Here is a 55,597-nt window from a genome sequence, read left to right as displayed (position 1 = left end):
ACCGGCAAGGAGCTCGTCGCCCGGACGATCCACGACCAAAGCGCGCGCAAGGACGCGCCGTTCATCGCGGTGAACTGCGGCGCGATTCCCGACAACCTCATCGAGGCCGAGCTCTTCGGCCACGAGAAAGGCAGCTTCACGGGCGCGGTGCAGGGGCGCATCGGCTATTTCGAGCATGCGAACGGCGGCACGCTCTTTCTCGACGAAGTGACCGAAATGTCGCCCGTGCGTCAGGTGAAGCTCCTGCGCGCGCTGGAGACGGGCACTTTCTTCCGCGTCGGCGGCAATGATCTGATCAGTTCCGATGTGCGCGTGATCGCGGCGACCAACCGCGATCCCGTCGCCGCCGTGAAAGAGAACGGCTTGCGCGAGGACCTGATGTATCGCCTCGCCGTCTTCCCGCTGCGCGCGCCGCCGCTGCGCGAACGCGATTCGGATCGTGAACTGCTCGCGCAGCATTTCCTCTCGGAGATGAACGCGCAGGAAGGCACGAGCAAAGCCTTCAGCAAGCGCGCGCTCGACGTGCTGCGGACCTATTCGTGGCCGGGCAATGTGCGTGAGCTGAAAAACACGGTCTATCGCGCGTTCATCCTCGCGGAGAAGACTGTCGAAATCGCGCATCCGCATCTCGCGTCGCGCGTGAAGAAGCCGGTCACGCAAGGCGATGCGATGAACGTCTGGGTCGGCACGCCCCTCGCCGATGCGCAGAAGCAGATCATCCTCGGCACGCTCAAGCATTGCGGCGGGGACAAGCGGCGCGCCGCGAAGGCGCTCGGCGTGAGCCTGAAGACGCTGTACAACCGCCTCGGCGCGTACGAGAACGAGGACGAAGGCGGCGACACGACATCGACCAGCGATAGCTGAGCCCCCATCCGCATGTCCATGAAGCGAGCGCCCCCAAACCGCGCTCGCTTTTTTTATTCCGGTCGATGTGGATCGAATCGTGCTCTTCTCGCTTGCAATTTCTTGCAATTTTCTCAAAGCGGTAATTAGAAGCATGCTTCAAAATGCGCGAAGCCCGCGCCTCGCGTCTGTCTCTGCGTTGCCGGGCGGTCACTTGAGGGCGACACCTCAAGTAGATTCGAGCCCCTCGAACCCCGATGGCAGGCGTCGGGATACGGAAGACGAAGGAAAGCAACATGCAGATCAGGGTTCATCGGCGCGGGCCGCGCGCCGCCGCGCTCGCCGCGATGATTTCGGGCGCTATCGCTTGCATCAGCCTCAGCGGCTGCAACTCGCTCTATAGCGAAGGCGCGACGGCCGGCGCCGGTATCGCGGGCGCGGCCGTGGCGAGCAGTATCACCAACAACGCCGCGGTGGCGACGGGCATCGGCCTCGGCGCCGTCGCCGCGGCGCGCGCGGGCGTGCAGTACACGCAGCGCGTCGTGCATACCGACACGCAGGATCAGATCGCCTCGGTTGCCGGCCCGCTCGCGGTCGGCGGGGTCGCACCGTGGAAGGCCGTGCATTCGGTGCCGATCGAAGACGACGAGAAAGGCCGCGTCACGGTGAGCCGCACCATCAGCAGCGGCGTGCTCGATTGCAAGGAGATCGTGTTCTCCGTCGATCGCGACGCCACCAAGGATCGCCCCGCCGACAGCGCGTTCTACGTGGCTTCGGTATGCCGCGACGGCAACAAGTGGAAATGGGCATCGGCTGAACCGGCCACGCCTCGCTGGGGCGCGCTGCAATGACGCTGGCGCTCGACGTACCTTTTGCGCTGCGCCTCGGTCTCGTCGCGGCAGGCGTCGCCGCGTGCGTGACGATGAGCGGCTGCGGATCGATCGGTGCCGCGACAGGCGCGGTGGCGGGCGTCGCGACGGGCGCGTTCACGACGAACCCGGCTGTGGGCTTCGGCGTCGGCGTGGCGGTGCAGGCGGCCACCGACGAATTCGTCGCGCGCACGATGAAGTCGCTGCATCAGGATCAGCAGGTCATGATCGCGGTGACGGCGGGCATGTCGCAGGTGGGCGAAACGCGGCCGTGGAAGGTCAAGCACACGCTGCCCGTCGAGAACGGCCACGGCGAAGTGCGCGTGCTGCGCGAGTTCAACAGCGCGCTCGCGAGCTGCAAGGAATTCGCGTTCTCCGTGGTCGATGGCGACGACGCGAAAGCGCCCGCCGCGTGGTTCATCGCGACGGCTTGCAAGCAGACGGAAGGATGGAAATGGGCATCGGCGGAGCCTGCGGTCGAGCGCTGGGGGAATTTGCAGTAGTTCGTCGCGGACCGTTCGTCGAAAGCGCGGATCTCTTGACGGAGACCGCGCTTTTTTCTTGATTCAACCGTTTGCGATGGCCTCGAGCGCCACCCGCGCGAGAAAGCCGCTGCGGGTCTCGTGGCGCGCTTCGACGTAGCTGTCGATCTTGTGCAGCACGAAGCGCGGCAGGCTGATGTTGATGCGCTCGGGACGCGAGTCGAGTTTGGAGAGATCGACTTCGACGTAGGCCCAGATGGCGCCGGCGAAATCGGGATCGACAATCAGTTCCTCGATGCTCGTCGACCTGATTTCGACCTCCTCTCCGTCTTCGATAATCGATTCGATGTGAAAGAAGATGGCTTCCCTGGCATTGTGAATCGCTTCGTCGATCGTATCGCCGGCCGAAAACACGCCGGGCACATTGGGCACGGTCACGCCGTAGCAGCTATCGGGATCTTTATGAATGGCGAGGGCAAATTCCATGTCCAACTCCGTTACGACGAATACAAACGGTTGAGCAACCCGGCGCCTTTCAGTACCGATCGGACGGTCCCGATTGCCATGTCCTTCCTGGGATGAACCACGGTTACGCGACCGCGTTTCGTTTTGTGTCTGAATTGATGATGGCTGCCCCTGGTGCGAACAAGGTGCCAGCCGTCATCTACGAGCATTCGTATCAAGCGCGATGAATCCATCTCGTCTCCGAACGCCGCGTGTGTAGCTTTACACACGCAGCAATGATCTTCAAGACGAAAACGTTACGATTCAACGCACTTCGCGAACATTCAGCCAAACGGCCGACGCGCAAACAAAAAGCGCGGCGCCGTCACCGGCAACCGCGCTTCGCAGGCTTGCGTCGCAAAGAGGCTCAGGCCTCCACATCCTCCAGACTCAGCATCTCAGTCTGGTCGTTGTACGAGAAAATTTCGCCATACCGTCCCCAGTCGATGACCGCATCGAGCGTTTCCTGCGCGGCCTTGTCGGAGAGAAAGTCCTCCAGTTCCTGCTCGAAGCGCACGCGCGGCGCGCGATGCCCCGGCCGCTCGTTCAGCACCTTCTTGATCCGCGCCGCGAGCGGCACGTGCCGCAGCAGATGCTCCGCGAACATCATCTTGCGCTCCTGCGTGCCGAACTCGGCGAACACGCGCGCCTGCGGCGTGAGGAAGATGTCGCCCTCGCGGACATCGGCGAAACCGAGGTGTTGCAGCACTTCCGCGATCGGAAAGAGGTCATCGACCTCGAGATGCAGCGTACGCGCGATTTCCGGCATGTCCGCGCGGCCGTGATACGGCTCGGCCGCGAGCGTTTCGATGAGACCCGCCATCAAGTTCGTCGACACCTCCGGCAGCCAGCTTCCGAGCTCCAGCCCCTTCTTCTTCGCTTCGTCCATCTGACGCGCGGTCATCTTCGCGTAGATATCGTCGACGAGACGCCGGAACGCCGGGTCCAGGCGATTGCGCGGATGCTTGAACGGCACCTTGATCTCGGCCATCACGCGGCCCGGATTCGACGACAGCACGAGAATGCGGTCGCACATGAACACCGCTTCCTCGATGTTGTGCGTGACGATCAGCACCGACTTGATCGGCATGCGTCCTTGCGTCCAGAGATCGAGCAGGTCGGTGCGCAGGTTTTCGGCGGTCAGCACGTCGAGCGCGGAGAACGGCTCGTCCATCAGCAGCAAGGTCGGATCGACGACCAGCGCCCGCGCGAAACCGACGCGCTGGCGCATGCCGCCCGACAGCTCGCGCGGATACGCGTTCTCGAAGCCGTCGAGACCGATCAGATCGATCGCGGCCAGCGCGCGCTCGCGCCGCTCGCGCGCACCCACGCCCTGCGCTTCCAGACCGGCTTCCACGTTCTGCAGCACGGTCAGCCACGGAAAGAGCGCGAAGGTCTGGAACACCATCGCGACGCCCTTCGCCGGTCCGCGCAACGGCTCGTTCAGATAGGTCACCTCGCCGCCCGTCGGCTCGATCAGCCCGGCGATGATGCGCAACAGCGTCGACTTGCCCGAGCCCGAGCGTCCGAGCAATCCGACGATCTCGCCTTCGCGCAGCGACAGGTTCGCATCGTCGAGCACGAGCAGCTCGCCCTGCGTCTTGTTGAAGCCGCGGCTCACGTTCGCGACGCGCAGAATCTCCGCGCCGAGTCGCGGCGGTGTGCCCTGGGGTCGCTGCGCGCTTTGCGCAGCGGACGTCTGCGTAGTTTTCAGGTTCTGCATCGGAACTCGTCCTCAATCCAGCCGGAGTCTTGCTTCGGCGTAGGCGTATAGCGGGCGCCACAACAGTCGGTTGAACAGCGTGACGAACAGCGACATCACGGCAATGCCGAGAATGATTTTCGGGTAATCGCCGGCGGCGGTCGTCTGGGCGATGTAGGCGCCGAGGCCGTGCGCGACGACCTCCGTCTTGCCCCACGACACCGCTTCCGCGACGATGCTCGCGTTCCACGCGCCGCCCGACGCGGTGATCGCGCCGGTGATGTAGTAAGGGAAAATGCCGGGCAGCATGCACTTCTTCCACCACTGCCAGCCACGAATCTGGAAGTTGGTCGCCGCCTCGCGATAATCGTTCGGATAGGAAGACGCGCCCGCGACCACGTTGAAAAGGATATACCACTGCGTGCCGAGCACGATGAGCGGCGACAGCCAGATATCCGGGTTCAGATGCCAGCGCACGATCACGACGACGAACACCGGAAACAGCAGGTTCGCCGGGAACGCGGCGAGAAACTGCGCGAGCGGCTGGATCTTCTCGGCGAGCGCCGGACGCAGGCCGATGATTACGCCGAGCGGCACCCAGATCACCGAGGCGATCGCGATCAGCACGACCACGCGCAGGAGCGTGATGAAGCCGAGCAGGAACACGTGGCCGACTTCGCTCCAGCTCACGCCCGTCGCGACGAACGACGCTACCTTCCACACGACGAACGCCGTGACCAGCAGCACGACCGTGCCCCACGCGATATCGCCGGCGCGCGTCGATGGCACCTTCGCGCGCAACGGCAGGCCCACGTTTTCCAGCGCGCCCTGCAGCGACGGCAGCTTGATCGGCACACGCGCCACCTTCGCGAGAATCCAGCCGGCCGGCACCAGCAGACGGTGAATCAGGCGCGTGCGGCGGATCAGGTCGAGCAGCCACGACTCGGGCGCGTCGCCCGAACTCGTGTTCTCCATGCGGAATTTGTCGGCCCACGCGACGAGCGGGCGGAACATCAACTGGTCGTAAGCGAGGATGACGATGGTCATCGCGAGGATCACCCAGCCGATCGCGGAGAGATTGCGCTCGCCGATGGCGGTGGCCAGATACGCGCCGATGCCCGGCAGCACGATCGTGCGATTGCCGACCGTGATCGCCTCGGACGCCACGACGAAGAACCAGCCGCCCGACATCGACATCATCATGTTCCAGATGAGGCCCGGCATCGAGAACGGCACTTCGAGCTTCCAGAAGCGCTGCCAGTTGGTGAGATGAAAACCGCGCGAGACTTCGTCCAGATCGCGCGGCACCGTGCGCAGCGACTGATAGAAGCTGAACGTCATGTTCCACGCCTGGCTCGTGAAGATCGCGAAGATCGCCGCGCATTCGGCGCCGATCACGCGCCCGGGGAACATGGCGAGGAAAAACGTCACCGTGAAGGAGATGTAACCCAGCACCGGCACCGACTGGAGGATGTCGAGAATCGGCACGAGCACGATCGACGCGCGCCGGCTCTTCGCCGCGAGCGTGCCGTAGACCAGCGTGAAAATGAGCGATGCGACCATCGCCAGCAGCATGCGCAAGGTAGTGCGCAACGCGTATTCGGGGAGATTCGCGGGATCGAGCGAGATCGCCTGCGTCTGCAAGGTCGAGATCGGCGCCAGCGTCTCATGGAAGCCGACCGCGGCGAGCGCGATGATGCAGATGATCATCGGGAACGCGACGAAATCCCAGCGGTTGGGCAGGATCCGCCAGGCCGACGCATTCGCCGTGCGCTTCAGATTGAAACCAAATTCCATGCAAGGCCCTCCCCGTAAGGCTTTGTTCCGACCGCGCCGGGCGCGGGATAATGCTTGAGACGGCAAGAAATCCGTCAGCCGGGCCAGAAGCCTTGGCCCGGAACGCGCCCATGCTCAACGCACGCGCACGCTTAAACAACGACACGTTCAGCAAGAACGACGGCGTCAGGCATTCGCCGCGTCAGACGATCCCCGCGCTGAACCGGGCGACACTACACCAACCCGTGTGACAGGCACAACCTTCATGCGGTCCGCCGCGCCATTCATGCGATGTTTCTGTTGCTCTTCGGCACGGCGCGGGCAAAATGAAGGGGCTGCCTGTGTGACAGGCGCCCGGCGCTCGCAAGCTTTCGCTTCCTTTCAGTTCGGCTTCGGTCGCATGGCGCGCACCCGTTATGTTGGACACACGTCGCACGCCTGAACAATGCCCTTGATGGGCGGCCAAAAACATCGTCCAATCTGGGCTTATCACAAACAATAATTTGAGCGCCGATTCGATGCGAGACGCCAGACCCGAGACCGAAGACCGCCTGAGCCTCGCCCGCCGCCCCGCCGCGGGCGAGAGCCGAACCGCGGCAGACACCACGCGCTGCAATCCGTGCGCCCGCGTTGCGGGCACCGGAGCGCACGGCGCTCGCGGCTCGCGCCGCGCGTGAACCCCGCGTGAACCCCCATTCCCGCGCGCGCCCGATGAACAAGCTCATCCTGCACCGTGTGATCGCGACGCTCGGCATCGCTGTGCTGGCGTTCGCGTGCTGGATCGCCGCCGGCTTGTTGTCGGACCGAATGGTACAACAGGAGATGACGGCGACCGTGCGCACCGAGCGCCAGATGGCGGCGTCGATCGTCGACAACATGGCGCAGATCATCGCGAGCGATCTGGCGATGTCGCGCGCCATTCCCGCCACGCTCGCGCAGATGGATCTCACGCAGCGTGCGCTCGCGGAGTCGCGGAATTATGCCTCGAACCCTGCCGGGACGGAACTCGAACGCCGCACCGACTGGACCGCGCGCCCCGCGCTCGAGAAGGTCAACCACTTCCTGCACGACGCACAGGGCTTTTCCGGCCTCGACTCCATCTGGCTCGTCAACGAACGCGGCTTCTGCATTGCGTCGAGCAACGCCGACGACGACAACAGCTTCATCGGCTACGACATGAGCGCTCGCGGCTATGTCGCGCGGGCGCTGCTGGGCGGCTTCGTCGAAATGTACGGCGTCGGACGGCTTTCCGGCGAGCCGGGCATTTTCATCGCGGCGCCCGCCTACGATGACGGCATCCTCGTCGGCGCGGTGATCGCCAAAGTGAGCATCGACCGGCTGCGGCACTGGGTCTCGCGCGCCGGCACCTTCGTGACCGACGAGAACGGCGTCGTCGTGATGGCGCACGACGGCCGGCTCGAATACCAGGCGATGCCCAATGCGCCCGTCGCACGCATGACCGAGCGCGAGCGCGTCGAGCATTACCGGCGCGAGTCGTTCCCGGAACTGCGCGTGTCGCACATCGGCGAACAGATGCGCGCGTCCGAGCACTGGCTCGCGCCCTCGCTCGCGCAGACCTTCTACGCCGCCAACGGCAGCAACGTGCCCTCGCTCTACGACGAGCGCACCGGCCTCAACTCGGGGCTGTCGGCGCATATCGTGCATCCGCTCACGAGCTGGCCGGAAATCAGCCGCAATCACAGCCGCGACCGCTTCCTCGTGTTTCTGACGATGCTCGGCGTCGTGACGCTCGCCATCGTGATCGCGACGTCGTACTCGCGCGAACGCCGGCTGCACCGCGCAACCCGCGATCTCGCCGAGCAGTTGCAGTCGGCCAATACGCTGCTGTCAGCCGAAGCGCGGCATGACGCGCTGACAGGCGCCCTCTCCCGGCGCTATTTCCTCGACACGCTGCGTCACGAAGTGGAGCTTGCGCGTTCGGTCGGCACGCCGCTGTCGGTCGCGATCGCCGATCTCGATCACTTCAAGCAGATCAACGACCGCTTCGGTCACGCGTCGGGCGATCGCGCGCTCGAACATTTCGTCGAAGTGTGCCGCGCGCAGCTTCGTCCGAGCGATGCGATCGGGCGGCTCGGTGGCGAGGAATTCGGCATTCTGCTGCCGCAAACCGCGCTCGCCGACGCTCAGGCCGTGCTCGAACGCCTGAGGAAGCGCTTTCATCACGAGCATTGCGCGCATTTGCCGGACGATGCCGCGCTGTCGGTGTCCATCGGCATCACGGAGCTCGCGCCCGACGACGCGCTCGAATGGATTCTCTCCCGCGCCGACCTCGCGCTCTACGAGGCCAAATCGCGCGGACGCGACCGCAGCGAAGTGCGCCCCGCCGATCCCGGCCCGTCGGCGCGGCATCCCGAAGACACGCTCGCCGGCAAGTAGGCGGCCTCGAGCGACGCATCGGCGCGTCGAGTCACCGCGCGTTCGTCCGGCTGTCGCGACGCGCAACGCATCGCGCAGGTATCATCGTTGTTCGAAATCGAATGCCGCTGGCGTGAATCGGGAGGATTGCATGAAGGGAAATCTGGTCATTGTGTGCCGGGATCAGGACGCAGAAACGTTCGACCACCTGCTCGCCGAGTACGGCTCTTTTCAGACGCGGCTGTCGTCGACGACGTGGTTCCTGAAGATCGATCTCGCGCCCGAAGTGATTCAGGAGGAGATTCTCTCGCGCCTCGGCAAGTACACGACGCACTACATTTTCGAGGCGTCGACCGTGACGTACAACACGGTGGACAGCGAAGCGGCCTCGGCGCTCGAAACCCTGTTCGACTGACGCCGCGCCGCCTTTCGTCCTTATCAGCGCGCCATTACAGCGCGCGTTCCTCGTGCTGCGGGCCGGCGCGCCGTTCCTGCGCCGGCCGCGTGGCGGTGTCGAACGGAAAGGTCATCGCGACCTGCAATCCGCCCTCGGCACGATTGCCGATCTCGCATTCGCCGCCCGCCCGCCGCGCGAGCCGCTCGACGATCGCGAGCCCGAGCCCGCTGTGGCCGCTTCCCCCGCGCGCCGGATCGAGCCGCACGAACGGCCGGCTCGCCTTGATGAGATCCTCCGGCGCGATGCCCCTGCCGTGGTCGGACACGGACAATACCCAGCCTTTTGCTTCCCGCCGCGTCTCGATGACGACCGGCGGCGCGCCGTACGCATGCGCGTTGTCCAGCAGATTCGACAGCAGCCGGTCCAGCGACGCGGCGGGCAGCACGAAAGCGGGCCCCGCTTCGAGTTTCAGGCGAATCGGCTGCGCGCCCGGCGCCACCGCGCGATAGGCCCGCACGATCCGCTCGCACTGCTCGTCGACGGGCACCGGCTCGCTGCCGTCCGGGCGATCGTGCGCAAAGACGAGGAACTGATCGACGATATGCGCCATCGAGTCCACGTCGCGCACGACGCCGTCGCGCATCTTCTCGTCGTCCATCATTTCGGCGCGCAGACGCAGGCGCGCGAGCGGCGTCTTGAGATCGTGCGCGACGCCCGCGAGCATCACGGCGCGGTCGTTCTCCGTCTGCGAGACTTCGCGGACCATCTGATTGAAGCCGTGCGTGAGTTGCCGCAATTCGCGCGGGCCGCGCTCCGGCACCGGCGGCGTCGGCTGGCCGCGCCCGAAGCGGCCGACCGCCTGCGCGAGCGCGCGCAGCGGATACTGCAACTGCCACGCGCCGCACAGCGCGGCGAGCACGGCGGTCGAGAAAATCAGCGCGAGCCACACGAGCATGCGGTCGCGCGAGCGTGGCGGCCGTAATGGCTGCACCGGCACGACGATCCAGCCGTCGTCCTTCGCGCCGTGCACCCACACGCTCGGCGGGCCGCCGGGCTCGTTCAGGCGCACCTCGGTGCCGTCGGGAAGGCGATCCTTCAGATCTTCGACAAAGCGCTGCAACGGCGGCGGCGTGTCCTCGTCGGGTTGCTTCGGCACGTCCGGCCTATTGAGCGCGACGAGCCGCACGCGCGGCGGCAAAGGCTGGTCGGGCGTATTCGTGATGTGCTGACGCACCGCCTCGACGAGAAACACGGCCTCCTCGACGGCAAAACGCGTCTGCACGTTGTCGCGCTCGAAACGGATGATCGCGAACCACGCGACATGCGACAAGACCAGCATGCCGATGACGATAACGACCAGCCGGCCGAACAGCGTATCAATTGCCCGGCGCATTTTGCTCGCCGTCCGGCACGAACACGTAACCGCGCCCCCGCACCGTCTGGATGAAGCGCGGCGCCGACGGATCGGTTTCCAGGATGCGGCGCAGGCGCCAGACCTGCACGTCGATGCCGCGGTCGGTGCCGTCGTATTCCGGGCCGTGCAGCAGTTCGAGCAGGCGCTCGCGCGTGAGCGTGCGCATCGGGTTATTGACGAAAATCTTGAGAAGCGCGAATTCGCTGCCGGAGAGCGTGAGCGGCTTGTCGTCGTGCTGCAGCGTGCGCGACTGGAAATCCAGCCTGAAGCGGCCGAACGAATACGGCTCGCGCTGCTCCGGCGCGGCGGACGGGATCGTGCGGCGGCGGCGCAACACCGCCTGCACCCGCGCGAGCAGTTCGCGCGGATTGAACGGCTTGCCGAGGTAGTCGTCCGCGCCCAGTTCCAGTCCGACGATACGGTCGACGTCATCCGCGCGCGCGGTCAGCATGATGACGGGGATGTCGTCGCCGGACGCGCGCAGTTGTTTCAGCGCGGTCAGCCCGTCGACACCCGGCATCATCAGATCGAGCACGATGAGATCCGGCCGCTCGCGTTCGATGCGGCGTTCGAGACCGCCGGCGTCGTGCAGCACCGAGACCTCGATGCCCTGCCGGACCAGATAGTCGCGCAGAAGGTCGCGCAGTTCGGCGTCGTCGTCGACGACAAGTATTTGCGTAGTCATGGGATGGAGTTTAGCGCGTGAGTCAGGCCTCGATTGATGACAGCCCTGCCATAAGGGTTACGGGGTGTTACGGCGAAAGCGGGGCGTAAACCCGCGTAATAAGCCTGAACCATGCCGTAACACGCGGGCCGCCGCGAACCCCTACGCTGTGTTTCACCGACAAGCGCAAGACCTCGACGCACCAAACGACACGTCGATCAGGGCCTCGCGGCTTCGGCTTCGAAAACAATCAAGGGAGTATCGAGATGGCCAAGCAATATCGCATCCTTACCGCCGCCGCTGCCGCAATCGCGCTGACGTTCGGCACGGCCTACGCCGCCACGAACGACGCGCCGAGCGCGCCGCCGGCTGGCGGCCCGGCCATGATGGGCGGCCCCGGCGGTCCCGGCGGCCACCATATGGAAATGCGCATGCAGAAACAACTGGACGCGCTGCACGGCCAGTTGAAGCTGAACGCGGATCAGGAAAAGCTGTGGCAGACCGCGCTCACGACCATGAAGCAGAACCATCAGCAGATGCGCGAAAGCTTCAAACAGATGCACGATCAGATGAAGTCGATGGAAGACCAGCCCATCCTCGACCTGAACGCGATGCACGCGGCGCACCAGAAGATCGAGCAGCAGAACGCGCAACTGCGCGAGCAGACCGCGACGGCGTGGCTGAACTTCTACAACTCGCTGAACGACCAGCAGAAGACGACCGTCAGTACGGCGCTCAAGAAGCACTTCGCGATGATGCGCGAGCACGAGCACAAGATGCATGAGCGTTGGGGCAAGCACCGCGGCGGCCCGGACAGCACTCCGGGTGCGGCGGCCGGCGCATCGGCCACCGCCAAGCCGTAAGGCGGCAGGCGCATGAGAAAAGGCCGCGGAGCGTAAGCCCCGCGGCCTTTGTCACACCGGACGGCAATCAGGCGAGGTCGAACAGCAGCACTTCCGCGTTGTCGCCCTTTTCGAGCGTCACCTTCGACACATCTTCCAGCTTCGCGGCATCGCCCGCGCCGAGCGCCTCGCCGTTCACCGTCACCGCGCCGCGCGCCACGTGCACATACACGCGGCGGCCGGCCGGCACGTCGAAGTCCGCGCGCTCGTCGCCATTGAAGAGACCCGCGAAGATGCGCGCGTTCGCGCCGATCTTCACCGAGCCGTCCGTGCCCTCCGGCGATGCGATCACGCGCAGACGGCCGCGCTTTTCATCGTCGGCGAAGCGCTTTTCCTCGTAGCCGGGCGCACCGCCCGGGGCATCCGGAATGATCCAGATCTGCAGGAAGTGGGCGGTGTCCGTCGGCGAACCGTTGAATTCGCTGTGGCGCACGCCGGTTCCGGCGCTCATGCGCTGGACGTCGCCGGGACGGATCGTCGAGCCGTTGCCCATGCTGTCGCGGTGCGCAAGCGCGCCGTCGAGCACGTAGCTGACGATTTCCATGTCGCGATGGCCGTGCGCACCGAAACCCTGCCCGCCCGCGACGCGATCTTCGTTGATCACCCGCAGCGCACCGAAGTGCATGTGCTCCGGATCGTAATAGTCGGCGAACGAAAAGCTGTGGTACGAATCGAGCCAGCCGTGGTTTGCGTGGCCCCGTTCGTTGCTGCGGCGAATGTCGAACATGATGTTTGCTCCCGCCCAAGGCGTTGTTTTGCGATGGAGAGAATGTAAGGGCGCCGCCCCTTTGAAACAACGCGTGCCGCGGCACTACATCGTTTCGCTGGTGCATCTAATCGGACACATCCGACTCAAGCGCTCGCGCGCTCGCACGCTTCGGGTAAAATACCGCGCTTTTCCGGGCTGCGCCGGGCGGAAATCGTCCGCGATGCGCCAATGCGCGTCGATCGGGCGATCAGCAACGGCAACGGCAACGGCAACTCGCAATTTTGACCATCTAGAATACCGACCGCTAGGCATCACGCGGAAGCGGGCCGGAGCGGGACAGTCGAACGCGCGGAGCAAAGCGTCATCGGCTGAGGAGAGACATGAAGAGATTCGCATCGCGCGCCGCGCCGTCATCCACGGGCGCGACCGCCGGGACGCTTCGCGCGCACGACCGCCGCGCGCCGCGCTCGTCGCGCTCCATGCACGTTAGGCACCTTACCAAGGAATCACCATGTTGCAAGGCTACGGCCCGCTGATCCTCGCGGGCACCTGGCAGACCGTCAAGCTGGCGGTGCTGTCGCTCGTGTTCGCCTTCGTGATCGGTCTGATCGGCGCGGCGGCGAAGCTGTCGAAAAACCGCCTGGCGTCGGGTGTCGGCACCGTCTATACGACGCTCATCCGCGGCGTGCCCGATCTCGTGCTGATGCTGCTGCTTTTCTACAGTATCCAGATCTGGCTGAACCTCTTCACCGACGCGATCGGCTGGGATCAGATCGACATCGACCCGTTCCTCGCCGGCATTCTGGTGCTCGGCTTCATCTACGGCGCGTATTTCACCGAAACCTTCCGCGGCGCGTTTCTCTCCGTGCCGCGCGGCCAGCTCGAAGCGGGCGCGGCCTACGGCATGACGCCGTGGCAGACCTTCGCGCGCATCATGTTTCCGCAGATGATGCGTTTCGCGCTGCCGGGCATCGGCAACAACTGGCAGGTGATGGTCAAGGCGACGGCGCTCGTGTCGATCATCGGTCTCGCGGATGTCGTCAAGGCCTCGCAGGACGCGGGCAAGGGCACGCTGCGTTTCTTCTTCTTCACGCTTCTCGCGGGCGCGGTCTATCTCGCGATCACCACGGTCTCGAATCTCGTGCTGATCTGGCTGGAGCGGCGCTATTCCATCGGCGTGCGCAAGGCCGACCTCTAATCGGTCCATTACAGGGCGGCAGGGATCATGATCGAAATCATCCAGGAATACTGGAAGAACTACCTCTTCACCGACGGCTACCGCATCACCGGTCTCGCGATCACGATGTGGCTGCTGGTCATTTCCATCGGCTTGGGCTTTTGTCTTTCGGTGCCGCTCGCGGTCGCGCGGGTGTCGAAGAACAAGCTGCTCTCGCGCTCGGTGTGGCTGTATACGTATGTGTTTCGCGGCACGCCGCTGTATGTGCAGCTGCTGCTCTGCTACACGGGTCTGTACAGCCTGCAGGTTGTGCGCGACCACATGCTGCTCGCCGAATTCTTCCGCAGCGGCATGAACTGCACGCTGCTCGCGTTCACGCTGAACACGTGCGCCTACACGACGGAGATTTTCGCCGGCGCGATCAAGGCGACGCCCTACGGCGAGATCGAAGCGGCGCGCGCATATGGCATGTCGGGCTTCACGCTGTATCGTCGGGTGATTCTTCCGTCGGCGCTGCGGCGCGCGCTGCCGTACTACAGCAACGAAGTGATTCTGATGCTGCACGCCACGACCGTCGCATTCACGGCGACCGTGCCGGACATCCTCAAGATCGCGCGCGACGTCAACTCGGCGACGTATCAGTCGTTCGAGGCGTTCGGCCTCGCCGCCCTGCTCTATCTCTGTATCTCGTTCGCGCTCGTGTGGCTGTTCCGCCGCGCCGAGCATCGCTGGCTCGCTTATTTGCGGCCGCAAGGCAAATAAGACCATCGCCGCTCAAGGACCGTTCATGATTTCCCAGCAGCACAAGCTTTTCGTCGACGATATTCACAAGCAGTACGGCAGCAACGAAGTTCTCAAGGGCGTGTCGCTGAAGGCCAAGGCCGGCGACGTGATCAGCATCATCGGCTCGTCGGGTTCGGGCAAAAGCACGATGCTGCGCTGTATCAACTTCCTCGAACAGCCGAACCAGGGGCGCATCTTCGTCGACGGCGCCGAAGTTCGCACCCTGAAGGACAAGACCGGCGCGCTGAAAGTGGCGGACCCGAAGCAATTGCGGCAGGTCCGCTCGAAGCTCTCGATGGTCTTCCAGCATTTCAATCTCTGGTCGCACATGAATGTGCTGGAGAACGTGATCGAAGCGCCCGTGAACGTGCTCGGGCTGACGAAGAAGGAAGCCGAGGATCGCGCGCGCATGTATCTGGAGAAAGTCGGGCTCGCGCCGCGCGTGGAGAAGCAGTATCCGTCGCATCTGTCGGGCGGGCAGCAGCAGCGCGTGGCCATTGCGCGCGCGCTCGCGATGCATCCCGACGTCATGCTCTTCGACGAGCCGACCTCCGCGCTCGATCCGGAACTCGTCGGCGAAGTGCTGAAGGTGATGCAGACGCTCGCCGAGGAAGGCCGCACGATGATCGTCGTCACGCACGAGATGGCATTCGCGCGCAACGTGTCGAACCATGTCGTGTTTCTGCATCAGGGGCGCATCGAGGAAGAAGGCCATCCCGACAAAGTATTCGGCAATACGAAGAGCGAGCGGCTGAAGCAGTTCCTGGCGGGCAGCCTGAAATAAACGCACGACCGTTGCCAGAAGCAACCTTCCACTCCAAAAAAAGCGTCCGTGAGACGCTTTTTTTGCGTCTGGGCGCGACGGTAACAGCCTCTTTCGCGCCCTTCGCCGACCTAGCGCCACGACGCACGTGCGTCAATAGGCGACAAACCTGACCCCGAAACCTACATGGCGCTAAAGCCCTGATGGAATAAGGCTTTGCGGGGTGTTTCCCATGCTGTGGGTAGTGCGGCTGACACATGGGCATTGCATTTTTGACACAGACGCGCGCCGAACCGTAAATTTCTTTGGCGGTATTAACGTATTTTGTTAAATTGGTAACCAAAGTACCAAAACGAAGTACGCAAAAAGTAGTTTTACTTCAAAAGTCCAAAAGAAACTGAGGAACGGCACCGATCGACGGATCGGCGTCAGGTTCGCGCCCACGACGTGCGAATCGTCACTTGCACCACAGCCCGCGCGTGTCCTTCCTCTGAAAAACAATTTTCGGTTGGGTGCGCTCGCATCGAACCACACAGCAGCACTTGGGTTCTATTTCTTGACAGGGTTGGAGGAGATGATGAAGAAAGCTTTGCTCGCGTCGGCAGCACTGCTGGCGTTCAGCGCGGGAGCGTACGCTCAGAGTAGCGTCACGCTGTATGGCCGCCTGGACGCGGGCCTTGAATACATGAACGGTGTGCCGACCGGCCCGGCCGGCGCGCCTGCCACCGGCAGTTCGCACCGCTTCAAGGCGGAAAGCGGCGACTGGGGCACGAGCTTGTGGGGTATGAAGGGTGTCGAAGATCTGGGCGGCGGCTATCGTGCCGTGTTCCAGTTGGAAGGCAGCTTCAACACCATGACGGGTCAGGGCCCGGGCGGCGGCGGTCTCTTCAATCGCTGGGCAACGGTCGGTATCGCCAACAACCAGTTCGGTACCCTGTTGCTGGGTCGCGAGCTCTTCATCGCGAACGGCGTGTGGGACTTCGATCCGTTCGGTCAGTCGAACTGGTCGTCGGCGTCGCTCGTGCGTGGCCGCAACTGGCCGCAGTCGAGCAACAACATTTCGTACCAGTCGCCGAAGGTCGCGGGCTTCGACTTCTACGGTCAGTACTCGCTCTCCAACGCGACGAACTGGAACGGCAACGGTACCACGCCGCAAGGCCGTGAAGCTGGCGCGTACATCACCTACACGTCGCCGCTCTTCCAGATCCGCGGTATGTACGATGAAATCCGCAACCCGGCAAACGGTACGCTCGGCGGCGTGTACAACCCGATCGACGGCGGCAATGGCGGCAACGGTGCGTACGCCTACTCGCGTGAGTACACGGCAATGTTCAACGTGTTCCTCGGCCAGTTCAAGATCCAGGGCGCGTACCAGGCCATCCGCAGTTCCGGCATGACGGGTCAGTTGCCCGGCCAGCCGACGGCGCTCGATCACGAATGGGGCGGCGTGACGTGGCAAGCAACGCCGGCAGCGGCGCTGATCGCCGCGGTCTACCACGTGAACGGCAACAACGGCGCGGGTAACGCGACCATCTACACGGCCGGCGGTTCGTACAACCTGTCCAAGCGCACCCTGCTCGACTTGCAGGTCGCGACGGTGCAGAACAGCAAGACCGCGAACTATGGCCTGAACGCCAACAACTTCGGTACGGCTGCCTCGACGGACAACCCGTTCCAGGGCCACAGCCAGACCGGCGTGTACGCAGGTATCCAGCACTCGTTCTAATCGACGAGTCTGGCCGAAGAGTCTTTTCTTAGAAGGTTTTCACGCTGCTGCGAGAGGCGCGTATCGGTGCGGTGCCCGAAAGGGTATCGCACCGTTTTTTACTTCTGCTCGCGACCTTTTCGATCCCCGCGACGCCTGGCATGACGAACGGCGATCCGGGCGCTTTCCGGCTCACGCACGACATTTGTCAAATTGACAATCAAAATGACGAAAGCGTGCTTCACAGAAAATAGTTCTGCTTCACAATCCTGAAAAAAATGAGGAATGACGCCGCTCGCCGGTTCATGGCGATGCTTCGTCATGCGTATGTTCAATTTTTCACGGATGTTGGAGGGGATGATGAAGAAGGTTTTGCTCGCGTCGGCAGCACTGTTGGCGTTCAGCGCAGCGGCGCATGCACAAAGCAGCGTGACGCTGTTCGGCCGCCTGGACGCGGGACTCGAATATATGACCGGCGTGCCGACGGGCGCCGGCCCGAACGGCGCCGCGACTGGCAGCACGCATCGCTTCCGCGCGGAAAGCGGCGACTGGGGCACGAGCCTGTGGGGCATCAAGGGCGTCGAAGACCTGGGTGGCGGCAATCGCGCCGTGTTCCATTTGGAGAACGGCTTCAACGCGATGAACGGCCAGGCGCAAGGCAACCTCTTCAATCGCTGGGCGACGGTTGGTATCGCCAACGATCGGTTCGGTACTGTGCTGCTCGGTCGCGAGCTCTTCATCTCGAACGGCGTGTGGGACTTCGATCCGTTCGGGCAGTCGAACTGGTCGTCCGCTTCGCTGGTGCGTGGCCGCAACTGGCCGCAGTCGAGCAACAACATCTCGTATCAATCGCCGAAGGTCGCGGGCTTCGATTTCTACGGCCAATACGCGCTCTCGAACGCGACGAACTGGAACGGCAACGGCACCACCGCGCAAGGCCGCGAGGCGGGCGCACAGATCACCTACACGGCGCCCTACTTCCAGGTTCGCGGTATCTATGACGAGATCCGCAATCCGGGCAACGGCACGCTCGGCGGCGCCTACAACGCGCTCGACGGCGGCTCGGGCGGCAACGGCGCCTACGCCTACTCGCGCGAATACACGGCGATGGTCAACCTGTTCCTCGGCCAGTTCAAGGTTCAGGGCGGCTATCAGGCAATCCGCACGTCGGGCATGACAAACCTGCTGGCCGGCCAGCCGAGCACGCTCGATCACGAGTGGGGCGGCGTGACGTGGCAAGCAACGCCGGCGGCGGCGCTGATCGCGGCGGTCTATCACGTCAACGGCAACAACGGCGCGGGTAACGCAACCATCTACAGCGTCGGCGGTTCGTACAACATCTCCAAGCGCACGCTGTTCGATCTGCAAGTCGCAACCGCACGAAACAGCAAGACGGCGAACTATGGCCTGAACGCCAACAACTACGGCTCGGCTGCGTCGACGGACAACCCGCTCGCCGGCCATAGCCAGACGGGCGTGTACGCGGGTATCCAGCACTCGTTCTGATCGGCAGGTTGGCAACGCCTCTGCGAGAGGCGTGCGACGGTGCGATATCCGATACGGATGTCGCACCGTTTTTTATTCGACGTGCCGCACAGCGATGCACGATAAAAAATGCCGCCGGTTCTCACCGGCGGCATTGTCGTTCCTGCAGGGAAGCGTTAATCCCGCGCCATTCCCGATGCACCGTGGCTCAACCAGTCGAGCACGGCGGCGGCGTCATCGTCGCTGGATTGACGCGCCTTCGCGACCGTCTCGCTGATCTTCGCGCCCGGCTTCGGCGCGGCCCGGCGGATCGCCACGCCGACCGCCAAAATGTCGATGATCACGAGATGGAGAATGCGCGAGATCATCGAAAGCTGCGACTCGCGGATTTCGATGTGATCCGTCTCCAGCGCCACCGTTGCGCGCTTGGCGAGCGGCGTGTTGCTCGACGTAATCGCGATGACCGTCGCGCCCTGCTGCATCGCCACTTCGAGCACGCGCAGCAGTTCGGGCGCACGCCCCGACTTCGACACCGCCACGATCACATCGCCCTTGCCGAGCAGCGCCGCCGAGGCCGCCTGCATGTAGAGGTCGCCGTAAGCGATCGTCGGAATGCCAAAGCGGAAGAACTTGTAGTGCGCGTCCTGCGCGACGATGTTCGAATTCCCGAGCCCGTAGAACTCGATGCGCCGCGCGCCGTTGAGAATGTCGATCGCGCGCTCGACGTTCTCGAAATTCAGATGCTCGCGCAACTGCAGAATCGCGGACACGGTGTTGTCGAGCACCTTCGCGCCGAAATCGGTGGCCGTGTCGCCGAGATGCACCTGGCTGTGGCTCACCGGAATCGTGCCGGTCAGGCCCGTCGCGAGCTTCAGCTTGAAGTCCGACAACCCCTGACAGCCGAGCGAGCGGCAGAAGCGGATCACGGTCGGCTGGCTCACGTCGGCCTTGCGCGCGATGTCGATGATCGGATCGTTGATGATCGAGCGCGGGTGATTCAGCGCGAGATCGGCGACGCGCCGTTCGGCGGGCGTCAGCGCATCGCGCATCTGGCGAATGCGTTCGAACACCGCCGACGAGCCGCTGTTCGCGCGGTTCGAAAGCTGCTCCGAGAGAATCGCCGAGACGCCGAGGAACGCCGGATATTCCGCCGTGATGATGTACGTGGGAATGCCCGACAGATACTGCTGAAAGCGCCCTTTCGCCTCGAACCGTTCGCGAAAAGGCGACTTGTGGAACAGCTCGCCCAGCTTGAGCACAATGCCGCCGCCGATGTAGATTCCGCCAAGCGCGCCCAGCGTCACCGCGATATTGCCGGCGAACGTGCCGAGGATCGCGCAAAAGCAGTTCACCGTTTCGAGCGCAAGCGCTTCGCCTTCCAGCGCGCGTGACGTGACATCGGCGGCAGTGAAGGTGTCGGCGACCGTCAAGTTGTCGCGCTCCGCCAACGCGCGATAGATCAGCTCCAGCCCCTGCCCCGCGCACACGCGCTCGAAGGACACGTGCGGAAACTTGCGGCGCGCATAGCGCGTAACGAGATCTTCTCGTTCGTCGAACGGCGAGAACGTGGCGTGGCCGCCTTCGCTGCCGAGCGCGATCCAGCGGTCATCCGCCGGAATCAGGCCGGACACGCCCAAACCGGTGCCCGGCCCGAGCAGGCCGATCACGCTGTTCTGCCGGCGCGAGCCGCCGCCGACCTGCTCGCGCTGCGTGTCGGTGAGACCGGGCAGCGCCATCGCGAGCGCGGTGAAGTCGTTCACGACGAGCAGCGTATCGAAGCCGAGCGCGCGGCGCGTCGCCTCGATCGAGAAACTCCAGTCGTGATTGGTCATCTTCACGTGATCGCCGTCGACCGGATTCGCGATCGCGATCGCCGCATGATTCACGCGGCTAACCTTCGTGTCCTTCAGATACTGCTGCATCACCTCCGCGATGCCGGGGTAATCGGCCCCCGGATACACGCGGATCTGCGCGATCTCGCCGGGCGCGGTCTCCAGCGCGAAGCGCGCGTTCGTGCCGCCGATGTCGGCCAGAAGGCGCGGTCCGTCGGCGTGCTGAGTCGCTGTCTTAGGCACACCAGTAGACATCGAGCTTCACTCCTTCAGCGTGGGCCAGCGTCGAGATGGCGTTCTTTTGCGGAGCGGCGAGCGCCGCGTTCAATACGTCGAGTTTCGTCTGCCCGGCGATGAAGAGATACAGCTGCCCGATCTGCGTGAGCGCCGACATCGACAGGCTCACGCGCGCATGCGGCGCCGCGCCCGGATGCACGGAGACGAAACGGTCCGGCGTGGAGATCGCGAAGTCCCATTCGGGCGCGTCGGCGAAGATCGACGCCGTGTGGCCGTCCTCGCCCATGCCGAGCACGGCGACGTCCGGCAGACGGCGGCGCGGATCGGCATTCAATTCGGCGATGTGCGCCTCGAGCGGCTTGCTCGTATCGACGAGCGGCAGAAAGTACGCCGACGCCGCCGCGTTCTGCAGCAGCGTTTCGCGCGCGAAGGTCGCGTTGCTCGCGGGATCGGTTTCGGGCACCCAGCGGTCGTCGACGAGCGTCACGTCGATATGCGCCCAATCGAGCGGCTCGCGCGAGAGCGCCTGCAAGAACGGCTTCGGGCTCGTGCCGCCCGACACGGCGAGCGTGGCGTGAGTGGTTTGACCCGCGGCATCGGCCGATGCCGCGCCGCGCGCCGCGAGGGACGCTTTCAGCGCGTCGCTCACGGCTTTCGCCAGCGCGTCCGAGTGGGCGCGCGGATCGTCGAAAGTATGAAGCTCGATCACTGCTCCTCCTGCTTGTTCTGGTTTATCGATCCGCTTTCTGTTCGCGCCGTCGCGATGACGGGCGAAGCGGTGTCCTCATTCCCCGTGCTCGCCGCGCGCCTCTTGCGGGCGGCGTCGGCCCACGCCATCAATTCTCTTCTTCGAGCCAGCACGTGCCGGCCTGCGCGAGCATCGCGCTCGATGCCGCCGGCCCCCACGTGCCCGCCGCGTACGGCTTGGGCTTATTCGCCGCCGACGCCCACGCGTTCAGGATCGGCTCGACCCAGCGCCATGCCGCTTCCTGCTCGTCGCGCCGCACGAAGAGCGCGAGGCGGCCGTGGATCACGTCGAGCAGCAGACGCTGATACGCCTCCATCTGTCCTTCCTTGAAGAACTGGTCGAACGCGAGATCCAGATGCACGCTCGCGAGATTCATGCCCTCGCCGGGCTGCTTCGCCAGACAATAGAGACGAATCGACTCGTTGGGCTGCAGCCGGATCACGAGCCGGTTCGCGCCCGCCCGCAATGCATTCGCGCCGAGCGCCGAATGCGGCACGGCGCGGAAATTCACGACGATCTCCGCGACGCGGTCCGCAAGCCGCTTACCCGTGCGCAGGAAAAACGGCACGCCCGCCCAGCGCCAGTTCTCGATCTCGACCTTCAGCGCGACGAAAGTTTCCGTTGTGCTGTCGGGGCGCACGCCCGGCTCCGTCGCATAGGCCGGCACCGCGGTGCCGCGAATCACGCCCGCATGATATTGCCCGCGCACGGCAACGCGGCTGATGTCGCGCTCGTCGACGGGCTTCAGCGCCCGCAGCACGCGCAGCTTCTCGTCGCGCACGGAGTCGGAGTCCATCGAGTGCGGCGGCTCCATCGTCACGATGGAGAGCAACTGCAGCAAATGGTTCTGCACCATGTCGCGTAGCGCGCCCGTATTGTCGTAGAAGTCGCCGCGCGCTTCCACGCCGAGTTCTTCCGCGATCGTGATCTGGATGCTCTCCACCCATTCGCGCCGCCACAGCGGTTCGAAGAGCGCGTTGCCGAAACGCAGCGCGAGCAGGTTCTGAACCGGCTCCTTGCCGAGATAGTGATCGATCCGGTAGATCTGCTCTTCCTGGAAGATTTCGCCGACGGCGTCGTTGATCGCGTTCGACGACTTCAGGTCGTAGCCGAGCGGCTTTTCCAGCACGATGCGCGCGTTCTGGTTCAGGCCGACATCGGCGAGCGCGCGGCAGATCGGCACGAAGAGCGACGGACCGGTCGCGAGATAGAAGACGCGGGTGCCGTCGAATTGCGCGAGCGCGTCGCGCAGGACGACGAAGTCCTCCGGACGGCCCAGATCCAGCCCGACGTACTGGAAGCGCTCGAGAAAGCTGCGCCACACGGTTTCATCGACACCGTTCTTCGACACATGCGGCTTCACGTGATCCTCGACCCACGCGCGGTATTCGCCTTGCTCCTTGGCTTCGCGCGCCACGGAGACGATCCTGCCTGACGGATTGAGCATGCCCGCGCGATGCGCCTCGTAGAGCGCGGGAAGAATCTTGCGCATGGAGAGATCGCCGGTGCCGCCGAAGAGGATGAAGGTGAAGTTCGAGTCGCTTTGCATGAGTCTCTGGCTGGGTTCGAGAGCGGATGTTGAGCTGAATCGGGGCGTGCGCCCAATGAGACCACGAATGAGGCCGTAGTCCGATAAAATTTTTTTTGACACTGAATTGTAGTTTAACTACAATCCAAATCAAGAGGAAATGTCGTCAAGCCAGAAATTAGCCGTGTCAACCAGATCACTCTGACGACCGGCTTTTTTTCGGGCGGACATCCTGAGGGCATGTTAACGGAGCACGCGGCTCGCTGCTTTCCACGGAAGGCTTCCCTTGCGGCTCACCTGCGTTCAGGCCTCGCGCCTCGCCGTCGAGTGCGCCCTTCGGGACGGCGCTTGAGCGGCCCGGCAAAAATCAAAAGAGGAGACAGCCGTTGCGATTCAACCCACTCATCTCTTGAGCGCCGTGCGGCCGTTCATCGGTCTGCCGGCCCGGCACGCCACGTCCGTCGTGACGCGCGTCTGCCGCTTCCCCGCCGACACCGCCGATTTCCGGCCATCCAGTTTTGCCGTTTTTTTGACCACCGCTTCTTAGCCATGCTTCTGGCTGCATCGGGAGCCAATCGTTTCTTGTCAGGTGTCTGGAGGAGATAAACAATGAAAGTCCGTAAGCTCATGGGCGCGCTGTGCGCCGCAGGTCTTCTGTGCGGCGCGACGGCGTCGGCGGTTCAGGCTGCCGAAGCCGTTTCCGTGTTGCACTGGTGGACGTCCGGCGGCGAATCCAAGGCTGTCGGCGTGCTCAAGGACGACATGACGAAGCAGGGTTACACCTGGAAGGACTTCGCTGTCGCGGGCGGCGCGGGCGCGGCCGCGATGACCGCGCTGAAGACGCAGGTCATCTCGGGCAACGCGCCGTCGGCGGCGCAGATCAAGGGCCCGCTGATCCAGGAATGGGCCGAGCAAGGCGTGCTCGTGCCGATCGACTCCGTCGCGGGCGACTGGAAGAAGAACCTGCCGCCGGAAATCGACAAGATCATCCACGCTGACGGCCATTACGTCGCCGCGCCCTTCTCGGTGCACCGCGTGAACTGGCTGTACATCAACAAGGCTGCGCTCGACAAGGCCGGCGGCAAGGTGCCGACGAACTGGAACGAGTTCTTCCAGGTCGCGGACAAGATGAAGGCCGCGGGCATCATGCCGATCGCGATGGGCGGCCAGCCGTGGCAGGACCTGACGCTGTGGGAAGACGTCGTGCTGTCGCAGGGCGCGGACTTCTACAAGAAGGCGATCGTCGATCTCGACCAGAAGACGCTGACCTCGGACAAGATGGTTCAGGTGTTCGACACGGTCCGCAAGATCCAGGGCTACTTCGACAGCGGCCGCACGGGCCGTGACTGGAATCTCGCGACCGCGATGGTCATCAACGGCAAGGCCGGCATGCAGTTCATGGGCGACTGGGCGAAGGGCGAATTCGCCGGCGCGGGCAAGAAGGCGGGCACGGACTACGTCTGCGCGCCGGTGCCGGGCACGGAGAAGGCCTACACCTTCAACGTCGACTCGTTCGTGTTCTTCCAGCAGAAGGGCCAGAAGGCCGCGACGCCGGGTCAGCTCGCGCTCGCGAAGACCATCATGACGCCGGAATTCCAGGAGCAGTTCAGCCTGAACAAGGGCTCGATCCCGGTGCGTCTGGGCGTCCCGATGGATAAGTTCGACGACTGCGCGAAGAAGTCCTACGCTGATGAACAGACGGCGATCAAATCGGGCGGCTACGTTCCGTCGCTTGCGCACGGCATGGCTCAGGGCGATGCCGTCGCGGGCGCCATGACCGACGTCGTGACGAAGTTCATGAATTCGTCGCAGGATTCGAAGAGCGCGGTTGCAGCGCTCGCGAACGCCGCCAAGACGAAGTAAGACAGCATCCGCCCGGCGCGCGTGCCACGCATGCGCCCGGGCGGGCGCCAGACAGCGCAGGACCGCACCTGTAACGTCGCAACATTTCAGCGCCAGCAGGCATCCGCCACAGAAGCGCCAGTCCGTGCATCCGAACGCACGAAAGCGCCGGCGCATCTTCCAGGAGTCGAGTCGTGACTGCCTCCATCACCGCGGACAAGAAACCGCAAAATCCGCCCCGTCGCGCTTCACCGACGGCGGCGCTCGCCGATCGCCTGATTCCGAAGCTGGTGCTCGCTCCCAGCGTCGTGATCGCGCTCATTTTCGTGTACGGCTTCATTGCCATTACCGGGTATCTGTCACTGTCCGAATCGCGGCTCATGCCGCGCTACGATTTCGCGGGCTTCGACCGCTATAAGCAGCTCTTCGCCAACGATGTCTGGTGGACTTCCGCCGCCAACCTCGGCTGGTTCGGCATTCCGTTCATCGGGATTTGCGTGTTCCTCGGCCTGTTCCTTGCGATCCTTCTCGACCAGAAGATCCGCAACGAAGGCGCATTGCGCGCGATCTTCCTCTACCCGATGGCGCTCTCGTTCATCGTGACCGGCACCGCCTGGCAGTGGATTCTGAATCCCGGCCTCGGTCTGGAGAAAGTGTTTCACGACTGGGGCTGGACGAGCTTCTCGTTCAACTGGCTCGGCGATCCGGACAAGGCGATTTTCTGCGTCGTGATCGCGGCCGTGTGGCAGTCCACAGGCTTCGTGATGGCGCTCTTCCTCGCCGGTCTGCGCGGCGTCGACAGCGAAATCTTCAAGGCGGCGCAGATGGACGGCGCGGGTTTGCCGACCATCTACCGCAAGATCGTGATTCCGAGCATGCGCCCGGTGTTCTTCTCCGTGCTCCTGATTCTCTGCCACATCACGATCAAGACCTTCGACCTCGTCGTCGCGCTGACGGCGGGCGGACCGGGCACGTCGTCGTCGCTGCCGGCGATCTTCATGTACACGTTCTCGTTCAACCGCGGCCAGCTGGGCGTGGGCGCCGCATCGTCGATGATGATGCTCGCCACGGTCGTCGCGGTGCTCGTGCCGCTCATGTATCTCGAATCGAGGAGCACCCGCAATGCAGCCTAAGATGACCTTGAGCCGCGCCGTCATCTACGCGGTGCTGATTCTCTTCGCGCTCTACTTCCTGTTCCCGATCTACGTGATGCTGTCGACGTCGTTCAAGGATCTCGACCAGCTTCGCACGGGCAACCTGCTCACGCCGCCCACGCACTTCACCTTCGATCCGTGGATCAAGGCATGGTCGGGCGCGTGTACCGGCGTGCGCTGCGACGGCATGGAGCCGTTCTTCATGAACTCGGTGCGCATGGTGATTCCGGCCGTGCTGATCTCGTCGTTCATCGGCGCGTTCAACGGCTATGTGCTCACGCACTGGCGTTTCCGCGGCGCGGACGGCCTGTTCACGATGCTGCTCGTCGGCTGCTTCATCCCCTTCCAGGCAATCCTGCTGCCAATGGCCCGCCTGCAGGGCTTTCTCGGCCTCTCGAACACGACGACCGGCCTCGTGCTCGTTCACGTGATCTACGGCATCGCATTCACGACGATGTTCTTCCGCAACTTCTACGTGAGCATTCCGGCCGAGCTGGTGAAGGCGGCGCGCATCGACGGCGCGGGCTTCTTCACCATCTTCACGAAGATCCTGCTGCCGGTGTCGCTGCCGATCTTCATGGTGTGCCTGATCTGGCAATTCACGCAGATCTGGAACGACTTCCTGTTCGGTATCGTGTTTTCGGGCGTGGATTCCATGCCGATCACGGTGGCGCTGAACAACCTCGTGAATACATCGACGGGCGTGAAGGAATACAACGTCGACATGGCCGGCGCGATCATCGCCGCCTTGCCGACGATTCTCGTCTACATGATCGCGGGACGTTATTTCGTGCGCGGGCTGACGGCCGGCGCGGTGAAGGGTTAATCGAGAAGTATCGAGAGATAGAGGATTCACATGGCAAGCCTTTCCATCCGTGACGTGTACAAGACCTACCCGAACGGGGTGCCGGTTCTCAAGGGCGTCAATATCGACATCGAGGACGGTCAGTTCCTGATCCTCGTCGGCGGCTCGGGCTGCGGCAAGTCGACCTTGCTGAACATGATCGCGGGTCTCGAAACCGTGACCAAGGGCGACATCATGATCGACGGCAAGACGGTCAACGACCTTTCGCCGAAGGACCGCGATATCGCGATGGTGTTCCAGTCCTACGCGCTCTACCCTTCGATGAGCGTGCGCGACAACATCTCGTTCGGCCTGAACATCCGCAAGGTGCCGAAGGACGAGCAGAAGAAGATCGTCGATCGCGTGTCGGAGACGCTGCAGATCGGTCATCTGCTGGACCGCAAGCCGGGGCAACTGTCGGGCGGTCAGCGTCAGCGCGTCGCGATGGGCCGTGCACTCGCGCGCGATCCGGTCATGTTCCTGTTCGACGAGCCGCTTTCGAACCTCGACGCGAAGCTGCGCATCGAGATGCGTTCGGAAATCAAGCTGCTGCATCAGCGTCTGGGCACGACCATCGTGTACGTGACGCACGATCAGATCGAAGCGATGACGCTCGGCGATCGCATCGCGGTGATGAAGGACGGCATCGTGCAGCAGTTCGGCGCGCCGCAGGAAATCTACGATTCGCCGTCGAACCTGTTCGTCGCGGGCTTCATCGGCGCGCCGCCGATGAACTTCATCGCCGGCAAGCTCGTCGAGTCGGGCTCGGGCGTCGGCTTGCAGCTCGATACGGGCGTCGCGCAGAAGGTGCTGAATCTGCCGTTCGATGCGGGCCGTTTGCGTAACAAGGTCGGTCAGGACGTGATTCTCGGCCTGCGTCCGGAGCGCATCACCGATTCGCGCAGCGCGCACGACGTGTCGGACACGAGCTTGCAGCCGGTGGACGTGCGCGTCGACGTGATCGAGCCGACCGGTCCGGACACGCTCGTGTTCGCGCAGGTGAACGGCAAGCGCATCGTGTCGCGCGTGCACCCGGCGGCGAATCCGCAGCCGATGTCGAACATGACGCTGCTGTTCGATGTGTCGAAGGCTGTGTTGTTCGATCCGCAGACGGAGGAGCGGCTGGCTTGAGGCCGCTGTTCGGCTGATTTGAAGCGCCACGGTTCGCCGTGGCGTTTTTCATTGCGCGGCGTAAAGAGGCACAATCGACGTTTTGCATTTCGATGACGCCAGCGCCCGCATGACACTCCTCTCCTCGCATCCCGACCTCGCCTGGACTCCATCCGACGGTCCCGATCCTTTCATCGGCCTCGAAGCGCTCGGCGACGCCCGCGTGCAGTCGTGGGTCGATGCCCAGAACCGCCGCACCGAAGCCGCATTCGGCGACACACCCGACGCGCGCACGCTCGCCGGGCGGCTCGAAAAGGCGTACACGTCGAAGGATCGCATCGTCGCGTGCTCGCGTTACGGCGACTGGGCCTACAACACCTGGCAGGACGACGCGCATCCGCTCGGCATCGTGCGCCGCACGCCGTGGTCTTCGTGGCTCGAAGGCAAGCCCGAATGGGAAACGATCCTCGACGTCGATGCCCTCGACCTGAACACCAACGAAGCCGACGACACCCGCTGGGCGCTCGCCGACTTCGACATGCTCTATCCCCACTACGACCGCGCGCTCGTCAGCCTGTCGCCGGGCGGCTCGGACGCGTGCATGGTGCGCGAGTTCGATGTCGCGTCGAAAAGTTTCGTCGCGGATGGCTTCGTGCTGCCCGATGTCGGCAAGCACGACATCTCGTGGATCGATCGCGACACGGTGTACGTCGGCTGGGACGACAGCAAGACGAACCCGCGCCCCACGCTCACGACATCCGGCTTCCCGCGTCAGGCGCGTCGCTGGAAACGCGGCACGCCGCTCGCGGATGCGCCCGTCGTGTTCGAGGGCAACCGGCGCGATGTGTCGGCGGGCGTGGACTACGATCCCCTCGAGAAGCTGCATCTCGCGTCGCGCGCGGTCACGTTCTACGACACGCTCAACTACTGGCTCGACGAAACCGCCAACGAATGGCGTCAGTACGATCTGCCGCCGCACGCGGAAATCGAGCACTGGAACGGCTGGCTCTTCGTCACGCCGCGCAAGTTCTGGAACGCGGGCGGCCGCCGCTACGCGCCCGGCACGCTGACCGTCATCCGGCGCGACGCGTTTCTTGCGGGCTCGCGACAGTTCACTTCGCTTTTCACGCCATCGGAACGGCTCGTGCTCGCGGGCATCGACTTCACGAAGCACTGGCTGATCGTCTCGCAGATGGACGACGGCACGCCCCGCGTCACGCTGCTGCGCCCGAACGAGAACGCCGACGACGCATGGCGCACGCGCGAGTTCGCGCTGCCGGAAGCGAGCCAGTCGTGGGTCGATTCGATCGACAGCGAACGCGACGACACCGTGCTCATCCACGTCGAGCACTTTCTGATGCCGCCGTCGCTCCATTACGCCGATCTCGCCACCGATGCCCCGTGGCAACTACTCGCCCGCCTTCCCGCGCAATTCGACGCAACCGGCCTCGCCGCCGTGCGCCGCCACGCGATCGCGCCGGACGGCGAGCGCATTCCCTACTGGCTGATCGGCAAGGACGTCGAGACGAACGCGACGACGCGCCCTTGCCTGCTCTACGGCTATGGCGGTTTCGAAGTCGCGCTCGATCCCGGCTACGACGCGACGACCGGCATCGCCTGGCTCGAACGCGGCGGGCTTTACGCGGTCGCGAACATCCGCGGCGGCGGCGAATTCGGGCCGGCGTGGCATCAGGCGGCGCTGCGCGAGAATCGCCAGATTTCGTTCGATGATTTCATCGCGGTGGCGGAGGCGCTCGTCGCGACCGGCGTCACGACGCCAAAGCAGCTCGCGATTCGCGGCGGCAGCAACGGCGGCCTGCTCACCGGCGTGTGCATGGTCCAACGGCCCGAGCTTTTCGGCGCGGTGCTCTCCGAGGTGCCGCTGCTCGACATGGCGCGCTTTCACTTGCTGCTGCAAGGCGCATCGTGGATCGACGAATACGGCGACCCCGACGACACAGGCGATCTGCGTCATCTGATGGCGTATTCGCCGTATCAGAACGTGAAGGCAGACGTGGCTTATCCGCCGACGCTCTTCACGTCATCGACGAGCGATGACCGCGTGCATCCCGGCCACGCGCGCAAGATGGCCGCGAAGATGCAGGCGCAAGGCCACGACAACGTCTGGTATCAGGAAACCGGTGACGGCGGGCACGGCGCGGGCGTCGAGCCGGAAGCGATCGCACAGGCGGAAGCGGCGGCCTTCACGTTTCTCGCGGCGACGATCGGCCCGCTCGCCTGAGTCAGACCTTCACGGGCGCCGCATGCGAGCGCAGCACCAGCGTGCGCCCGGCGAAGGTCAGCACGCCGCACACGCCGATCACGATGCCCATGCCGTGCGGCGAGACATCGTGGAAGAAGCCGACCGCGAGACTCGCGAGCGCGCCGAGCGCGAGCTGCATCGCGCCGAACACGGCGGCGGCCGCGCCCGCGTTATGCGGGTATCGATGCATCAGCTCGGTCGTGCAATTGGCCGACAGCAGCCCGACCACGCCGACGACGAAAAACAGCGTCACGACGATCGACCACAGGCCGCCCCATCCCGTGAGCGCCACGAGCGCGACCGCGAGCGCCGCCGCGACGCTCACGAACGACGCCGCCGAAATCATCTTCATCGCGCCGACGCGGCCGACGAACTTCGTGTTCAGCACGTTCCCCGCGATGATGCCGACGATGTTCAGCCCGAACAGCAGCCCGTAGTACTGCGGCTTCACATGGAAGTAGTCGATATAGACGAACGGCGTCGCGGTGATGTATGCGAACATCGACGCGAACGCCATGCCGCCGCACATCATGTGGCCCCACGTGACGGGATCGGTCAGCAGATGCCCGTAGGCAGCAAACGATTTGCCGATGGCCGCGCTCGCGCGCTTTTCCTTCGGCCACGTTTCCGGCACGCGCAGATAGGCCGTCGCCGCGCAGGTCACGCCGAAGAGCGTCAGCGCGACGAACACGACGCGCCAGCCGCCGAGCAGCAGCAATTGCCCGCCGATCAACGGCGCGAGCAGCGGGCCTATCGACGTGACGATGGAAAGCATCGACAGCACGCGGGCGGCGTCGGTCGGCTCGTGGGCATCGCGGGCGATCGCGCGTGCGAGCACGGAAGCCGCGCCCGCGCCGAGCGCCTGCAGAAAGCGCACGAACACCAGCGTATCGATGGAAAACGCCACCGCACAGCCGATGCTCGCCAGCGCATAAAGCACGATGCCGCCGAGCAGGACGGGCCGGCGGCCGTACGCATCGGACATCGGGCCGTAGAGCAGCATGCCGAACGAAAAGCCGAACATGAAGCTCGTGAGCGTGCTTTGGGCGGCGGCCGGACTCGTGCCGAACGCGGCGGCGAGCGACGGCAGGCTCGGCAGATACATGTCGATCGACAGCGGGCCGCACGCCGCGAGCGCGCCGAGCAACAGGATCAAACGGCCATCGGGCCGGCGCCGGGGGGTGTCGGACATGAAGTTCGAGAGACGGGAAAGAGTGGATGCGGCGCAGCTTTCTTGCCGCGCAAACGAGCGTCCATTGTACGCGACGCGTCATCCTGATCCGGCCCTGAGCGCCGCGTTGCGTTAAGCTCGTCGCACGTCTTCGCTTTTATCTTCGTCGATCCGATGACCGCCTTTCTGCTGATCTGGAGCCCCAAAAAGTGGCCGTGGCCCGAGTTGCCCGATATGGCGCGGCGCGTCGGCGCAGGCGATGCCGTCGCCGATGTCTGGGGCTGCGGCACCGCGCGCGGTCTCCTGCCGGGCGATCGCGTGTTCGTGCATCGCGTGTCGCAGGAACCGAAGGGCGTGTTCGCGTCGGGCTGGGTGACGCGCGCGCCGTACGAAGTGCCCGACGCCGGCAGCAAGCGTGGCTATCGGCTATGCATCGACTTCGTGTATGACTGGCTCGTCGATGCGCATGAGCGAGTCGTCGTCACGCGCGACGAATTGCGCGCGCATCCGTTTTCCGTGCAGACGTGGGACGCGCAAATGTCCGGCACGCTCATCAAGCCGATGGCCGAGGGCGCGCTCGAAAAGCTATGGACCGAACGCACCGGACGACGCCCGAAGTCGCCCTAGCCGGACACGGCTCATTGGCAACGACTCCGGTACAATTTCAGCATCGTTTTTCGCGTCGGACGGCGCATTTCGCGCACCGCGCCGGCATCGCGGCAGCGGCCGCCGGAAGCCTCCTCGCGACTCCCGCATCCACTTTTCAGCGCAGGTCTTCATCCATGTCCAAGAATCAAGCTCTCTTCGAACGCGCGCAGCGAACCATTCCCGGCGGCGTGAATTCGCCGGTGCGGGCGTTCCGCTCGGTCGGCGGCACGCCGCGCTTCATCGAGCGCGCGGAAGGCGCGTATTTCTGGGATGCGGACGGCAAGCGCTATATCGACTACATCGGCTCATGGGGCCCGATGATTCTCGGTCACGTTCATCCCGAAGTGCTCGACGCCGTGCAGCGCGTTCTCGCGAACGGCTTCTCGTTCGGCGCGCCGACCGAAGCCGAAATCGAGATCGCCGAGGAAATCTGCAAGCTCGTGCCGTCGATCGAACAGGTCCGCATGGTGTCGAGCGGCACCGAGGCCACCATGAGCGCGCTGCGCCTCGCGCGCGGCTTCACGAACCGCAGCCGCATCATCAAGTTCGAAGGCTGCTATCACGGTCACGCCGACAGCCTGCTCGTCAAGGCCGGTTCCGGTCTGCTCACGTTCGGCAACCCGACGTCCGCAGGCGTGCCCGCCGACATCGCGAAGCACACGACCGTGCTCGAATACAACAACGTCGAGCAACTGAACGAGGCGTTCAAGGCGTTCGGCTCGGAGATCGCGTCGGTGATCGTCGAGCCGGTCGCGGGCAACATGAACCTCGTGCGTGCGACGCCGGAGTTCCTCAACGCGCTGCGCGAGCGCTGCAACGAATACGGCTCGGTGCTGATTTTCGACGAAGTGATGTGCGGCTTTCGCGTCGCGCTCGGCGGCGCGCAGGAGGTCTACGGCATCAAGCCGGATCTCACGTGTCTCGGCAAGGTCATCGGCGGCGGCATGCCGGCGGCCGCGTTCGGCGGACGTCGCGACATCATGGCGCATCTCGCGCCGCTCGGCGGCGTCTATCAGGCGGGCACGCTGTCGGGCAACCCGATCGCCGTGGCCGCCGGCCTGAAGACGCTGCAACTGATCCAGCGCCCCGGCTTCTACGACGACCTCGCGAAGCAGACGCGCAAGCTCGTCGACGGCCTGACTTCCGCCGCCCGCGACGCCAAAGTGCCCTTCTCCGCCGATTCGATCGGCGGCATGTTCGGCCTGTATTTCATGGATCAGGTGCCGGGCAGCTTCGCGCAGATCCAGCAAGGCGACACGAAGCGGTTCAACGCGTTCTTCCACGCGATGCTCGATGCCGGCGTGTACTTCGCGCCATCGGCGTTCGAGGCGGGCTTCGTGTCGAGCGCGCACGACGACGCGATCATCGATGCGACGATCGACGCCGCGCGCGGCGCGTTCGCGTCGCTCGCCGCCTGACGCTCCCGGGCCGCGCCGATGTTCTCGCAAACCGACTTCACGCACATGGAGCGCGCGCTCGCGCTCGCTTCGAAGGGCATGTACACGACGACGCCGAATCCGCGCGTCGGCTGCGTGCTCGTCAAGAACGGCGAAGTGATCGGCATGGGCTACACGCAGCCGGCCGGCCAGGACCACGCCGAAGTGCAGGCGCTGAAAGACGCCCGCTCGCGGGGCAAGGACCCGCGCGGCGCGACGGCGTATGTGTCGCTCGAACCATGCAGCCATTTCGGGCGCACGCCGCCGTGCGCGCATGCGCTCATCGATGCGCGCGTCGAGAAAGTGATCGCCGCGATGGAAGATCCGAATCCGTCGGTGTCCGGCCGCGGACTCACGATGCTGCGCGACGCGGGCATCGACGTGCGTTGCGGGCTGCTAGCGAACGAGGCGCAGGAGATGAACATCGGCTTCGTGTCGCGCATGACGCGCCGCCGTCCGTGGGTGCGCATGAAGGTCGCGGCCACGCTCGACGGCCGCACGGGTTTGCCCACGGGCGAAAGCCAATGGATCACGGGCGAAGACGCGCGCGCCGACGGCCACGCGTGGCGTGCCCGTGCCTGCGCGATCCTCACCGGCATCGGCACGGTGCGCGAGGACGATCCTCAACTGACCGTGCGCGCGGTCGACACGCCGCGCCAGCCGCAACGCGTGCTGATCGACAGCCGGCTCGATGTGCCGATGCAGGCGCGCATCCTCGACGGCGCGCCGCCGTGGATTTTCCATAGCGCCGACGCTGATCCCGCGCGCATCGACGCGCTGCGCGCGAAGGGCGCGGATCTGATCGAGCTGTCGAACGAGCACGGCAAGGTCGATCTGCCCGCGATGCTCACCGCGCTCGCCGATCGCGGCATCAACGAATTGCACGTGGAAGCGGGCCACAAGCTGAACGGCTCGCTGCTGCGCGAAGGCTGCGTCGACGAACTGCTGGTCTATCTCGCGCCGAGCCTGCTCGGCAGCGCGCCGGGCATGTTCGACTTCGCGCCGCCCGGCACGCTGGATGCCCGGCCGCATCTGAAATTTCATCGCATCGACCGGCTCGGCGACGATCTGCGCATTCTGGCGCGTTTCGCCGAAGCCAACGTGGCGAGTTGATCAAGCACTGAATCGAGGAATCTGACCGATGTTCACAGGAATTGTCGCGGCCGTGGGCCGTATCGAAAAAGTCACGCCGCTCGGCGCGGAGCCGGAAGCGGGCGTTCGTCTGACGGTCGGCGCGGGCGGTCTCGATCTTGCCGATGTCGAGCTCGGCGACAGCATCGCAATTCAGGGCGCGTGCATGACCGTTATCGAGAAATCGGCCGGCACGTTCGATGTCGAAGTGTCGCGCGAAAGCCTCAACAAGACGGTCGGTCTCGGCGATGCGGGCGCCGGTGTGAATCTGGAGAAGGCGTTGCGCGCGCACGACCGACTCGGCGGACATCTCGTGTCCGGTCATGTGGATGGTCTCGGCGTCGTGTCGAAGTTCGAGCCGGTGGGCGAATCGCACGAACTGCGCATCGTCGCGCCGAAGGACATCGGCAAGTATCTGGCTTATAAAGGCTCGGTGACGGTGAACGGCGTGAGCCTCACGGTGAACTCGGTCAGCGATGGCGCCGACGGCTGCGAGTTTTCCATCAACCTGATTCCGCATACCGTCGAAGTGACGACGCTCAGGGCGCTTGCCAAAGGCGCGAAGGTCAATCTGGAGATCGATCTGATCGCGCGGTATGTCGAGCGGATGATGAGCGCGGGGTAAACGTTGCGCTTCGGCGCATGTCCCGAGCTAACGCTCCGGGCCCCAAAGCTCTCTGAACTCGGAGGAAATCTCCTTCATATGCCGAAGCGACAAGAAGATGATCGTGTCGCCGCATAAGAGATACAGCAGCACGTAGTCGTCGAACAGATGTTCGTGGAGTTCGCCTTGGTGAACTCCGCCCGACTTCGTCATTTCCGCGATTTCCTCGCTCGCGAGCAGTGCGTCGACGGTATCGGGCTTCGAATTGAGCAGGCGTCGTCCAAGAGCCGGAAAGCGCCGAAGCACCGGTATGACTGTCTTGTCGATCGCCTCGATCAGCCGAAGAAAGCTTTCGGGTCGGTCGACACCATTCCAGTAACGCTCGATATCCGTGATTCGGGCCTTGAACTCGCTCGAGATTCGGATGGTCGCGCGCTTGCGTTCGTCATTCACTGTCCGGTTCTCCGTGATCCGTTCGCTGCGTTCCCAAACGCGCTTTAAGACGAGCGACGTATTCGTCGGCGTCTTCCGTGTCGTTCTCGTCGAGACTCTTGAGCGCCGTCAGCGCGTCGTTCAGCAATACCGTGTGAATGCGCGCCCGCTCCATCCGGTAGAACGCCTCGAGCTTTTCTGTGCTGATCAAAGCGACATAACTTTCCCCGTTCTTGGTGATGATTTTTTCGTTGCCGGCTCGAACTTCGTCCATGAGTTCGGAAAGATTGGCACGCGCCTGCGAGAGCGGGATGATGTCCTTCGCGGTGTAAGCCATGACAGGCTCCGTACGATTTAATGTACTTAACATTGTACAGTATCTGTCTTTGAGGAAAGTTCGATGACCACAGTTTCCCAAGCGCACTTGCATCACGCCATTCGTCCGAACGGCTTAGGAAATCGCCACATCTCCCCGAGAGTGGATTTCACCGACGCTGCATCGGCCGTGGCGTAAAATACGCCCTTTCCCCAAACCGGACCCCGCACGGGACGTCATCATGTCGCTCGCCTCCACTCCTGAGATCATCGCTGAACTGAAAGCCGGCCGGATGGTGATCCTCGTCGACGAAGAAGACCGCGAGAACGAAGGCGATCTCGTCGTCGCCGCCGAATTCGTGACGCCCGAAGCCATCAACTTCATGGCCAAGCACGGCCGCGGCCTCATCTGCCTCACGCTCACGCAGGAGCGCTGCAAGCAGCTGAACCTGCCGCTCATGACGCATCGCAACGGCACGCAGTACGGCACGGCGTTCACGGTGAGCATCGAAGCCGCCGAAGGCGTCACGACCGGCATCTCCGCCGCCGATCGCGCGAAAACCATCGCCGCGGCCGTCGCGCACGACGCGCGCGCCGAGCACATCGTGCAGCCGGGCCACGTGTTTCCGATCATGGCGCAGCCGGGCGGCGTGCTCGTGCGTGCGGGCCACACGGAAGCCGGCTGCGACCTGACCGCGCTCGCGGGCCTCACGCCCGCTGCGGTGATCTGCGAGATCATCAAGGACGACGGCGAAATGGCGCGCCTGCCGGATCTCATCGAATTCGGCAAGCAGCACGGCATCATGATCGGCACCATCGCCGATCTGATCCACTACCGCAGCCGCACCGAGTCGATCATCGAGAAAGTCTGCGAGCGCACGATGCAAACCGCGCACGGCGCGTTTCGCGCGGTGCTGTATCGCGACGAACCGACCGGCTCGCCGCACATCGCGCTCGTTCGCGGCACGCCGCATCCCGACCGCGACACGCCGGTGCGCGTGCACGAGCCGCTCTCCGTGCTCGATCTGCTCGAAATCGATTCATCGACCCACTCGTGGACCATCGACGCCGCGATGAAGGAAATCGCCGCGCGCGATCTCGGCGCGATCGTCATGCTCAATTGCGGCGACACGAAGGAGCATCTCGTCGACGTGTTCCGCGCCTTCGATCAGAAGGACAAGGCGGCAGAACTCAAGCGCCGCCCGATCGACTTCAAGACTTACGGCATCGGCGCGCAGATTCTGCGCGATATCGGCGTCGGCAAGATGGAAGTGCTCGCGAATCCGCGCAAGCTCGGCAGCATGTCGGGTTACGGGCTCGAAGTGACGGGCTTCGTGCCGATGCCCGGCTGCCCCGCCACCGCCGCGCCCGCCGACACCGGCATCACGCAGCTGCGCTCCGCCTGAACGCCAAAACCCAATTAAACAAACGGAAATCATTCATGGAAATCGGACAATACCAGCCGAATCTCGACGGTGACGGCCTGCGCATCGGCATCGTGCAGTCGCGCTTCAACGAACCGGTGTGCAACGGCCTCGCCGACGCGTGCATCGAGGAGCTGGAGCGCCTCGGCGTGATCGGCCAGGACGTGCTGCTCGTCACCGTGCCGGGCGCGCTCGAAATTCCGCTCGCGCTGCAAAAGCTCGCGGAATCCGGCCAGTTCGACGCGCTGATCGCGCTTGGCGCCGTCGTGCGTGGCGAGACGTATCACTTCGAACTCGTGTCGAACGAAAGCGGCTCGGGCATTTCGCGCATCGCGCTCGACTTCGGCATTCCGGTCGCGAACGCCGTGCTGACGACTGAAAACGACGAGCAAGCCGTCGCCCGCATGACCGAAAAGGGCCGCGACGCCGCGCGCGTAGCGGTCGAAATGGCGAATCTGTCCGTCGCGCTCGAACAGCTCGGCGGCGATGACGAAGACGAAGACGAAGAAGACGAGGACCGCGCATGAAGAGCGCACGACGCCGTTCGCGCGAACTCGCGACGCAAGGGCTTTATCAGTGGCTGCTGTCGGGCGCGCCCGCCGGCGAAATCGATGCGCAACTGCGCAATTCGCAAGGCTTCGACAAGGCCGACAAGGACCATCTCGATGCGATCCTGCATGGCGTGATCAAGGAATCCGAGGCGCTGTCCACGCAGTTGCAACCGTGCCTCGATCGTCCGATCGAGCAGTTGTCGCCGGTCGAGCGCGCGGTGCTGCTGGTGGCCGCGTTCGAGTTCAAGCATCACATCGACGTGCCGTATCGCGTCGTCATCAATGAAGCGGTCGAGCTGACGAAGACCTTCGGCGGCTCGGACGGCTACAAGTACGTCAACGGCGTGCTCGACAAGCTCGCCGTGGTGATGCGGCCCGCCGAAGCGCAGGCGCGCGGCCGTGGAGCGTAAATGAATCAGACAGCCGAACCGCTCGTGCGGCTCGCGTCGCGCGTCGACGCAATCGAGCCGTTCTACGTGATGGAGCTGATGAAAGAGGCTCAGGCGCTCGAGCGCGCGGGTCGCGACATCATCCACATGAGCATCGGCGAGCCGGATTTCACCGCGCCCGAGCCGGTCACGAACGCCGCCGCCGACGCTCTGAAGCGCGGCGTGACGCAATACACCAACGCGCTCGGCATCCACGCGCTGCGTGAGGCGATCGCGCGGCATTATCGCGATACCTTCGGGCTGACGGTCGATCCGGAGCGGATCGTCGTGACGGCGGGCGCGTCGGCGGCGTTGCTGCTCGCGTGCATGGCGCTCGTCGACAACGGCGACGAAGTCCTGATGCCCGACCCGTGCTATCCGTGCAACCGGCATTTCGTGTCGGCGGCCGATGGCAAGCCCGTGCTCATCGCGAGCGGCCCGGCCGAGCGCTTTCAGTTGACGGCCGAGCACGTCGAGGAAAACTGGACCGGCAAGACGCGCGGCGTGCTGCTCGCGTCGCCGTCGAATCCTACGGGCACGTCGATCGAGCCGGACGAACTGCGGCGCATCGTCGACACGGTGCGCGCGCGCGGCGGCTTCACGATCGTCGACGAGATCTATCAGGGCCTGAGCTACGACGCGAAGCCCGTGTCGGCGCTTTCCTTCGGCGACGACGTCGTCACCGTCAACAGCTTCTCGAAGTATTTCAACATGACCGGCTGGCGGCTCGGCTGGCTCGTCGTGCCGCACGCGATGGTCAGCGCGGTCGAGAAGCTCTCGCAGAATCTTTTCATCTGCGCATCGGCGCTTGCCCAGCACGCGGCGCTCGCGTGCTTCGAGCCCGAGACGATCGCGATCTACGAAGCGCGGCGGCTGGAGTTCAAGCGTCGGCGCGATTACATCGTGCCGGCGCTGCGCTCGCTCGGTTTCGGCGTGCCCGTCGTGCCGGACGGCGCGTTCTACGTCTACGCCGACACGACCACGGTCCGTCACCCCGCCGCCGGAAACAGCGACGCCCTCACGCACTCGATGCTCCACGACGCGGGCGTCGTGCTCGTGCCGGGCGCGGATTTCGGCTTTCATGCGCCGGAGCGCTATATCCGGCTCTCGTACGCGACTTCGCAGGCGAAGCTGGAGGAAGCGGTTCAGCGGCTGGGCGCATTATTCAGCCGATAACCCCGGCGACGCGCAACAAAAAAGGGCACCCGCGGGTGCCCTTCTCTTTTTCCATCCGGCGATGACTCCGGCGATGACTTAAGCGCCGAATTCCGCCGATGCGACGTGCTTCGCGTCACCGTCGCCATCGTCCTGCGCGCCCGATTTCTTCGACGAATCGATGGTCACGTGCACGCGCTTGTCCGCCGCCGTCGACGCCAGAACCTGCTTCGGCGCGGCCTGAACCGGCGCCTGCGGTGCGTTGATCGGCACGTTGCGGCCGCGCGCGACATCGCGCAGACGCGCACGCTCGGCCAGCACCTTCGCGCCGTAACCGCCGTCGTCCTGCGTGGTCGAGCCGACGTAGTAGCGCAGACCGCCCGCCACCGAGCCGCCACGCGCGATGCAGTCCTTCAGCACCAGCGCGCCGACCTTGATGTTCGCGAGCGGATCGAGCGCCGCGTGCGAGCCGCCGAAGTACTCGAACTTGTCGGAATGAACCTTCGACATGACCTGCATCAGGCCCTGCGCGCCGACGCCGCTTTCGGCATACGGATTGAAGCCTGATTCGATCGCCATCACGGAAAGCAGCAGCAGCGGATCGAGACCCACTTCGCGGCCCGTGTCGAACGCGGCGCGCACGAGTTCGGTGACCGGCTCTTCCGCCACGCGATAACGCCGCGCGATGAAGTTGGAGACAAGCTTCTGCTCGCGCGCCGAGACGAGCACACGGTCATCGCGAGCATCCGCGACGACCCGTTGCGCCGGAATCAGCCTCGCCAGCATGCCGACGGACGGCATGGTGCGCGGATCGAGTCCGTTGGGCGACACGGCGAGGCTGATGCCGCCGGTCAACTGACGCGTGCTGGCGTCGTCGCTGGCGGCCGCGCCGAGCGACGGGCTCAATGCGGCCGGCGTCTTGGCGTTGTCCACCGGCGCGGTGTTAGCGGCCACGTTCACGGGCAACGCGGCATCGCCCGGCGGACGATGCACCGCCGAAAACGGCGGCAGCGGCTGACCCGCGAGCAGACGTGCCGGGCCGGCCTGAACCGCAGCCGACACGAACGGCATGATCTTTGCCGCGAAGGTCGTGCGCCACGAAGGCAGCAGCCAGAGCGCGAGCGCGCTGATAACGGCCGCGCAACCGACCACGGCGAAGAGATGGTGACTCAAACGGCGTCCGCGACGTAGCGCTACACGCACAATCTGCGCGGCGCGGGTGTCGGAACCCCACCAAACCGAAGCGTTCATCGATACTCCCAATGTTGCATGATTTGCGCAGATGAATACGAATAAAGCACGTATTCCAAACACAAATCAGACACCGCTCACTCTCGGTAAGCGTCAGCGGCATCGGGGATACGGCATGCGCCGTCTGGAAAGCCGATCCGGCAAAAGACCGCCGGGTTGCGCGGCACGAACTGCATGCCCTGAACGCGCACGTGGCTTTCCACGCGAAAAAACCGGCGTGACAAACGCCGGCAGTGACAACCAACAGCCATGAATCGCCGGGCAGGAGCGGCGCAGGCGACGCATGTGCGTCTGAAAGACCTGAGGCTAAGGTAAAAAGTTTCAAAACCTGCAATAGATGCCAAGCGATTCTATCAGGGTTTAATGATCCGTCAATGCTATAGACTTTGGTTTCAATTACTTACAGTTATATTGAACGGTGTTCAGCGCCTGAAAAGCACGTCTCCCGGGCGATTCAAAGCGGAAATCGCTGAATGTCCCCCAACGCACGGACGCCTGCGCAGGTAAAATCGACAATCGTTTAGCGCGCAGCCGTCTCGCCCGTCGAAGCTCGCTTCCGGGCGCCTTCGAGTCCACTTCCCGACCATCGATGAAATACAAAGATCTGCGCGACTTCACCGCCCGCCTCGAAGCGCTCGGTGAACTGCGCCGCATTCGGCAGCCCGTCTCCCCAGTCCTCGAAATCACCGAAGTCTCGGACCGCGTGTTGCGCGCGGGCGGACCGGCGCTGCTGTTCGAAGCGCCCACCGGTCACACAATGCCCGTGCTCGCGAACCTCTTCGGCACCACGCGGCGCGTCGCGCTCGGCATGGGCATCGAGACCGAAGCGCAAAGCGGCGCCGATATGAGCCTCGGCAGCGACGTCGCCGCGCTGAGTTCGTTGCGCGATGTCGGCAGGCTGCTCTCGGCGCTGAAAGAACCCGAGCCGCCGAAGGGCCTGAAGGACGCAGGCAAGCTGCTCTCCCTCGCGAAGGCCGTGTGGGACATGGCGCCGAAATCGGTCAGCGCGCCGCCTTGCCAGGAGATCGTGTGGGAAGGCAACGACGTCGATCTCAACCGGCTGCCGATCCAGACCTGCTGGCCCGGCGACGCCGGACCGCTGCTCACGTGGGGCCTCACCGTCACGCGCGGGCCGAACAAGCCGCGCCAGAATCTCGGTATCTATCGGCAGCAGTTGATCGGGCGCAACAAACTCATCATGCGCTGGCTCGCGCATCGCGGCGGCGCGCTCGATTTCCGTGAGTTCGCGCTCGCGAATCCGGGCAAGCCATATCCGGTGGCGGTCGTGCTCGGCGCCGATCCCGCGACGATCCTCGGCGCCGTGACGCCCGTGCCCGATTCATTATCCGAATATCAGTTCGCCGGTCTGTTGCGCGGCTCGCGCACCGAACTCGCGAAGTGTCTGACGCCGGGCGTCGACACGCTCCAGGTGCCCGCGCGCGCCGAGATCGTTCTCGAAGGCTTCATCCATCCGCAGGACGGCGCGCCGCCGCCCGCGCCGGAGGGCGCACCGCCGCGGCCATCGGCGGGCGCAGCGGCGAAGTACGAGCACGCGCTCGAAGGTCCGTACGGCGATCACACCGGCTACTACAACGAGCAGGAATGGTTTCCGGTCTTCACCGTCGAGAAGATCACGATGCGCCGCGACGCGCTCTTCCATTCCACCTATACCGGCAAACCGCCCGACGAACCGGCCGTGCTCGGCGTCGCGCTGAACGAAGTCTTCGTGCCGCTGTTGCAGAAGCAGTTCACCGAGATCACCGACTTCTATCTGCCGCCGGAAGGCTGCAGCTATCGCATGGCGATCGTGCAGATGAAGAAGAGCTACCCCGGCCACGCCAAGCGCGTGATGTTCGGCGTGTGGAGCTTCCTGCGGCAGTTCATGTATACGAAGTTCATCGTCGTGGTCGATGAAGACGTGAACGTGCGCGACTGGAAGGAAGTGATCTGGGCGATCACCACGCGTGTCGATCCGACCCGCGACACCGTGATGGTCGACAGCACGCCGATCGACTATCTCGACTTCGCATCGCCGGTTGCGGGCCTCGGCTCGAAGATGGGACTCGACGCGACCAACAAGTGGCCCGGCGAAACGAATCGCGAATGGGGCCGCCCCATCGTCATGGACGAAGCCGTGAAACACCGCGTCGATGTGCTGTGGACCGAACTCGGACTGGATAAATCATGATCGCGGCCACGCTCTATCGAGGCGATGTCATCGAGAACACGCATGCGGCGCACGTCGCCGTCGTCGATGCCGATGGACGCCTCATCCATTCCTTCGGCGATCCGCATCGCGTGACGCTGCCGCGCTCGGCGGCGAAGCCCGCGCAGGCGCTCGCCGTCATCGAAACGGGCGCGCTGGAACGCTTCGGTTTCAGCGACGAAGACCTCGCGCTGATGTGCGGATCGCATAGCAGCGAGCCGCGTCATATCGAACGCGCGCTCGCGATGCTCGCCAAGTCGAACGCGAGCGAAAGCGATCTGCGCTGCGGCGGCCATCCGCCGATTTCGGATGCTGTCTACAAGGACTGGATCAGACGCGATTTCACGCCGGGCGCCGCGTGCAGCAATTGCTCCGGCAAGCACGCCGGCATGCTCGCGGGCGCGCGTGCAATGAACACGCCGCTCGCGGATTACCACTTGCCCGAACATCCGCTGCAGGCACATGTGAAGCGCACGGTCGCGCGCGCCGTCGATCTCGCCGACGATGAAGTGCAATGGGCCATCGACGGATGCAATCTGCCGACGCCCGCCTTCCCGCTCGACCGCCTCGCGCGGCTCTATATGAAGCTCGCCGCCGCGCCGGACGGCTCGCCGTTCGCGCGCATCTATCGGGCGATGACGTCGCATCCCGAACTCGTCGCCGGCGAAGGACGCTTCTGCACGCTGCTGATGCAGGCGTTCGGCGGCACGCTCGTCGGCAAGACGGGCGCGGACGCGAGCTATGCGATCGGCGTGCGCCGCGCACAGGGGCCGATCGGCATCGCGGTGAAAGTCGAGGACGGCAACACGTCGGTCGTGAATGCGGTCGTCGTTCATGTGCTCGATACGCTCGGCATTGGCACAGAGCAGCAACGCGACGCGCTCGCCGCCTTCCGCAATCCGCCGACGCGCAACACGATGAACGTGCCCACCGGCCGGCTCGATGTCAGCTTCACGCTTCACAACCATCCATAACAAACATGCATTCGTGGTCGTTGCTGTCGGACGGATTTTTTCTGTCGTTGTCGCTGTGTCTGGATATCGGGATCGCCAATGTCGCGATCATTTCGCTCGCGCTGTCGCACGGTTTCAAGCCGGGCATGGTGCTCGGACTCGGCACCTGTTTCGGCGATCTGTTCTATGCGGCGCTCGCGCTCGCGGGCATGTCGGCGCTGCTGCAGTTTTCCGCCGTGCGCTGGGTCGTGTGGATCGGCGGCGCGATCGTGCTGCTTTTCCTGACGTGGAAAATGGCGCGTGAGGCGCTCAATCCGGCGTCCGCGCCGCCCGTCGAAGGCGAAGCGGATTTCACCGTGCCGCGCCCGAAACACTGGAAAAGCTTCGTGCGCGGATGCCTGCTCGCGGTGTCGTCGCCGAGCGCGATCCTGTGGTTCGCGGCGGTCGGCGGCGCGCTCATCGCCAAAGCCGGGGCGACGAGTCCCGTCAGCGCTTCCGTGTTTCTGATCGGCTTTTTCTGCGGCGGACTCGGCTGGACGATCTTCATCTGCACGCTCGCGAGCCACGGCAGAAAGCGCGCGGGCACGCAGCTCCTGCGCGCCTGCCATGTGATGTCCGCCGTGCTCTTCGCGTACTTCGCGTATAGCGTCATCGTCAACGGCTACCGCGATCTGATCGTGAACGCGGCATCGTGACGATCCGCCGTCACGCGAGATACTGCGACAGCTTCGGCAAATCGACGTTGCCGCCCGAGACGATCACGCCGACGCGCTTGCCTTCGACCGGCACGACCTTCTGCAGCACGGCCGCCGCCGCGAGGCAGCCGGTCGGCTCGACGACCATCTTCATGCGCTGCGCGAAGAAACGCAGCGTCTCGATGAGCTGAGCATCGCTGACGGTGACGATCCGGTCGACGTGACGCTGGATGATCGGAAAGTTGTATTCGCCGATGTGCGTCGCGGCCGCGCCATCGGCGATCGTGCGCGGCACCTCGATATGCACGATCTCGCCACGCGCGAGCGACTGCTGCGCGTCGTTGCCCGCTTCCGGCTCCACGCCGATCACTTTGCAATCCGGCGACAGCGCCGCCGCCGCGAGCGCGCAACCGCTGATCAGCCCGCCGCCGCCGAGACACACGAAGAGATAATCGAACGGACCGGTTTCCTCGATCAGTTCCTTCGCCGCCGTGCCCTGCCCCGCGATCACATGCGGATGGTCGTAAGGCGGAATCAGCGTCATGCCGCGTTCCTCGGCGAGCTTGCGGCCGATTTCCTCGCGATTCTGCGTGTACCGGTCGTAGGTGATCACTTCGCCGCCGTAACCGCGCGTTGCTTCCATCTTCGCGGCGGGCGCGTCCTCGGGCATGACGATCGTCGCGCGGATGCCGGCGAGCTTCGCGGACAGCGCGATCGCCTGCGCGTGATTACCCGACGAGTACGTGATGACGCCTGCCGCGCGCTGACGGTCGTCGAAATGGGAAAGCGCGTTGTATGCGCCGCGGAACTTGAACGCGCCCATGCGCTGGAAGTTCTCGCATTTGAAGAAGAGCGACGCGCCCGCGATGGCATCGGCGGTGCGGGACGTCAGGACAGGCGTGCAATTGGCGAAGCCTTCGATACGGCGGGCGGCGTCGGCGACATCATCGAAAGTCGGGGCAGGAAGAGAGGACATCGGCGTGAGAACTTGAGGTGAGGAGGACCCTCATTCTCCCAGTTCCATCGCGCAATTGAAAAGCACCGCGTAAACGCAAAAGGCGATGCACGCGTGCATCGCCTTTTGCATTGGCTGGGCCGGCCGATCAGTAACGCCAGTAGCCCGGCCCGTGGCGGTAATAGCCATGATGCCGATAATACGGACGACCGTAGTAGCCATAGCCGCCATACACCACCGGCGGCGGCGGCGCATACACGACGGGCGGCGGGGCCATGTAGACCGGCTGCGGCGGCGCCACATAGACAGGTGCGGGCGGCGCGGCATAGACCGGATAGGCCGGCACGCCGATACCCACACCCACGGAAACATGTGCCTGCGCCGCACCGGCGACACCCGCGCCGAGCACACCAGCGATCAACAAACTACCGAGCTTTTTCACTTTAGTTCTCCTCGCCGCTTCGCATGATGGCCGGTCCAGGCGGCTCACGAGCGACGGTATGAGTTGAATTTATCGAAAAAGCGCAGCGGCCGCAGGAGCCATTTGTTGCAAATTGCAAGTTGCTTAACGTGCTGAAGAACTTGAAAGCCAAAGCGTTGCTCGCCGATATGCACGGATTGGCCGTTCGGCGGACCTGAGCGGGCAGCGCGTTGTACAAGAAGAGAAAAGAGAGAAAAACCGCGTAACGTCTATTTACAAAAGAACGTAAAAGAACGGAAAAGCCCCGCCGGACAATGCGCCCGGCGGGGCTTTTAATGTATTGCGCGAGATTCTTGAATCGCGGCTCAGCCCACTTTGACGTAAGCGAATTCGCGCGTGACGTTTGGCGGCACGTACGCCGCGCCGATCACGACTCTCGGCGTCAGGCGCTTTTTCTGGTCCCACCAGCGGCGCCGCTGGGCCTGGCTCAAGAATCGCAAATGCTTCCGGTAAGAGAAAATGCTCATGGCGACCTCCGAACGTAGCGAATGAAACCTTGGTGGGAGAACTCACGGCAGCCGCCGGATGTTTCGTCCCGCTGAATTCGTCTTCTCTTTAGTATTGAGCGCCCTGTTCGTCCTTCGATGTGCGCAAAGAAACCAAGTCTTCGCGTCGATGCGCAATTGCTTGTGCGTTTCACCACATTCAGCAGAAAGCATGCCTTTTGGCTGGAATATCTTTCTGATGCTTGCTTCAAAAACCGCTTTCGGAAAGCAGCGATCCGTCGCGCAAACGGTGTTTCGCTCTTTCGCTTTCCGTATTTATATCCTGCCAGTTTTGCGTGAAATGCGCTTTTCGAGATCGTCTCAAAATGGCAACACTAGGGTTTTCCGATGCTGGCGTTTCGTGGCCGCCGCGCTCTCGCGAACAACTTTCACATGCCTTTCATGCAATACCCCGAAGAATCGCTCGCGCCGCGTGCGACAACGTCCCCAAGCGGCCTTAAAGCCATGTTAAGGTGACGTCCGGCGCCCCATCAGGCAAGCCTGCTGGGCGGGGAATTCGAGTCGCCGCCGTCGGAAAAACGCGAAGCTTCGTCGAGCGCAGTGCGTGCATTCGCGCATGAGCGTGCGTGCTCCGCCGTGCGTCGCGATGCCTTCGACAAGTTACTCAAGTCCAGAGAACGAACAATGATCAAGGTCAGCATTCAAGATTCGCGCCGCGCCGGCGGCCGCTTCTCAGACACCGCTCGCGGGCGGCCCTTCGCGCGCTAGCGGCTTTCGTCTTCCCAGCCTTTTTCGCTCATACGACCTGGCGCACGTCGCGACACTGCGCACGCATCCTAGAGGACCCGAGATGTTCGGCGATATCGCCCGTTTTCTGCTCAACACCCTTTTCACCCTGTTCGGCGCGGCGCTCCTGCTGCGCGCATGGATCCAGGTCGTGCGCATGCCGCCGTACAACCCCGTGTCGAACGCGGTGATGCAGGCGACCAACTGGCTCGTGCTGCCGCTGCGCAAGATTCTGCCCGGCGGGAAGATCGACTGGGCGAGCATCGTTGCGGCGTTCATCGCGTCGGCGGTCTATGTGACGCTGATGGTCGTGCTCGCGGGCGTCGATCCGACGCTCATGGCGCCGATCCTTCTGCTCGTCGCGCTCCTGACCGTCGTCAAGTGGGCGCTGAACCTGATCATCTGGGTGACGATCCTGATGGCGCTGCTGTCGTGGCTCAATCCGCAGTCGCCGGCCATGCCGCTGCTCTATCAGATCACCGCGCCGATCCTCGATCCGCTGCGGCGCATTCTGCCGCGCCTGGGCGGCATCGATCTGTCGCCGATCCTGCTCTTCGTCATCGTGCAGGTGCTGCTGATGGTCGTGACGCGCGTCGCGGTGTCGATGACGCTCTTCGGCATCTGAAGCCGCCCGCGCGCAATTGCGCCGCGGGACGCCTTGCGCTTACAATAGCGGGCTCAGGCGGGCGTCGTATAATGGCTATTACCGTAGCTTCCCAAGCTACAGACGTGGGTTCGATTCCCATCGCCCGCTCCAGAATCCCAGCGAAAGCCGCCCCGAGTCACGTTTGGGCGGCTTTTTAGTTTCGCCCATCCGTTTCCAGCATCGCCTCATGAGCCACGATCCCCAAGACGACGCCGACGACAACGGCACTCAACAGCCCGGCGTCCACGAAGACGCCACGCTGCGCCATCGCCGCATCCGCAGCTTCGTCACGCGCGCGGGGCGCGTATCGCCGGGCCAGCAACGCGCGATCGACGATCTCGGGCCGCGCTACGTCGTGCCTTATACGCCGCACGTCGCCGACTGGGACGCGCAATTCGGCCGCCACGCGCCGCGCGTGCTGGAGATCGGCTTCGGCATGGGCGCGACCACGGCTGAAATCGCGGCCGCGCGTCCGGGCGATGATTTCATCGGCGTGGAAGTGCATGAGCCGGGCGTCGGCGCGCTGCTGAAGCTCATCGGCGAGCAAGGGCTCGGCAACATCCGCATCCTTCAGCACGACGCCGTGGAAGTGCTCGAGCACATGATCGCGCCCGAGAGTCTCGACGGCGTCCACATCTACTTTCCCGATCCGTGGCACAAGGCGCGCCATCACAAGCGTCGTCTGATTCAGCCGAAGTTTCTCGCGCTGCTCGTGTCGCGCATGAAGCCGGGCGGCTATATTCATCTCGCGACCGACTGGCAGAACTACGCCGAGCAGATGCTCGACGTGCTGTCGGCGGAACCGGCGCTCGAAAATACCGCCGACGGCTACGCGCCGCGCCCGGATTTCCGCCCGGTCACGAAGTTCGAACGGCGCGGCCTGCGGCTCGGCCACGGCGTGTGGGATCTGATGTTCCGCCGCCGCTGAGCGCATCGGGGCCACAAACGACAACGCCACGGCAAGCCGTGGCGTTGTGCGTTCCGGGCGACGAAAACGGGATCAGTCGGCCCAGCTCAATCCGCCGCTGTATCCGACGATCAGAATCAGCAAGCCGAAGCCGATGCGATACCACGCGAACGCCGTGAAATCGTGCGACGCGACGTAGCGCAGCAGCCAGCGCACGCAGACGAACGCGCTGACGAACGCCGCGACGAGGCCGATCGCGAACAGGCCGAGATCGTTCACGGTGAGCGTGCGCCAGTACTTGGCCATTTCGTAGAGCGTCGCGCCGAAGATGATCGGAATGGCGAGGAAGAACGAAAACTCCGTCGCCACGCGCCGTTCGAGCCCGAACAGCATGCCGCCGATGATCGTCGCACCGGAGCGCGAGGTGCCCGGAATCAGCGCGAAACATTGCGCGAGACCGACCTTGAAGGCATCGGCGAGCGAAAGGTCATCGACGGAATGCACGCGCGTGATCGCGCCGCGCTCCCGCTGCCGCGATTCGGCCCACAAAATGACGATGCCGCCGACGATCAGCGCCACCGACACCGGCACCGGCGAGAACAGCACCGCCTTGATGTGCTTCTCGAGCAGCAACCCGAGCACGACGGCCGGAATGGTCGCGACGATCACGTTCAGCGTGAAGCGCCGCGCGTCGGCGCGCACGGGCAGGCCGGTGACCACGGAGCCGATCTTCGCGCGATATTCCCAGCAGATCGCGAGGATCGCGCCGAACTGGATAACGACGTCGAAGGTTTTCGATTGCGCATCGGTGAAATTCAGCAGGCTGCCCGCCACGATCAGATGCCCCGTGCTCGAGACCGGCAGAAATTCGGTCAAGCCCTCCACGACGCCCAGGATGAGCGCCTTCACCATCAATATCCAGTCCATCCGTCAGCCCTTGTTCGCCGGTGTCGCCGTTGGTTTTGGAACACATTGCGCAGAGATTTCGACTCACTTCTCGACGATCTGCACACGTATGCCGTTTGTAAGGACTGTGATTGTACCGGGTTCGTAAGACACGCCGGCGAACTGGAGTTCCTCGGGCTTGAAGGTGTGGATCGGATAGCGGTCGAGCAATTGCGCGGCGAATTGCGCGCCGACCGACGCGATCTGTTGGTTGTACTGCGCGGCGTCGCCGGAAAACTGCGCATCGTCAACGGATGGCGAGACGAGAATCACCGAACGGCTCGGTGCGTCGTAGCCGAGTTGCGTCGACAGCGTGAACGCGCCGATCACGGGATTCGGCATGAAGGGCGTCGCAAGACGCGCATCGACATGCACGGTCACGCGATTGCGGTCCGGCGCCATGCCGACGACCGGATTGCTCAGGACGACATCGAATATCTGCGACGCCGTGCGTTGCAGCGGGAACTTGCGCGCGACCGCGGCCTGCACCTGCTGCGTCGAGAATGTGTAGTGGTCCGGAATGAAGGGGAATATCGAGTTCGAGGCGGCGTGCGCCTTCGATGCGAGTGCGAGCGCGGGCAGCGACATCAGTCCTGCCAGCACGAACCGGCGCCGCAGCGGCGCGACGGGTTCCGTCATGCGTGATCCTCCAATGCTTTTTATTCAGGGCTGCGCCGGGCGGCGCGGTTCGGGATTGGACTGCCGATCGTCACGACAGTTGCGTCGGCTGCGTCGCCGCTTCCAGGCGTTCGATCCAGCGCAACGCGTGCTCGCGCGTGTCGCCGCACATCTCGTTCGATGGCTGCAAGCCGCCGCAACACGCCGGCCTGCGCGGATCGCCGAAAATCCTGCAGCGCAGATCATCGCCCAACTGAACGCAACGTTCGCCCGCGCGCTTGCCGTCCGGCATGCCCGGAATCGGACTCGAAATGGACGGCGCGATACAGCAGGCGCCGCAGCCCTCGCGGCAGGCATGAGGCGATGAATCGATCGGCATGACGGTACTCAATGACGCAATGGAAACGACATTCTCCCACGCCGCCTAGTTGCGTTTTGTTTGCGCTTCGTCAAATCGCGATCATCGGGCTGCGACCTTATCGCGCAAGGGCCGCGCACGTCGCCGGACTACACTCGGACGATCCCCAGAGGTCCGCCATGACTGCCGCCGCTCCGCTCTTTCGCCCCGACCTGCTCGCGCGCTACGACGCGCACGGCCCGCGCTACACGTCGTATCCGACCGCCGTCCAGTTCACTGACTCGTTCGACGCCGCGCAGTATCGCGAAGCGGCGCGCAAGGCGAAAGCGGACGCCGATCTCTCGCTCTATTTCCACATTCCGTTCTGCGACACCGTCTGCTTCTACTGCGGCTGCAACAAGGTCGCGACAAAAAATCGCGCGCACGCGCGGCCGTATCTCGATCGCATGAAGCGCGAGCTGGCGTTGCAGGCGGCGCTCTTCGACACATCGCGCCCGGTCACGCAGCTTCACTGGGGCGGCGGCACGCCGACATTCCTCTCGCACGACGAGATGGCCGAACTGATGGCCGCGACGCGCGAGCACTTCCATCTCGTCCCCGACGAGCGCGCGGAATATTCGATCGAAGTCGATCCGCGCGAGGCGTCGGCGCACACCATCGCGTTGCTGCGCGAACTGGGCTTCAACCGCCTGAGCCTCGGCGTGCAGGACTTCGACGAACGCGTGCAGCGCGCCGTCAATCGCATCCAGCCGCGCGAGATGACCGAAACCGTGCTCGACGCCGCGCGTGCGAACGGCTTCAAGTCGGTGAGCGTCGATCTGATCTACGGCCTGCCGCATCAGAGCGTCGAGAGCTTTACGCGCACGCTCGATGCGATCATCGGCCTGAAGCCGGACCGTGTGTCCGTGTTCGGCTATGCGCACATGCCATCGCTTTTCAAGATGCAGCGGCAGATCGACCAAAGCGCGCTGCCCTCGCCCGCCGTGCGCCTCGCGATTCTCGAGCGCGTGATCGCGCGCATGAGCGAGGCGGGCTATGTGTACATCGGCATGGATCATTTCGCGCTGCCCGGCGACGAACTCGCGCGCGCGTTCGAAGCCGGCACGCTCCAGCGCAACTTCCAGGGCTACAGCACCCATGCGGATTGCGATCTGATCGGCATCGGTGCGTCGTCGATCGGCAAGATCGGCGATGTCTACGCGCAAAACGCCCGCGAGCTCGCGGACTACGCCGCCGCGATCGACTCGGGCACTCTCGCCATCGCGCGCGGCGTGCGCCTTTCGCCTGACGACGAGCTCCGCCGCGACGTCATCATGCGCATCATGTGCGGCGGCGAGTTGCGTTTCGACGAGATCGCGAGCACGCACGGCATCGAATTTCCCGCCGTTTTCGCCGATGAACTCGCGCGCCTCGCGCCGATGGCCGGCGACGGACTCATCGATCTCTCGCGCGACGCGATCCGCGTCCTGCCCGCCGGCCGCATGCTGGTGCGCAACGTCGCATCGGTATTCGACCGCTATCTGGGTCAGGCGAGCCTGCGACGCTTCTCGCGCACGATCTGAGCGGTGTTCGATCGGCGTCGGTGGCTTAGAATGACAGCCACCTTGGACGTCCCGGCTTGCAGTCGCGGCGTCCATCCACTCACTGCCGATGCGAAGCGCCGGGCATTGCCGGCTTCTCGCAGACGGCCACGCCACTGCCCGACGCCATGCCGACCACTTCGCCGCAGTTCGCTCCTCTCGCCCAACTCGCCGCCGATCTGAAAAGCGGCCGCACGACGAGCCGCGCGCTCGTCGAGACGGCGCTCGAGCGCATCGCCGATCCCGCCGGTCAGGGCGCGACCGTTTTCCTGCATGTCGATGCCGATCACGCCCGCGCCGCCGCCGATGCCCACGACGCGCTGCGCCGCGCCGGCACCGTGCTCTCGCCGCTCGCGGGCATTCCCGTGTCGATCAAGGATCTCTTCGATATCGAAGGCGAAGTGACGCGCGCCGGCTCGAAAGCGCTCGCCGACGCCGCGCCCGCCAAAACCGATGCCGTGGCCGTCGCGCGCCTGCGCCGCGCGGGCGCGGTGATCGTCGGGCGCACCAACATGAGCGAATTCGCGTTCTCGGGCCTCGGGCTCAATCCGCACTACGGCACGCCGCGCTCGCCGTGGCGCGCGGACGTGCCGGGCGACGCACGCATTGCGGGCGGCTCGTCGTCGGGCGCGGCGGCATCGGTTGCGGATGGCATGGCGGCCGTCGCGCTCGGCACGGATACCGGCGGCTCCATCCGCATTCCGGCGGCGCTCTGCGGCCTGACCGGCTTCAAGCCGACCGCGAGCCGCATTCCGAAGCAAGGCGGCGTGCCGCTCTCGAAGACGCTCGATTCGTTCGGGCCGATCGGCGTGTCGGTCGCGTGCTGCGCGCTCGTCGATCGCATTCTCGCGGGGCGCGATCCGGGCGTGCCCGCAACGCGCCCGCTCGACGGCGTGCGTCTCGGCGTGCTGACGAACTACGTCACCGATGGCGTCGAAGCGCCCGTCGCGGCTGCGGTTGCCGCGGCCGTCAACCATCTGGCGGCGGCGGGCGCGCTGGTCGAGGACGTGCGTTTCGCGCCGCTCGATCGCCTGCCGGAAATCAACCGGTATCCACTCGTCGCCATAGAAGCGTATGCGTGGCATCGCAAGCTGATGGCCGAGCGCGGCGGCGAATACGATCCGCGCGTGCTCGCGCGCCTGCAACGCGCCGAAGCGGCGAGCGCGGCGGATTACATCGATTTGTGCGAAGCGCGCGCCGCGATGATCGAAGCCGCGCGCACGACGCTCTGGCAACGTTTCGACGCAATCCTCTGCCCGACGGTGCCGGTGCTGCCGCCGCGCATCGCCGATCTCGAAACCGACGACGACGCCTTCACGCGCACGAACGCGCTGATCCTGCGCAATCCGACCGCCTTCAATTTCCTCGATGCCTGCGCGCTCTCCCTGCCGTGCCATCCGCGCGGCGAGGCGCCCGCCGGCCTGATGCTCGCGGGCGCGCCGAACGCCGACGACACCTTGCTGTCGATCGGACGCGCGGTCGAAGCGGTGCTGGCAACCACGCGCTGAGCGGCCGAAGCACGCGGATGACATGTGCGGCTGATTTGCGCATCGCGTGTTCGCGCTAGAATTCTCCGCGATACTCACGCGACTCAGGTGCTTCCTTCTCGAATCGTTGCGAAATAATGAACAACTCTTTACATCACTTCACGATGCATCAGGATGACCGGGCGATGCGACGCGAGCGACGCCTGCTCGTCCTGCTCGGTTTCGTCAGTCTCGGTCTCGTCGGCGGCGCGCTGTATCTGCAGTTCTTCCATAACGAAGATCCTTGCCCGCTTTGCATCATCCAGCGCTATTTCTTCGTGCTGGTGGCAATCTTCGCGTTTCTCGGCGCCGCGTTTCGCAACTGGCGCGGCATTGCGCTGCTCGAAACGCTCGTCGCGATATCCGCGCTCGGCGGCCTCGCCACCGCGATTCGCCATGTGTACGTGCAGTCGCATCCCGGCTTCAGCTGCGGTTTCGATGCGCTTCAGCCCATCGTCGACGGTTTGCCGCCCGCGAGCTGGCTGCCGCAGGTGTTCAAGGTCGCGGGTCTGTGCGAAACGCCCTATCCGCCGATCCTCGGGCTTTCGCTGCCGCAATGGTCGCTGATCGCGTTCGCGCTGATCTTCGTGTTCGTTGCAGCCAGCGTGCGGCTCAAGCGCAAATTGCGCTCGACGGTCCGGTAAATTGTTCCGGGCGGCCGTTCCGCGCCGCCCGCTTCTCCCCGCGCTTCCCCGCTCTCCCCCTCAGCAAGCGCCTCGACGCGCTTTCCCTTCCCCGCATCAGCGCATCCGCATAATCTTGATACGTGCCCGGCAATATTTTTGGGATATTGCGGTGGTAAGGTCATGCCTGGATGGCGATCTACGTGCGCGCAGTCCGATTCGCTCAAAGGCAGCCGATTTTTACATCGCGACCATGAAGCGAACGGAAACCGCGTAACGCGCGCCCGGTCCGCAATGTCTCCCTGAATCATGACAACGCAAACCATCCGCTTCCTCCGGCTTCGCGCCCTATTCTTCAGCGCCCGCGAGCATGTGCGTGCGCGCGCCTGTCCTGCTTCGCTCTTTCCGGGCGATGTGCATGCCCATCGCCCGGTAAACTAGCGCCTGCGACGACGCAAACCCGCGCACCATTCGCACACACACGATCATTTCTGGAGCTCACTCGATGCAAGTTTGGCTGAACGACCTGCAACACCTGCTCGCGCACGGCGACGCCGTCGTGCTCGTGACGGTCGCGCGTGTCGAAGGCTCCGCGCCGCGCGAGCCGGGCACGAAGATGATCGTCACACGCGAGGACGCGCGCTACACGATCGGCGGCGGCCATCTGGAATGGAAGGCCATCGAAACCGCACGGCACGTGCTGAAGGACGGCATGCGCAACGCGCGCATGCGACGGCTCGAGCGTTTCGCGCTCGGGCCCAGCCTCGGCCAGTGCTGCGGCGGCGCGGTCGTGCTCGCGTTCGAACGGCTCGATGTCGCCGATCTCAACTGGGTGACGACGCTTGCCAAACGCACCGCGCAAGGTCTCTCGACCGTGCGCAGCGTGTCGTTCGCGCCGCAACCCGAGCTGCGCGACGCCGTCATGCTTTCCGATCCCGAACCGGGCGCAAGCGACGCCGACTGTCTCCTGTGGGACGGCGGCGGCGCCGACGAGCGTGGCGCGCTCCTGACCGAGACCATCGCGCCGCGTGACTTTCAGGTCGTGCTGTTCGGCGCGGGCCATGTCGGAGCGGCGCTCGTGCGCGTGCTCGCGACGCTGCCCTGCCACGTGACCTGGGTCGACGAGCGCGACGCCGCGTTTCCCGCGCCGCCGTTCGTGCCGGACAACGTGACCATCGAGCCGAACGACGCACCGGACGAAGCCGTCGACCGCGCGC

At 64.4% G+C, this 55,597-nt stretch carries 56 protein-coding genes and 1 tRNA gene (2 of these 57 cut by a window edge); 34 read left to right on the top strand and 23 right to left on the bottom strand.

What is annotated here, in order from left to right:
* The 3 genes from AWB76_RS01340 to AWB76_RS01330 form a co-directional block, all read left to right on the top strand.
* Positions 1–864, top strand: the 3' portion of a protein-coding gene (locus AWB76_RS01340; RefSeq protein ID WP_061158317.1) for a sigma-54 interaction domain-containing protein. 201 nt of this gene lie to the left of the window's left edge; 864 of the gene's 1,065 nt are visible here — the last part of the coding sequence; its start codon lies off the left edge, out of view; the stop codon is at positions 862–864.
* A 275-nt stretch (positions 865–1,139) separates the two neighbouring features.
* Positions 1,140–1,694 carry a hypothetical protein gene (locus AWB76_RS01335; RefSeq protein WP_061158539.1) on the top strand — a complete coding sequence of 185 codons (555 nt, stop codon included), beginning with the start codon at positions 1,140–1,142 and terminating at the stop codon, positions 1,692–1,694.
* Positions 1,691–2,215: a hypothetical protein gene (locus tag AWB76_RS01330; protein ID WP_061158316.1), complete on the top strand. Its 525-nt coding sequence runs from the start codon at positions 1,691–1,693 to the stop codon at positions 2,213–2,215. The genes AWB76_RS01335 and AWB76_RS01330 overlap by 4 nt, the downstream gene beginning before the upstream one ends.
* Before the next feature lie 63 nt (positions 2,216–2,278).
* Here AWB76_RS01330 and AWB76_RS01325 read toward each other — a convergent pair whose 3' ends face one another.
* The 4 genes from AWB76_RS01325 to AWB76_RS01315 all read right to left on the bottom strand — a co-directional run bounded on the left by AWB76_RS01325 (position 2,279) and on the right by AWB76_RS01315 (position 6,197).
* A complete protein-coding gene (locus tag AWB76_RS01325) occupies positions 2,279–2,680 on the bottom strand; it encodes a type II toxin-antitoxin system HicB family antitoxin (RefSeq protein ID WP_061158315.1) in 402 nt (133 codons plus the stop codon).
* Positions 2,681–2,691: 11 nt separating this feature from the next.
* Entirely contained in the window at positions 2,692–2,892 is a 201-nt protein-coding gene (locus AWB76_RS38830; RefSeq protein WP_074171280.1) for a type II toxin-antitoxin system HicA family toxin, read from the bottom strand.
* A gap of 173 nt (positions 2,893–3,065) precedes the next feature.
* Positions 3,066–4,421 carry an ABC transporter ATP-binding protein gene (locus AWB76_RS01320; protein ID WP_061158314.1) on the bottom strand — a complete coding sequence of 452 codons (1,356 nt, stop codon included), beginning with the start codon at positions 4,419–4,421 and terminating at the stop codon, positions 3,066–3,068.
* 12 nt (positions 4,422–4,433) lie between these two features.
* The gene (locus tag AWB76_RS01315) at positions 4,434–6,197 is read right to left on the bottom strand and encodes an ABC transporter permease (RefSeq protein WP_061158313.1); all 1,764 of its coding nucleotides are present in this window, start codon (positions 6,195–6,197) and stop codon (positions 4,434–4,436) included.
* 690 nt (positions 6,198–6,887) lie between these two features.
* On the opposite strand from AWB76_RS01315, the gene AWB76_RS01310 reads away from it, so the two are divergent.
* Both AWB76_RS01310 and AWB76_RS01305 read left to right on the top strand, forming a co-directional pair.
* The gene (locus tag AWB76_RS01310; protein WP_061158312.1) at positions 6,888–8,573 is read left to right on the top strand and encodes a sensor domain-containing diguanylate cyclase; all 1,686 of its coding nucleotides are present in this window, start codon (positions 6,888–6,890) and stop codon (positions 8,571–8,573) included.
* Positions 8,574–8,703: 130 nt separating this feature from the next.
* Positions 8,704–8,967 (top strand): hypothetical protein, encoded by a 264-nt coding sequence (locus AWB76_RS01305; protein WP_008350806.1) that lies wholly within the window; start codon positions 8,704–8,706, stop codon positions 8,965–8,967.
* Between the two features lie 34 nt (positions 8,968–9,001).
* Here the strand turns inward: AWB76_RS01305 and AWB76_RS01300 are convergent, their stop codons facing one another.
* Both AWB76_RS01300 and AWB76_RS01295 read right to left on the bottom strand, forming a co-directional pair.
* Positions 9,002–10,342, bottom strand: a complete 1,341-nt coding sequence (locus AWB76_RS01300; RefSeq protein ID WP_061158311.1) for an ATP-binding protein — start codon at positions 10,340–10,342, stop codon at positions 9,002–9,004.
* Entirely contained in the window at positions 10,326–11,048 is a 723-nt protein-coding gene (locus AWB76_RS01295) for a response regulator (protein WP_061158310.1), read from the bottom strand. The genes AWB76_RS01300 and AWB76_RS01295 overlap by 17 nt, the downstream gene beginning before the upstream one ends.
* Positions 11,049–11,293: 245 nt before the next feature.
* On the opposite strand from AWB76_RS01295, the gene AWB76_RS01290 reads away from it, so the two are divergent.
* Positions 11,294–11,890, top strand: coding sequence for a Spy/CpxP family protein refolding chaperone (locus AWB76_RS01290; RefSeq protein ID WP_061158309.1), 597 nt, complete (start codon positions 11,294–11,296; stop codon positions 11,888–11,890).
* 67 nt (positions 11,891–11,957) lie between these two features.
* Here the strand turns inward: AWB76_RS01290 and AWB76_RS01285 are convergent, their stop codons facing one another.
* Positions 11,958–12,656 (bottom strand): pirin family protein, encoded by a 699-nt coding sequence (locus AWB76_RS01285; protein WP_061158308.1) that lies wholly within the window; start codon positions 12,654–12,656, stop codon positions 11,958–11,960.
* Between the two features lie 493 nt (positions 12,657–13,149).
* Between AWB76_RS01285 and AWB76_RS01280 the strand changes: the two genes are divergently transcribed.
* The 4 genes from AWB76_RS01280 (at position 13,150) to AWB76_RS01265 (ending at position 17,087) form a co-directional block, all read left to right on the top strand.
* Positions 13,150–13,836 (top strand): ABC transporter permease, encoded by a 687-nt coding sequence (locus tag AWB76_RS01280; RefSeq protein WP_061158307.1) that lies wholly within the window; start codon positions 13,150–13,152, stop codon positions 13,834–13,836.
* 27 nt (positions 13,837–13,863) lie between these two features.
* Entirely contained in the window at positions 13,864–14,577 is a 714-nt protein-coding gene (locus tag AWB76_RS01275) for an ABC transporter permease (protein WP_061158306.1), read from the top strand.
* A 25-nt stretch (positions 14,578–14,602) separates the two neighbouring features.
* Positions 14,603–15,382: an ABC transporter ATP-binding protein gene (locus AWB76_RS01270; RefSeq protein ID WP_061158305.1), complete on the top strand. Its 780-nt coding sequence runs from the start codon at positions 14,603–14,605 to the stop codon at positions 15,380–15,382.
* 556 nt (positions 15,383–15,938) lie between these two features.
* Positions 15,939–17,087, top strand: coding sequence for a porin (locus AWB76_RS01265; RefSeq protein WP_061158538.1), 1,149 nt, complete (start codon positions 15,939–15,941; stop codon positions 17,085–17,087).
* 98 nt (positions 17,088–17,185) lie between these two features.
* On the opposite strand, the gene AWB76_RS40615 is transcribed toward AWB76_RS01265, so the two are convergent.
* The gene (locus AWB76_RS40615) at positions 17,186–17,389 is read right to left on the bottom strand and encodes a hypothetical protein (RefSeq protein ID WP_157696034.1); all 204 of its coding nucleotides are present in this window, start codon (positions 17,387–17,389) and stop codon (positions 17,186–17,188) included.
* Positions 17,390–17,426: 37 nt separating this feature from the next.
* Between AWB76_RS40615 and AWB76_RS01260 the strand changes: the two genes are divergently transcribed.
* Complete coding sequence (locus tag AWB76_RS01260) at positions 17,427–18,572, top strand: porin (RefSeq protein ID WP_061158537.1); 1,146 nt, start codon at positions 17,427–17,429, stop codon at positions 18,570–18,572.
* A 155-nt stretch (positions 18,573–18,727) separates the two neighbouring features.
* Here the strand turns inward: AWB76_RS01260 and AWB76_RS01255 are convergent, their stop codons facing one another.
* From AWB76_RS01255 to AWB76_RS41480, 5 genes are all read right to left on the bottom strand, one after another.
* The gene (locus AWB76_RS01255; RefSeq protein WP_061158304.1) at positions 18,728–20,638 is read right to left on the bottom strand and encodes a bifunctional transcriptional regulator/glucokinase; all 1,911 of its coding nucleotides are present in this window, start codon (positions 20,636–20,638) and stop codon (positions 18,728–18,730) included.
* Positions 20,619–21,329: a 6-phosphogluconolactonase gene (gene pgl, locus AWB76_RS01250; RefSeq protein WP_061158303.1), complete on the bottom strand. Its 711-nt coding sequence runs from the start codon at positions 21,327–21,329 to the stop codon at positions 20,619–20,621. Before pgl ends, AWB76_RS01255 begins: the two co-directional genes overlap by 20 nt.
* Positions 21,326–21,457, bottom strand: a complete 132-nt coding sequence (locus tag AWB76_RS42625; RefSeq protein ID WP_279616381.1) for a hypothetical protein — start codon at positions 21,455–21,457, stop codon at positions 21,326–21,328. Before AWB76_RS42625 ends, pgl begins: the two co-directional genes overlap by 4 nt.
* Positions 21,457–22,917 carry a glucose-6-phosphate dehydrogenase gene (gene zwf, locus AWB76_RS01245; RefSeq protein ID WP_061158302.1) on the bottom strand — a complete coding sequence of 487 codons (1,461 nt, stop codon included), beginning with the start codon at positions 22,915–22,917 and terminating at the stop codon, positions 21,457–21,459. The genes AWB76_RS42625 and zwf overlap by 1 nt, the downstream gene beginning before the upstream one ends.
* A gap of 346 nt (positions 22,918–23,263) precedes the next feature.
* On the bottom strand, positions 23,264–23,461 hold the full coding sequence (locus tag AWB76_RS41480) for a hypothetical protein (RefSeq protein WP_167357722.1): 198 nt from the start codon (positions 23,459–23,461) through the stop codon (positions 23,264–23,266).
* 44 nt (positions 23,462–23,505) lie between these two features.
* Between AWB76_RS41480 and AWB76_RS01240 the strand changes: the two genes are divergently transcribed.
* The 5 genes from AWB76_RS01240 to AWB76_RS01220 all read left to right on the top strand — a co-directional run bounded on the left by AWB76_RS01240 (position 23,506) and on the right by AWB76_RS01220 (position 30,088).
* Positions 23,506–24,759 (top strand): ABC transporter substrate-binding protein, encoded by a 1,254-nt coding sequence (locus tag AWB76_RS01240; RefSeq protein WP_008350833.1) that lies wholly within the window; start codon positions 23,506–23,508, stop codon positions 24,757–24,759.
* A gap of 173 nt (positions 24,760–24,932) precedes the next feature.
* Positions 24,933–25,871 carry a carbohydrate ABC transporter permease gene (locus AWB76_RS01235; RefSeq protein WP_061158301.1) on the top strand — a complete coding sequence of 313 codons (939 nt, stop codon included), beginning with the start codon at positions 24,933–24,935 and terminating at the stop codon, positions 25,869–25,871.
* Entirely contained in the window at positions 25,861–26,718 is an 858-nt protein-coding gene (locus AWB76_RS01230; protein WP_035506188.1) for a carbohydrate ABC transporter permease, read from the top strand. Before AWB76_RS01235 ends, AWB76_RS01230 begins: the two co-directional genes overlap by 11 nt.
* 30 nt (positions 26,719–26,748) lie before the next feature.
* Complete coding sequence (locus AWB76_RS01225) at positions 26,749–27,867, top strand: ABC transporter ATP-binding protein (RefSeq protein ID WP_061158300.1); 1,119 nt, start codon at positions 26,749–26,751, stop codon at positions 27,865–27,867.
* 109 nt (positions 27,868–27,976) lie between these two features.
* Complete coding sequence (locus tag AWB76_RS01220; protein WP_061158299.1) at positions 27,977–30,088, top strand: prolyl oligopeptidase family serine peptidase; 2,112 nt, start codon at positions 27,977–27,979, stop codon at positions 30,086–30,088.
* Between the two features lies 1 nt (position 30,089).
* On the opposite strand, the gene AWB76_RS01215 is transcribed toward AWB76_RS01220, so the two are convergent.
* Entirely contained in the window at positions 30,090–31,301 is a 1,212-nt protein-coding gene (locus tag AWB76_RS01215; protein ID WP_061158298.1) for a Bcr/CflA family multidrug efflux MFS transporter, read from the bottom strand.
* A 153-nt stretch (positions 31,302–31,454) separates the two neighbouring features.
* Between AWB76_RS01215 and AWB76_RS01210 the strand changes: the two genes are divergently transcribed.
* From AWB76_RS01210 to AWB76_RS01195, 4 genes are all read left to right on the top strand, one after another.
* On the top strand, positions 31,455–31,907 hold the full coding sequence (locus AWB76_RS01210; protein WP_061158297.1) for a hypothetical protein: 453 nt from the start codon (positions 31,455–31,457) through the stop codon (positions 31,905–31,907).
* Positions 31,908–32,062: 155 nt separating this feature from the next.
* Entirely contained in the window at positions 32,063–33,346 is a 1,284-nt protein-coding gene (gene hemL / locus AWB76_RS01205; RefSeq protein WP_061158296.1) for a glutamate-1-semialdehyde 2,1-aminomutase, read from the top strand.
* A gap of 18 nt (positions 33,347–33,364) precedes the next feature.
* A complete protein-coding gene (gene ribD, locus AWB76_RS01200) occupies positions 33,365–34,477 on the top strand; it encodes a bifunctional diaminohydroxyphosphoribosylaminopyrimidine deaminase/5-amino-6-(5-phosphoribosylamino)uracil reductase RibD (RefSeq protein WP_061158295.1) in 1,113 nt (370 codons plus the stop codon).
* Between the two features lie 28 nt (positions 34,478–34,505).
* Entirely contained in the window at positions 34,506–35,120 is a 615-nt protein-coding gene (locus tag AWB76_RS01195) for a riboflavin synthase (RefSeq protein WP_061158294.1), read from the top strand.
* A 27-nt stretch (positions 35,121–35,147) separates the two neighbouring features.
* Here the strand turns inward: AWB76_RS01195 and AWB76_RS01190 are convergent, their stop codons facing one another.
* A complete protein-coding gene (locus AWB76_RS01190) occupies positions 35,148–35,552 on the bottom strand; it encodes a hypothetical protein (protein ID WP_061158293.1) in 405 nt (134 codons plus the stop codon).
* On the bottom strand, positions 35,545–35,868 hold the full coding sequence (locus tag AWB76_RS01185) for a type II toxin-antitoxin system Phd/YefM family antitoxin (protein WP_061158292.1): 324 nt from the start codon (positions 35,866–35,868) through the stop codon (positions 35,545–35,547). Before AWB76_RS01185 ends, AWB76_RS01190 begins: the two co-directional genes overlap by 8 nt.
* A 220-nt stretch (positions 35,869–36,088) precedes the next feature.
* On the opposite strand from AWB76_RS01185, the gene ribBA reads away from it, so the two are divergent.
* Genes ribBA through AWB76_RS01165 form a run of 4 tightly spaced genes read left to right on the top strand, consistent with a single transcriptional unit; the run spans position 36,089 to position 39,425 of the window.
* Entirely contained in the window at positions 36,089–37,252 is a 1,164-nt protein-coding gene (ribBA, locus tag AWB76_RS01180) for a bifunctional 3,4-dihydroxy-2-butanone-4-phosphate synthase/GTP cyclohydrolase II (protein ID WP_061158291.1), read from the top strand.
* Between the two features lie 35 nt (positions 37,253–37,287).
* On the top strand, positions 37,288–37,797 hold the full coding sequence (ribH, locus tag AWB76_RS01175; protein ID WP_008350863.1) for a 6,7-dimethyl-8-ribityllumazine synthase: 510 nt from the start codon (positions 37,288–37,290) through the stop codon (positions 37,795–37,797).
* Positions 37,794–38,231: a transcription antitermination factor NusB gene (gene nusB / locus AWB76_RS01170; protein ID WP_061158290.1), complete on the top strand. Its 438-nt coding sequence runs from the start codon at positions 37,794–37,796 to the stop codon at positions 38,229–38,231. Before ribH ends, nusB begins: the two co-directional genes overlap by 4 nt.
* A complete protein-coding gene (locus AWB76_RS01165) occupies positions 38,232–39,425 on the top strand; it encodes a pyridoxal phosphate-dependent aminotransferase (RefSeq protein WP_061158289.1) in 1,194 nt (397 codons plus the stop codon).
* 78 nt (positions 39,426–39,503) lie between these two features.
* On the opposite strand, the gene AWB76_RS01160 is transcribed toward AWB76_RS01165, so the two are convergent.
* The gene (locus tag AWB76_RS01160) at positions 39,504–40,655 is read right to left on the bottom strand and encodes a lytic transglycosylase domain-containing protein (RefSeq protein ID WP_061158288.1); all 1,152 of its coding nucleotides are present in this window, start codon (positions 40,653–40,655) and stop codon (positions 39,504–39,506) included.
* A gap of 589 nt (positions 40,656–41,244) precedes the next feature.
* Between AWB76_RS01160 and AWB76_RS01155 the strand changes: the two genes are divergently transcribed.
* From AWB76_RS01155 to AWB76_RS01145, 3 genes are read left to right on the top strand one after another with little or no spacing between them, the layout of a single operon-like run.
* A complete protein-coding gene (locus tag AWB76_RS01155) occupies positions 41,245–42,843 on the top strand; it encodes a UbiD family decarboxylase (RefSeq protein WP_061158287.1) in 1,599 nt (532 codons plus the stop codon).
* Positions 42,840–43,835, top strand: coding sequence for an asparaginase (locus AWB76_RS01150; protein WP_061158286.1), 996 nt, complete (start codon positions 42,840–42,842; stop codon positions 43,833–43,835). The genes AWB76_RS01155 and AWB76_RS01150 overlap by 4 nt, the downstream gene beginning before the upstream one ends.
* 5 nt (positions 43,836–43,840) lie before the next feature.
* Positions 43,841–44,509, top strand: a complete 669-nt coding sequence (locus AWB76_RS01145; RefSeq protein WP_061158285.1) for a LysE family translocator — start codon at positions 43,841–43,843, stop codon at positions 44,507–44,509.
* Positions 44,510–44,519: 10 nt separating this feature from the next.
* Here the strand turns inward: AWB76_RS01145 and AWB76_RS01140 are convergent, their stop codons facing one another.
* The 3 genes from AWB76_RS01140 to AWB76_RS41475 form a co-directional block, all read right to left on the bottom strand.
* Positions 44,520–45,485 (bottom strand): threo-3-hydroxy-L-aspartate ammonia-lyase, encoded by a 966-nt coding sequence (locus AWB76_RS01140; protein ID WP_061158284.1) that lies wholly within the window; start codon positions 45,483–45,485, stop codon positions 44,520–44,522.
* 127 nt (positions 45,486–45,612) lie between these two features.
* Positions 45,613–45,906: a hypothetical protein gene (locus AWB76_RS01135; RefSeq protein WP_061158283.1), complete on the bottom strand. Its 294-nt coding sequence runs from the start codon at positions 45,904–45,906 to the stop codon at positions 45,613–45,615.
* Between the two features lie 344 nt (positions 45,907–46,250).
* Positions 46,251–46,412 (bottom strand): hypothetical protein, encoded by a 162-nt coding sequence (locus tag AWB76_RS41475; RefSeq protein WP_167354150.1) that lies wholly within the window; start codon positions 46,410–46,412, stop codon positions 46,251–46,253.
* A gap of 829 nt (positions 46,413–47,241) precedes the next feature.
* Here AWB76_RS41475 and AWB76_RS01130 point away from each other — a divergent pair.
* The 3 genes from AWB76_RS01130 to trmB all read left to right on the top strand — a co-directional run bounded on the left by AWB76_RS01130 (position 47,242) and on the right by trmB (position 48,751).
* The gene (locus AWB76_RS01130) at positions 47,242–47,802 is read left to right on the top strand and encodes a YggT family protein (protein WP_061158282.1); all 561 of its coding nucleotides are present in this window, start codon (positions 47,242–47,244) and stop codon (positions 47,800–47,802) included.
* 57 nt (positions 47,803–47,859) lie between these two features.
* Positions 47,860–47,934 (top strand) — tRNA-Gly (locus tag AWB76_RS01125).
* Between the two features lie 76 nt (positions 47,935–48,010).
* Complete coding sequence (gene trmB, locus AWB76_RS01120) at positions 48,011–48,751, top strand: tRNA (guanosine(46)-N7)-methyltransferase TrmB (protein ID WP_061158281.1); 741 nt, start codon at positions 48,011–48,013, stop codon at positions 48,749–48,751.
* 72 nt (positions 48,752–48,823) lie between these two features.
* Here the strand turns inward: trmB and AWB76_RS01115 are convergent, their stop codons facing one another.
* The 3 genes from AWB76_RS01115 to AWB76_RS01105 all read right to left on the bottom strand — a co-directional run bounded on the left by AWB76_RS01115 (position 48,824) and on the right by AWB76_RS01105 (position 50,672).
* A complete protein-coding gene (locus AWB76_RS01115; protein ID WP_061158280.1) occupies positions 48,824–49,657 on the bottom strand; it encodes an undecaprenyl-diphosphate phosphatase in 834 nt (277 codons plus the stop codon).
* A 63-nt stretch (positions 49,658–49,720) separates the two neighbouring features.
* Complete coding sequence (locus tag AWB76_RS01110) at positions 49,721–50,314, bottom strand: DUF1439 domain-containing protein (protein ID WP_061158279.1); 594 nt, start codon at positions 50,312–50,314, stop codon at positions 49,721–49,723.
* A 70-nt stretch (positions 50,315–50,384) separates the two neighbouring features.
* Positions 50,385–50,672: a YkgJ family cysteine cluster protein gene (locus AWB76_RS01105; protein WP_061158278.1), complete on the bottom strand. Its 288-nt coding sequence runs from the start codon at positions 50,670–50,672 to the stop codon at positions 50,385–50,387.
* Between the two features lie 158 nt (positions 50,673–50,830).
* On the opposite strand from AWB76_RS01105, the gene hemN reads away from it, so the two are divergent.
* The 4 genes from hemN to xdhC all read left to right on the top strand — a co-directional run.
* A complete protein-coding gene (hemN, locus tag AWB76_RS01100) occupies positions 50,831–52,213 on the top strand; it encodes an oxygen-independent coproporphyrinogen III oxidase (RefSeq protein ID WP_061158277.1) in 1,383 nt (460 codons plus the stop codon).
* Between the two features lie 146 nt (positions 52,214–52,359).
* Entirely contained in the window at positions 52,360–53,739 is a 1,380-nt protein-coding gene (locus tag AWB76_RS01095) for an amidase (protein WP_061158276.1), read from the top strand.
* A gap of 143 nt (positions 53,740–53,882) precedes the next feature.
* Positions 53,883–54,401: a disulfide bond formation protein B gene (locus tag AWB76_RS01090; protein ID WP_061158536.1), complete on the top strand. Its 519-nt coding sequence runs from the start codon at positions 53,883–53,885 to the stop codon at positions 54,399–54,401.
* A gap of 484 nt (positions 54,402–54,885) precedes the next feature.
* Positions 54,886–55,597: the 5' portion of a xanthine dehydrogenase accessory protein XdhC gene (gene xdhC, locus AWB76_RS01085; RefSeq protein ID WP_061158275.1), read on the top strand. The gene runs 314 nt beyond the window's last position; the window shows 712 of its 1,026 coding nt (coding positions 1–712); it begins with the start codon at positions 54,886–54,888; its stop codon lies off the right edge, out of view.

Source organism: Caballeronia temeraria (assembly GCF_001544795.2).
Classification (GTDB): domain Bacteria; phylum Pseudomonadota; class Gammaproteobacteria; order Burkholderiales; family Burkholderiaceae; genus Caballeronia; species Caballeronia temeraria.
The sequence above is the reverse complement of the archived record's forward strand: the minus strand, read 5'-3'. Positions and strand labels throughout refer to the sequence as shown.

Bases quoted from the DNA above. Each gene is read 5' to 3' on its own strand.
- AWB76_RS01335 (WP_061158539.1), top strand. From the start codon at position 1,140: ATGCAGATCAGGGTTCATCGGCGCGGGCCGCGCGCCGCCGCGCTCGCC.
- AWB76_RS01330 (WP_061158316.1), top strand. From the start codon at position 1,691: ATGACGCTGGCGCTCGACGTACCTTTTGCGCTGCGCCTCGGTCTCGTC.
- AWB76_RS01325 (WP_061158315.1), bottom strand. From the start codon at position 2,680: ATGGAATTTGCCCTCGCCATTCATAAAGATCCCGATAGCTGCTACGGC.
- AWB76_RS38830 (WP_074171280.1), bottom strand. From the start codon at position 2,892: ATGGATTCATCGCGCTTGATACGAATGCTCGTAGATGACGGCTGGCAC.
- AWB76_RS01320 (WP_061158314.1), bottom strand. From the start codon at position 4,421: ATGCAGAACCTGAAAACTACGCAGACGTCCGCTGCGCAAAGCGCGCAG.
- AWB76_RS01315 (WP_061158313.1), bottom strand. From the start codon at position 6,197: ATGGAATTTGGTTTCAATCTGAAGCGCACGGCGAATGCGTCGGCCTGG.
- AWB76_RS01310 (WP_061158312.1), top strand. From the start codon at position 6,888: ATGAACAAGCTCATCCTGCACCGTGTGATCGCGACGCTCGGCATCGCT.
- AWB76_RS01305 (WP_008350806.1), top strand. From the start codon at position 8,704: ATGAAGGGAAATCTGGTCATTGTGTGCCGGGATCAGGACGCAGAAACG.
- AWB76_RS01300 (WP_061158311.1), bottom strand. From the start codon at position 10,342: ATGCGCCGGGCAATTGATACGCTGTTCGGCCGGCTGGTCGTTATCGTC.
- AWB76_RS01295 (WP_061158310.1), bottom strand. From the start codon at position 11,048: ATGACTACGCAAATACTTGTCGTCGACGACGACGCCGAACTGCGCGAC.
- AWB76_RS01290 (WP_061158309.1), top strand. From the start codon at position 11,294: ATGGCCAAGCAATATCGCATCCTTACCGCCGCCGCTGCCGCAATCGCG.
- AWB76_RS01285 (WP_061158308.1), bottom strand. From the start codon at position 12,656: ATGTTCGACATTCGCCGCAGCAACGAACGGGGCCACGCAAACCACGGC.
- AWB76_RS01280 (WP_061158307.1), top strand. From the start codon at position 13,150: ATGTTGCAAGGCTACGGCCCGCTGATCCTCGCGGGCACCTGGCAGACC.
- AWB76_RS01275 (WP_061158306.1), top strand. From the start codon at position 13,864: ATGATCGAAATCATCCAGGAATACTGGAAGAACTACCTCTTCACCGAC.
- AWB76_RS01270 (WP_061158305.1), top strand. From the start codon at position 14,603: ATGATTTCCCAGCAGCACAAGCTTTTCGTCGACGATATTCACAAGCAG.
- AWB76_RS01265 (WP_061158538.1), top strand. From the start codon at position 15,939: ATGAAGAAAGCTTTGCTCGCGTCGGCAGCACTGCTGGCGTTCAGCGCG.
- AWB76_RS40615 (WP_157696034.1), bottom strand. From the start codon at position 17,389: ATGACGAAGCATCGCCATGAACCGGCGAGCGGCGTCATTCCTCATTTT.
- AWB76_RS01260 (WP_061158537.1), top strand. From the start codon at position 17,427: ATGAAGAAGGTTTTGCTCGCGTCGGCAGCACTGTTGGCGTTCAGCGCA.
- AWB76_RS01255 (WP_061158304.1), bottom strand. From the start codon at position 20,638: ATGTCTACTGGTGTGCCTAAGACAGCGACTCAGCACGCCGACGGACCG.
- AWB76_RS42625 (WP_279616381.1), bottom strand. From the start codon at position 21,457: ATGGCGTGGGCCGACGCCGCCCGCAAGAGGCGCGCGGCGAGCACGGGG.
- zwf (WP_061158302.1), bottom strand. From the start codon at position 22,917: ATGCAAAGCGACTCGAACTTCACCTTCATCCTCTTCGGCGGCACCGGC.
- AWB76_RS41480 (WP_167357722.1), bottom strand. From the start codon at position 23,461: ATGCAGCCAGAAGCATGGCTAAGAAGCGGTGGTCAAAAAAACGGCAAA.
- AWB76_RS01240 (WP_008350833.1), top strand. From the start codon at position 23,506: ATGAAAGTCCGTAAGCTCATGGGCGCGCTGTGCGCCGCAGGTCTTCTG.
- AWB76_RS01230 (WP_035506188.1), top strand. From the start codon at position 25,861: ATGCAGCCTAAGATGACCTTGAGCCGCGCCGTCATCTACGCGGTGCTG.
- AWB76_RS01225 (WP_061158300.1), top strand. From the start codon at position 26,749: ATGGCAAGCCTTTCCATCCGTGACGTGTACAAGACCTACCCGAACGGG.
- AWB76_RS01220 (WP_061158299.1), top strand. From the start codon at position 27,977: ATGACACTCCTCTCCTCGCATCCCGACCTCGCCTGGACTCCATCCGAC.
- AWB76_RS01215 (WP_061158298.1), bottom strand. From the start codon at position 31,301: ATGTCCGACACCCCCCGGCGCCGGCCCGATGGCCGTTTGATCCTGTTG.
- AWB76_RS01210 (WP_061158297.1), top strand. From the start codon at position 31,455: ATGACCGCCTTTCTGCTGATCTGGAGCCCCAAAAAGTGGCCGTGGCCC.
- hemL (WP_061158296.1), top strand. From the start codon at position 32,063: ATGTCCAAGAATCAAGCTCTCTTCGAACGCGCGCAGCGAACCATTCCC.
- ribD (WP_061158295.1), top strand. From the start codon at position 33,365: ATGTTCTCGCAAACCGACTTCACGCACATGGAGCGCGCGCTCGCGCTC.
- AWB76_RS01195 (WP_061158294.1), top strand. From the start codon at position 34,506: ATGTTCACAGGAATTGTCGCGGCCGTGGGCCGTATCGAAAAAGTCACG.
- AWB76_RS01185 (WP_061158292.1), bottom strand. From the start codon at position 35,868: ATGGCTTACACCGCGAAGGACATCATCCCGCTCTCGCAGGCGCGTGCC.
- ribBA (WP_061158291.1), top strand. From the start codon at position 36,089: ATGTCGCTCGCCTCCACTCCTGAGATCATCGCTGAACTGAAAGCCGGC.
- ribH (WP_008350863.1), top strand. From the start codon at position 37,288: ATGGAAATCGGACAATACCAGCCGAATCTCGACGGTGACGGCCTGCGC.
- nusB (WP_061158290.1), top strand. From the start codon at position 37,794: ATGAAGAGCGCACGACGCCGTTCGCGCGAACTCGCGACGCAAGGGCTT.
- AWB76_RS01165 (WP_061158289.1), top strand. From the start codon at position 38,232: ATGAATCAGACAGCCGAACCGCTCGTGCGGCTCGCGTCGCGCGTCGAC.
- AWB76_RS01160 (WP_061158288.1), bottom strand. From the start codon at position 40,655: ATGAACGCTTCGGTTTGGTGGGGTTCCGACACCCGCGCCGCGCAGATT.
- AWB76_RS01155 (WP_061158287.1), top strand. From the start codon at position 41,245: ATGAAATACAAAGATCTGCGCGACTTCACCGCCCGCCTCGAAGCGCTC.
- AWB76_RS01150 (WP_061158286.1), top strand. From the start codon at position 42,840: ATGATCGCGGCCACGCTCTATCGAGGCGATGTCATCGAGAACACGCAT.
- AWB76_RS01145 (WP_061158285.1), top strand. From the start codon at position 43,841: ATGCATTCGTGGTCGTTGCTGTCGGACGGATTTTTTCTGTCGTTGTCG.
- AWB76_RS01140 (WP_061158284.1), bottom strand. From the start codon at position 45,485: ATGTCCTCTCTTCCTGCCCCGACTTTCGATGATGTCGCCGACGCCGCC.
- AWB76_RS41475 (WP_167354150.1), bottom strand. From the start codon at position 46,412: ATGAGCATTTTCTCTTACCGGAAGCATTTGCGATTCTTGAGCCAGGCC.
- AWB76_RS01130 (WP_061158282.1), top strand. From the start codon at position 47,242: ATGTTCGGCGATATCGCCCGTTTTCTGCTCAACACCCTTTTCACCCTG.
- trmB (WP_061158281.1), top strand. From the start codon at position 48,011: ATGAGCCACGATCCCCAAGACGACGCCGACGACAACGGCACTCAACAG.
- AWB76_RS01115 (WP_061158280.1), bottom strand. From the start codon at position 49,657: ATGGACTGGATATTGATGGTGAAGGCGCTCATCCTGGGCGTCGTGGAG.
- AWB76_RS01110 (WP_061158279.1), bottom strand. From the start codon at position 50,314: ATGACGGAACCCGTCGCGCCGCTGCGGCGCCGGTTCGTGCTGGCAGGA.
- AWB76_RS01105 (WP_061158278.1), bottom strand. From the start codon at position 50,672: ATGCCGATCGATTCATCGCCTCATGCCTGCCGCGAGGGCTGCGGCGCC.
- hemN (WP_061158277.1), top strand. From the start codon at position 50,831: ATGACTGCCGCCGCTCCGCTCTTTCGCCCCGACCTGCTCGCGCGCTAC.
- AWB76_RS01095 (WP_061158276.1), top strand. From the start codon at position 52,360: ATGCCGACCACTTCGCCGCAGTTCGCTCCTCTCGCCCAACTCGCCGCC.
- AWB76_RS01090 (WP_061158536.1), top strand. From the start codon at position 53,883: ATGCATCAGGATGACCGGGCGATGCGACGCGAGCGACGCCTGCTCGTC.